Origin of the sequence: Nonomuraea antimicrobica, assembly GCF_039536965.1 — a bacterium.
In the GTDB taxonomy this organism is placed as follows: domain Bacteria; phylum Actinomycetota; class Actinomycetes; order Streptosporangiales; family Streptosporangiaceae; genus Nonomuraea; species Nonomuraea antimicrobica.
In genome coordinates, this window is record NZ_BAAAZP010000020.1 from 1 (window position 1) to 54,864 (window position 54,864).

59 protein-coding genes, 2 tRNA genes and 1 pseudogene are annotated in these 54,864 nt (G+C 70.5%); 23 read left to right on the forward strand and 39 right to left on the reverse strand.

The annotated features are described in order from the left end of the window. From ABD844_RS07025 to ABD844_RS07040, 4 genes are all read right to left on the reverse strand, one after another. Positions 1 to 1,074 (reverse strand): methyltransferase (locus ABD844_RS07025; protein ID WP_344874162.1); only part of this gene is annotated, 1,074 nt, incomplete at its 3' end. A gap of 71 nt (positions 1,075 to 1,145) precedes the next feature. Next, on the reverse strand, positions 1,146 to 1,538 hold the full coding sequence (locus tag ABD844_RS07030) for a DUF3224 domain-containing protein (RefSeq protein WP_344874164.1): 393 nt from the start codon (positions 1,536 to 1,538) through the stop codon (positions 1,146 to 1,148). A 36-nt stretch (positions 1,539 to 1,574) separates the two neighbouring features. Then, positions 1,575 to 2,369: an LLM class flavin-dependent oxidoreductase gene (locus tag ABD844_RS07035; protein ID WP_344874166.1), complete on the reverse strand. Its 795-nt coding sequence runs from the start codon at positions 2,367 to 2,369 to the stop codon at positions 1,575 to 1,577. A gap of 90 nt (positions 2,370 to 2,459) precedes the next feature. Continuing rightward, the gene (locus ABD844_RS07040) at positions 2,460 to 3,671 is read right to left on the reverse strand and encodes an FAD-binding protein (protein WP_344874168.1); all 1,212 of its coding nucleotides are present in this window, start codon (positions 3,669 to 3,671) and stop codon (positions 2,460 to 2,462) included. A 135-nt stretch (positions 3,672 to 3,806) separates the two neighbouring features. Between ABD844_RS07040 and ABD844_RS07045 the strand changes: the two genes are divergently transcribed. Both ABD844_RS07045 and ABD844_RS07050 read left to right on the forward strand, forming a co-directional pair. Further along, a complete protein-coding gene (locus ABD844_RS07045; protein WP_344874170.1) occupies positions 3,807 to 4,013 on the forward strand; it encodes a DUF4236 domain-containing protein in 207 nt (68 codons plus the stop codon). A gap of 101 nt (positions 4,014 to 4,114) precedes the next feature. Further along, complete coding sequence (locus tag ABD844_RS07050) at positions 4,115 to 5,584, forward strand: pyridoxal-dependent decarboxylase (RefSeq protein WP_344874172.1); 1,470 nt, start codon at positions 4,115 to 4,117, stop codon at positions 5,582 to 5,584. A gap of 36 nt (positions 5,585 to 5,620) precedes the next feature. Here ABD844_RS07050 and ABD844_RS07055 read toward each other — a convergent pair whose 3' ends face one another. After that, a complete protein-coding gene (locus tag ABD844_RS07055) occupies positions 5,621 to 6,565 on the reverse strand; it encodes a helix-turn-helix transcriptional regulator (protein WP_344874174.1) in 945 nt (314 codons plus the stop codon). Positions 6,566 to 6,665: 100 nt separating this feature from the next. Here ABD844_RS07055 and ABD844_RS07060 point away from each other — a divergent pair, with 100 nt between their 5' ends. The 5 genes from ABD844_RS07060 to ABD844_RS07080 all read left to right on the forward strand — a co-directional run bounded on the left by ABD844_RS07060 (position 6,666) and on the right by ABD844_RS07080 (position 9,733). Next, the gene (locus tag ABD844_RS07060) at positions 6,666 to 7,061 is read left to right on the forward strand and encodes a VOC family protein (RefSeq protein WP_344874176.1); all 396 of its coding nucleotides are present in this window, start codon (positions 6,666 to 6,668) and stop codon (positions 7,059 to 7,061) included. 21 nt (positions 7,062 to 7,082) lie between these two features. Then, the gene (locus ABD844_RS07065; protein ID WP_344874178.1) at positions 7,083 to 7,613 is read left to right on the forward strand and encodes a nucleoside-triphosphatase; all 531 of its coding nucleotides are present in this window, start codon (positions 7,083 to 7,085) and stop codon (positions 7,611 to 7,613) included. A gap of 4 nt (positions 7,614 to 7,617) precedes the next feature. Next, positions 7,618 to 8,088 carry a P-loop nucleotide/nucleoside kinase family protein gene (locus ABD844_RS07070; protein WP_344874180.1) on the forward strand — a complete coding sequence of 157 codons (471 nt, stop codon included), beginning with the start codon at positions 7,618 to 7,620 and terminating at the stop codon, positions 8,086 to 8,088. A gap of 86 nt (positions 8,089 to 8,174) precedes the next feature. Continuing rightward, positions 8,175 to 8,735, forward strand: a complete 561-nt coding sequence (locus ABD844_RS07075; protein ID WP_344874182.1) for an RNA polymerase sigma factor — start codon at positions 8,175 to 8,177, stop codon at positions 8,733 to 8,735. Further along, positions 8,732 to 9,733 carry a CU044_5270 family protein gene (locus ABD844_RS07080; protein WP_344874184.1) on the forward strand — a complete coding sequence of 334 codons (1,002 nt, stop codon included), beginning with the start codon at positions 8,732 to 8,734 and terminating at the stop codon, positions 9,731 to 9,733. The genes ABD844_RS07075 and ABD844_RS07080 overlap by 4 nt, the downstream gene beginning before the upstream one ends. A gap of 189 nt (positions 9,734 to 9,922) precedes the next feature. Here ABD844_RS07080 and ABD844_RS07085 read toward each other — a convergent pair whose 3' ends face one another. Further along, on the reverse strand, positions 9,923 to 10,351 hold the full coding sequence (locus tag ABD844_RS07085) for a type II toxin-antitoxin system VapC family toxin (protein ID WP_344874186.1): 429 nt from the start codon (positions 10,349 to 10,351) through the stop codon (positions 9,923 to 9,925). Then, entirely contained in the window at positions 10,348 to 10,599 is a 252-nt protein-coding gene (locus tag ABD844_RS07090) for a prevent-host-death protein (protein WP_344874188.1), read from the reverse strand. The genes ABD844_RS07085 and ABD844_RS07090 overlap by 4 nt, the downstream gene beginning before the upstream one ends. Before the next feature lie 69 nt (positions 10,600 to 10,668). Here ABD844_RS07090 and ABD844_RS07095 point away from each other — a divergent pair, with 69 nt between their 5' ends. Beyond that, positions 10,669 to 10,854, forward strand: coding sequence for a hypothetical protein (locus ABD844_RS07095; RefSeq protein WP_344874190.1), 186 nt, complete (start codon positions 10,669 to 10,671; stop codon positions 10,852 to 10,854). Positions 10,855 to 11,093: 239 nt separating this feature from the next. Next, a complete protein-coding gene (locus ABD844_RS07100; RefSeq protein ID WP_344874192.1) occupies positions 11,094 to 11,726 on the forward strand; it encodes an FMN-dependent NADH-azoreductase in 633 nt (210 codons plus the stop codon). A 270-nt stretch (positions 11,727 to 11,996) separates the two neighbouring features. On the opposite strand, the gene ABD844_RS07105 is transcribed toward ABD844_RS07100, so the two are convergent. Beyond that, a tRNA-Ala gene (locus ABD844_RS07105) sits at positions 11,997 to 12,069 on the reverse strand. A 74-nt stretch (positions 12,070 to 12,143) separates the two neighbouring features. Between ABD844_RS07105 and sigJ the strand changes: the two genes are divergently transcribed. After that, positions 12,144 to 13,097: an RNA polymerase sigma factor SigJ gene (sigJ, locus tag ABD844_RS07110; protein WP_344874194.1), complete on the forward strand. Its 954-nt coding sequence runs from the start codon at positions 12,144 to 12,146 to the stop codon at positions 13,095 to 13,097. On the opposite strand, the gene ABD844_RS07115 is transcribed toward sigJ, so the two are convergent. The 5 genes from ABD844_RS07115 to ABD844_RS07135 all read right to left on the reverse strand — a co-directional run bounded on the left by ABD844_RS07115 (position 13,030) and on the right by ABD844_RS07135 (position 16,361). Beyond that, positions 13,030 to 13,866, reverse strand: a complete 837-nt coding sequence (locus tag ABD844_RS07115) for an alanyl-tRNA editing protein (RefSeq protein ID WP_344874196.1) — start codon at positions 13,864 to 13,866, stop codon at positions 13,030 to 13,032. The genes sigJ and ABD844_RS07115 overlap by 68 nt on opposite strands. Next, positions 13,863 to 15,086, reverse strand: coding sequence for a CynX/NimT family MFS transporter (locus ABD844_RS07120; RefSeq protein WP_344874198.1), 1,224 nt, complete (start codon positions 15,084 to 15,086; stop codon positions 13,863 to 13,865). Before ABD844_RS07120 ends, ABD844_RS07115 begins: the two co-directional genes overlap by 4 nt. A gap of 69 nt (positions 15,087 to 15,155) precedes the next feature. After that, entirely contained in the window at positions 15,156 to 15,593 is a 438-nt protein-coding gene (locus ABD844_RS07125; RefSeq protein WP_344874200.1) for an SRPBCC family protein, read from the reverse strand. 31 nt (positions 15,594 to 15,624) lie between these two features. Beyond that, the gene (locus ABD844_RS07130; RefSeq protein ID WP_344874201.1) at positions 15,625 to 16,002 is read right to left on the reverse strand and encodes a hypothetical protein; all 378 of its coding nucleotides are present in this window, start codon (positions 16,000 to 16,002) and stop codon (positions 15,625 to 15,627) included. Next, a complete protein-coding gene (locus ABD844_RS07135) occupies positions 15,999 to 16,361 on the reverse strand; it encodes a hypothetical protein (RefSeq protein WP_344874202.1) in 363 nt (120 codons plus the stop codon). Before ABD844_RS07135 ends, ABD844_RS07130 begins: the two co-directional genes overlap by 4 nt. A 77-nt stretch (positions 16,362 to 16,438) precedes the next feature. Between ABD844_RS07135 and ABD844_RS07140 the strand changes: the two genes are divergently transcribed. Continuing rightward, positions 16,439 to 16,933 carry a 2-thiouracil desulfurase family protein gene (locus tag ABD844_RS07140; RefSeq protein WP_344874203.1) on the forward strand — a complete coding sequence of 165 codons (495 nt, stop codon included), beginning with the start codon at positions 16,439 to 16,441 and terminating at the stop codon, positions 16,931 to 16,933. Here ABD844_RS07140 and ABD844_RS07145 read toward each other — a convergent pair. Further along, complete coding sequence (locus ABD844_RS07145) at positions 16,909 to 17,289, reverse strand: hypothetical protein (RefSeq protein WP_344874205.1); 381 nt, start codon at positions 17,287 to 17,289, stop codon at positions 16,909 to 16,911. The two genes, ABD844_RS07140 and ABD844_RS07145, sit on opposite strands and share 25 nt — an antisense overlap. A gap of 248 nt (positions 17,290 to 17,537) precedes the next feature. Here ABD844_RS07145 and ABD844_RS07150 point away from each other — a divergent pair, with 248 nt between their 5' ends. The 5 genes and pseudogenes from ABD844_RS07150 (at position 17,538) to ABD844_RS07170 (ending at position 22,104) form a co-directional block, all read left to right on the forward strand. Further along, positions 17,538 to 18,908, forward strand: a complete 1,371-nt coding sequence (locus tag ABD844_RS07150) for a Dyp-type peroxidase (protein ID WP_344874207.1) — start codon at positions 17,538 to 17,540, stop codon at positions 18,906 to 18,908. Positions 18,909 to 19,037: 129 nt separating this feature from the next. Continuing rightward, entirely contained in the window at positions 19,038 to 19,718 is a 681-nt protein-coding gene (locus tag ABD844_RS07155; protein WP_344874209.1) for a GAP family protein, read from the forward strand. A gap of 75 nt (positions 19,719 to 19,793) precedes the next feature. Beyond that, a pseudogene (gene nhaA, locus ABD844_RS07160) lies at positions 19,794 to 20,950 on the forward strand (Na+/H+ antiporter NhaA); the annotation flags it as partial. A 189-nt stretch (positions 20,951 to 21,139) separates the two neighbouring features. Beyond that, complete coding sequence (locus ABD844_RS07165; protein ID WP_344874269.1) at positions 21,140 to 21,589, forward strand: DsbA family protein; 450 nt, start codon at positions 21,140 to 21,142, stop codon at positions 21,587 to 21,589. 41 nt (positions 21,590 to 21,630) lie between these two features. After that, on the forward strand, positions 21,631 to 22,104 hold the full coding sequence (locus tag ABD844_RS07170) for a chlorophyll a/b-binding protein (RefSeq protein ID WP_344874211.1): 474 nt from the start codon (positions 21,631 to 21,633) through the stop codon (positions 22,102 to 22,104). On the opposite strand, the gene ABD844_RS07175 is transcribed toward ABD844_RS07170, so the two are convergent. Next, entirely contained in the window at positions 22,095 to 22,871 is a 777-nt protein-coding gene (locus ABD844_RS07175; RefSeq protein ID WP_344874213.1) for an SDR family oxidoreductase, read from the reverse strand. The genes ABD844_RS07170 and ABD844_RS07175 overlap by 10 nt on opposite strands. A 78-nt stretch (positions 22,872 to 22,949) precedes the next feature. On the opposite strand from ABD844_RS07175, the gene ABD844_RS07180 reads away from it, so the two are divergent. After that, entirely contained in the window at positions 22,950 to 23,279 is a 330-nt protein-coding gene (locus tag ABD844_RS07180) for a hypothetical protein (RefSeq protein ID WP_344874215.1), read from the forward strand. On the opposite strand, the gene ABD844_RS07185 is transcribed toward ABD844_RS07180, so the two are convergent. Further along, on the reverse strand, positions 23,266 to 23,718 hold the full coding sequence (locus tag ABD844_RS07185; RefSeq protein WP_344874217.1) for a hypothetical protein: 453 nt from the start codon (positions 23,716 to 23,718) through the stop codon (positions 23,266 to 23,268). The two genes, ABD844_RS07180 and ABD844_RS07185, sit on opposite strands and share 14 nt — an antisense overlap. A gap of 46 nt (positions 23,719 to 23,764) precedes the next feature. On the opposite strand from ABD844_RS07185, the gene ABD844_RS07190 reads away from it, so the two are divergent. Next, entirely contained in the window at positions 23,765 to 24,742 is a 978-nt protein-coding gene (locus ABD844_RS07190) for a helix-turn-helix transcriptional regulator (protein WP_344874219.1), read from the forward strand. Here the strand turns inward: ABD844_RS07190 and ABD844_RS07195 are convergent. The 7 genes from ABD844_RS07195 to ABD844_RS07225 are packed head-to-tail and all read right to left on the reverse strand — an operon-like array spanning position 24,727 to position 31,710. Continuing rightward, positions 24,727 to 25,734, reverse strand: a complete 1,008-nt coding sequence (locus tag ABD844_RS07195) for an ABC transporter ATP-binding protein (RefSeq protein WP_344874221.1) — start codon at positions 25,732 to 25,734, stop codon at positions 24,727 to 24,729. The genes ABD844_RS07190 and ABD844_RS07195 overlap by 16 nt on opposite strands. Next, on the reverse strand, positions 25,731 to 26,714 hold the full coding sequence (locus ABD844_RS07200) for an ABC transporter ATP-binding protein (RefSeq protein ID WP_344874223.1): 984 nt from the start codon (positions 26,712 to 26,714) through the stop codon (positions 25,731 to 25,733). Before ABD844_RS07200 ends, ABD844_RS07195 begins: the two co-directional genes overlap by 4 nt. After that, the gene (locus ABD844_RS07205; RefSeq protein WP_344874225.1) at positions 26,711 to 27,541 is read right to left on the reverse strand and encodes an ABC transporter permease; all 831 of its coding nucleotides are present in this window, start codon (positions 27,539 to 27,541) and stop codon (positions 26,711 to 26,713) included. The genes ABD844_RS07200 and ABD844_RS07205 overlap by 4 nt, the downstream gene beginning before the upstream one ends. Further along, on the reverse strand, positions 27,538 to 28,518 hold the full coding sequence (locus tag ABD844_RS07210) for an ABC transporter permease (protein ID WP_344874227.1): 981 nt from the start codon (positions 28,516 to 28,518) through the stop codon (positions 27,538 to 27,540). Before ABD844_RS07210 ends, ABD844_RS07205 begins: the two co-directional genes overlap by 4 nt. Then, positions 28,515 to 30,125 carry an ABC transporter substrate-binding protein gene (locus ABD844_RS07215; RefSeq protein WP_344874229.1) on the reverse strand — a complete coding sequence of 537 codons (1,611 nt, stop codon included), beginning with the start codon at positions 30,123 to 30,125 and terminating at the stop codon, positions 28,515 to 28,517. Before ABD844_RS07215 ends, ABD844_RS07210 begins: the two co-directional genes overlap by 4 nt. Further along, complete coding sequence (locus ABD844_RS07220; protein ID WP_344874231.1) at positions 30,122 to 30,829, reverse strand: PIG-L deacetylase family protein; 708 nt, start codon at positions 30,827 to 30,829, stop codon at positions 30,122 to 30,124. The genes ABD844_RS07215 and ABD844_RS07220 overlap by 4 nt, the downstream gene beginning before the upstream one ends. After that, entirely contained in the window at positions 30,826 to 31,710 is an 885-nt protein-coding gene (locus ABD844_RS07225) for a GNAT family N-acetyltransferase (RefSeq protein WP_344874233.1), read from the reverse strand. The genes ABD844_RS07220 and ABD844_RS07225 overlap by 4 nt, the downstream gene beginning before the upstream one ends. 331 nt (positions 31,711 to 32,041) lie before the next feature. Here ABD844_RS07225 and ABD844_RS07230 point away from each other — a divergent pair, with 331 nt between their 5' ends. The 3 genes from ABD844_RS07230 (at position 32,042) to ABD844_RS07240 (ending at position 34,473) form a co-directional block, all read left to right on the forward strand. Further along, positions 32,042 to 32,395: an SPW repeat domain-containing protein gene (locus ABD844_RS07230; protein ID WP_344874235.1), complete on the forward strand. Its 354-nt coding sequence runs from the start codon at positions 32,042 to 32,044 to the stop codon at positions 32,393 to 32,395. A gap of 486 nt (positions 32,396 to 32,881) precedes the next feature. Next, positions 32,882 to 33,916, forward strand: a complete 1,035-nt coding sequence (locus ABD844_RS07235; protein ID WP_344874237.1) for a glycosyltransferase family 2 protein — start codon at positions 32,882 to 32,884, stop codon at positions 33,914 to 33,916. 194 nt (positions 33,917 to 34,110) lie between these two features. Further along, positions 34,111 to 34,473 (forward strand): hypothetical protein, encoded by a 363-nt coding sequence (locus ABD844_RS07240; RefSeq protein WP_344874239.1) that lies wholly within the window; start codon positions 34,111 to 34,113, stop codon positions 34,471 to 34,473. 289 nt (positions 34,474 to 34,762) lie between these two features. Here ABD844_RS07240 and ABD844_RS07245 read toward each other — a convergent pair. From ABD844_RS07245 to nadD, 4 genes are all read right to left on the reverse strand, one after another. After that, positions 34,763 to 34,835 (reverse strand) — tRNA-Ala (locus tag ABD844_RS07245). Between the two features lie 318 nt (positions 34,836 to 35,153). Beyond that, complete coding sequence (locus ABD844_RS07250) at positions 35,154 to 35,783, reverse strand: histidine phosphatase family protein (RefSeq protein ID WP_344874241.1); 630 nt, start codon at positions 35,781 to 35,783, stop codon at positions 35,154 to 35,156. Between the two features lie 79 nt (positions 35,784 to 35,862). Further along, positions 35,863 to 36,258, reverse strand: coding sequence for a ribosome silencing factor (rsfS, locus tag ABD844_RS07255; RefSeq protein WP_344874243.1), 396 nt, complete (start codon positions 36,256 to 36,258; stop codon positions 35,863 to 35,865). 202 nt (positions 36,259 to 36,460) lie between these two features. Continuing rightward, positions 36,461 to 37,078: a nicotinate-nucleotide adenylyltransferase gene (gene nadD, locus ABD844_RS07260; RefSeq protein WP_344874245.1), complete on the reverse strand. Its 618-nt coding sequence runs from the start codon at positions 37,076 to 37,078 to the stop codon at positions 36,461 to 36,463. Between the two features lie 87 nt (positions 37,079 to 37,165). Between nadD and ABD844_RS07265 the strand changes: the two genes are divergently transcribed. Continuing rightward, positions 37,166 to 38,197, forward strand: a complete 1,032-nt coding sequence (locus ABD844_RS07265; RefSeq protein WP_425568515.1) for a M48 family metallopeptidase — start codon at positions 37,166 to 37,168, stop codon at positions 38,195 to 38,197. 878 nt (positions 38,198 to 39,075) lie between these two features. Here ABD844_RS07265 and ABD844_RS07270 read toward each other — a convergent pair. The 4 genes from ABD844_RS07270 to proB all read right to left on the reverse strand — a co-directional run bounded on the left by ABD844_RS07270 (position 39,076) and on the right by proB (position 43,840). Next, on the reverse strand, positions 39,076 to 41,061 hold the full coding sequence (locus ABD844_RS07270) for a serine/threonine protein kinase (protein ID WP_344874249.1): 1,986 nt from the start codon (positions 41,059 to 41,061) through the stop codon (positions 39,076 to 39,078). Positions 41,062 to 41,143: 82 nt separating this feature from the next. Continuing rightward, positions 41,144 to 41,320 carry a hypothetical protein gene (locus ABD844_RS07275; protein WP_344874251.1) on the reverse strand — a complete coding sequence of 59 codons (177 nt, stop codon included), beginning with the start codon at positions 41,318 to 41,320 and terminating at the stop codon, positions 41,144 to 41,146. 50 nt (positions 41,321 to 41,370) lie between these two features. Continuing rightward, on the reverse strand, positions 41,371 to 42,645 hold the full coding sequence (locus ABD844_RS07280; RefSeq protein WP_344874253.1) for a glutamate-5-semialdehyde dehydrogenase: 1,275 nt from the start codon (positions 42,643 to 42,645) through the stop codon (positions 41,371 to 41,373). A 34-nt stretch (positions 42,646 to 42,679) separates the two neighbouring features. Continuing rightward, the gene (proB, locus tag ABD844_RS07285) at positions 42,680 to 43,840 is read right to left on the reverse strand and encodes a glutamate 5-kinase (RefSeq protein WP_344874255.1); all 1,161 of its coding nucleotides are present in this window, start codon (positions 43,838 to 43,840) and stop codon (positions 42,680 to 42,682) included. Positions 43,841 to 43,876: 36 nt separating this feature from the next. Between proB and ABD844_RS07290 the strand changes: the two genes are divergently transcribed. After that, positions 43,877 to 44,653, forward strand: coding sequence for an SDR family oxidoreductase (locus ABD844_RS07290; protein WP_344874257.1), 777 nt, complete (start codon positions 43,877 to 43,879; stop codon positions 44,651 to 44,653). 252 nt (positions 44,654 to 44,905) lie between these two features. On the opposite strand, the gene obgE is transcribed toward ABD844_RS07290, so the two are convergent. The 8 genes from obgE to rodA all read right to left on the reverse strand — a co-directional run bounded on the left by obgE (position 44,906) and on the right by rodA (position 54,653). Next, positions 44,906 to 46,258: a GTPase ObgE gene (gene obgE, locus ABD844_RS07295; protein ID WP_344874259.1), complete on the reverse strand. Its 1,353-nt coding sequence runs from the start codon at positions 46,256 to 46,258 to the stop codon at positions 44,906 to 44,908. 164 nt (positions 46,259 to 46,422) lie between these two features. Then, the gene (gene rpmA, locus ABD844_RS07300) at positions 46,423 to 46,680 is read right to left on the reverse strand and encodes a 50S ribosomal protein L27 (RefSeq protein WP_020546367.1); all 258 of its coding nucleotides are present in this window, start codon (positions 46,678 to 46,680) and stop codon (positions 46,423 to 46,425) included. 15 nt (positions 46,681 to 46,695) lie between these two features. Then, positions 46,696 to 46,998 (reverse strand): 50S ribosomal protein L21, encoded by a 303-nt coding sequence (rplU, locus tag ABD844_RS07305; protein WP_043634375.1) that lies wholly within the window; start codon positions 46,996 to 46,998, stop codon positions 46,696 to 46,698. 219 nt (positions 46,999 to 47,217) lie between these two features. Next, a complete protein-coding gene (locus tag ABD844_RS07310) occupies positions 47,218 to 49,500 on the reverse strand; it encodes an Rne/Rng family ribonuclease (protein ID WP_344874271.1) in 2,283 nt (760 codons plus the stop codon). Between the two features lie 981 nt (positions 49,501 to 50,481). Next, positions 50,482 to 51,234 carry a TIGR03936 family radical SAM-associated protein gene (locus ABD844_RS07315; protein WP_344874262.1) on the reverse strand — a complete coding sequence of 251 codons (753 nt, stop codon included), beginning with the start codon at positions 51,232 to 51,234 and terminating at the stop codon, positions 50,482 to 50,484. Positions 51,235 to 51,386: 152 nt separating this feature from the next. Then, entirely contained in the window at positions 51,387 to 53,297 is a 1,911-nt protein-coding gene (locus ABD844_RS07320) for a TIGR03960 family B12-binding radical SAM protein (protein ID WP_344874265.1), read from the reverse strand. Between the two features lie 20 nt (positions 53,298 to 53,317). Beyond that, positions 53,318 to 53,482 carry a hypothetical protein gene (locus ABD844_RS07325; RefSeq protein WP_344874267.1) on the reverse strand — a complete coding sequence of 55 codons (165 nt, stop codon included), beginning with the start codon at positions 53,480 to 53,482 and terminating at the stop codon, positions 53,318 to 53,320. Positions 53,483 to 53,492: 10 nt separating this feature from the next. After that, the gene (rodA, locus tag ABD844_RS07330) at positions 53,493 to 54,653 is read right to left on the reverse strand and encodes a rod shape-determining protein RodA (RefSeq protein ID WP_344874273.1); all 1,161 of its coding nucleotides are present in this window, start codon (positions 54,651 to 54,653) and stop codon (positions 53,493 to 53,495) included. Between the last annotated feature and the right edge of the window lie 211 nt (positions 54,654 to 54,864).

The following is a 54,864-nucleotide window of genomic DNA, read 5'->3' on the forward strand; positions in this document are numbered from 1 at the left end:
CAGCGAGGTCACCTCGGCCGCGCGGGCCGCGTGCAGCAGGTCGGCGGCGTCGTCGGGCCTGCGGTGCCGGGGCGTGACGTCGAGGCGGGCGGCCACGCGCAGCCCCGCCCGCTCGAACGCCGCCAGCAGCTCGGCCCGCGTGCGCAGGCCGAGGTGCTCGGCCAGGTCCGACAGGATGAGCCAGCCCTCCCCCTCCGGCTCCAGATGCCCGGCCAGGCCGTCGAGAAACCCGCGCAACATCCGCCCGCCCGGGTCGTAGACGGCGTGGTCGAGCGGCGTCACCGGCTTGGCCGGCAGCCAGGGCGGATTGCAGACCACCAGCGGCGCCCGGCCCGCCGGGAACAGATCGGTGCGCACCACCTCGACCCGGTCGTCGAGGCCGAGCCGGGCGAGATTGGCGCCGGCGCACTCGACCGCCCGCGCGTCGAGGTCGGTGGCCACGACGTGACGGACGCCGCGCCTGGCCAGCACGGCCGCCAGCACGCCTGTGCCGGTGCCGACGTCGAAGGCCAGCCGGTCGCCGGGCAGCGGCGCCTCGGCCACCAGGTCCACGTATTCGCCCCTGATCGGTGAGAACACGCCGTGGTGCGGGTGAATGCGCCCGCCCAGCGCGGGGACGTGCACGCCCTTCTCGCGCCACTCGTGCGCGCCGATCAGGCCGAGCAGCTCCTGGAGCGGCCCGACGGCGGGCGGGGCGTCGGGGCCGTACACCTCGGCGCACGCCTCCCGTACGTCGGGAGCCCGGCGCAGCGGCACGACGTGCCCCTCGGCGTACGGGACCAGCAGCATCCCGAGCGTGCGGGCGCGCTGGGAGCGGGCCTGGCGGTGCCGGTGGAAGCCGCTGCCCGCGGCGGCCGGTTTGCAGCGGCGGCCCATGGCGCTCAGGAGCTGGCGGGCGTTGTTGAAGTCGCCGCGCCAGAGCAGGGCGGTGCCCTCGCAGGCCAGCCGGTAGGCGGTGGCGGCGGTCATCCGGTCGTCGGCGACGATGACGCGGCTCGGGGGCGGCGCGCCCAGCGCGGAGCGCCAGAGCGCGCTGTGTTCCTGGCCTGCCTCGGTCCACTGGATCATCGTCATCCGACCGTTTCACGTACCGCACCGTCACGGCTACCGGTTTTACGGTAAACGGCCGCGCGGCCCCTACGGCGTCAGAGCGTGTAGTCGAAGGTGTAGGAGTGGGCGCCGTCGGGGGCCACCGAGATGGCGATCTCGCCCCTGAGGCCGCGCAGCTCCCCCGTCGCGGAGTCTGGCACGACCCTGGCGAGCAGCGACTGCGCGCCCGCGTCGCTCACCGCGTCGTGCTGGACGACGAAGGCGCCCGACCGGCCTTCGACGGTGCCCTCGAAGTGCTCCAGCGCCACGTACGAGCGCGAGTTCTCCACCGGGGTGGAGGCGACCAGCATGGTGACGACGCTGGTGCCGGTCAGGTCGCCGTGCCAGGTCTTGTCCAGGGTCACGAGCGCGAGCGTGACGCCGTCGCGGTCGTGGAAGGGCGGTTCGGGGGTCCAGTTGGTGATGTCGAAGGTTCCCTTGGCGGTCATGGAGGTCATCGTCGCAGGCGTACCTGCCAGGTGCTGTCAGGTACCGGCGAGCCGTTCCACGACCGGCGCGAAGGCGTCCAGGAACTGGGCGTTCACCGACACGTACGAGATCCCGAGGTGGTCGCGGCGGCGCAGCAGCGTGTCGGCCATCTCCTGGGGCGTGCCGACGAGGATGCCGGTGCCGGTGCGGCCGAAGCGGCTCAGCGCCCATTCCGGCGGCTCCGCCCCCGCGCAGGCCAGGTTCATGCCGAGTTCGAGATCGTGGAAGCGGTCGCCGGCCAGTTCGTACAGCTCGTCCAGCTTGGCCGCCACCTGCTCCTCGGTGGTCTGCGGGGGCACGCCGAGCGCGACCGTGTCGGCCTTGCGCGCGGCCAGCCGCAGCAGCTTGGTGCCGGCCGCGGCCACCAGGATCCGGACGTCCTTGGCCGCGTCGAGGGTCTGGTCGATGGTCTCCGAGAGGCGCTCGATGCGCTGACCGGGCGTGCCGAACCGGACGCCGAGCGCCGCCGCGTCCCGTTCCGCGTCCGGCCGGCCGGCCCCGAGGCCCAGCTCGAACCGTCCGCCGGTGAGCTTGTGCAGGGTGACGGTCTCCCAGGCCACGGCCCTGGGCGTCCGGTTGGGGGCGCTCAGCACGAACGTGCCGACGCGCAGGGTCGTCGTGGCCGTGGCGGCGACGGCCGCGGCCGTGAACGGCGACAACGTCTGCAGGGTGTCGGGCACCAGCAGGGTCGAGTAGCCCAGGCTCTCCACCCGGCGGGCCAGGCCGGTCCACGCGTCGGCGTCGGGGGCTTGTCCGGCGACCGCGCCGAACCTGAACGGGTGATCGGTCATGCCCCCCACGATCGCCGACGGGCGGGCCCGGCACATCGTCCGCCGGACCGGTGGGACGCTACACCCGAGGGCGCAAGCGGATCTGCGCCGCTACTCCCCCAGCAGTAGCCGGACGAACCCGCCGGAGAACTTGCCCGCCGGGTCGAGCCGCCGCACCAGCGACCGGAACGCGTCGGGGCACCGCGGCCGGCGGGTGAACAGCTTGCCCCAGTGCGGCCGGGGCCCGAACGGCGCCAGCGTCTCCTCCACCAGCTCCAGCACCGGCATGACGGCGGCGACGTCCTTCTTCCAGGTGAAGTGGATGCCCACGCTGTCACGTCCGTGGAAGGGGCTGAGCCACAGGTCGTCGGCGGCGACCGAGCGCACCTCGGAGATGAGCAGGACCGGGCGGATGCGCTCGCCGATCGCGAACAGCTCGCGCATTGCCTTCGCCGCGTGCTCTCTGGGCAGCAGCAGCTCCGACTGCAGCTCGTCGCCTGCTCCGCTGGGCGGGGAGTCGGCGCGGAAGTGCGGCAGCCGTTCGTGCCAGGGGCCGGGCACGCCCAGTTGGGCCGTGCAACTGCCGGTCGGCATGCCCGGGATGGGGTGGCGGGGGCCGTCGGCGGGGGTGGTGCCGTACCAGTCGGGGTCGGTCAGCTCGTCCTCGCGCTTCAGCCAGACGCGGGTGTCGCGGTAGTCGGTGAAGAGGCTGACGCTGTAGCCGCTGGACATGATCGCGTCGAGGTCCGCCAGGGCGGTGCCGGGTGACAGGCCCTCGCGTACGTACTGGCGCAGCTCGAAGGCGGGCACCAGGTCGAGCGTGAGCGAGGTGACGATGCCGAGCGCGCCCAGCGACACCACCGCGCCGGGGAAGTCGGCGTCGCCGCGCGAGAGTGACAGCGGCGAGCCGTCGGCGGTGACGAGGTCGATCCCGGACACGGCGGCGGCCAGGCAAGGAACGTTGACACCGGAGCCGTGCGTACCGGTCGCGACCGAGCCGGCCACGGAGATGTGCGGCAGCGAGGCCAGGTTGGCCAGCGCGAACCCGGCCCGGTGCAGCAGCGGGGCCAGCCGCGCGTACGTCATGTGCGCGCCGACCAGGGCCGTGGCCGCCGCGGTGTCGATCTCCACCAGGTCCGGCAGGCGGTCCAGCACCACGAGGTCGCCCGTGGTGTCGGCGACGTCGTTGAACGAGTGCCCGCTCCCCAGGGCCCGGATGTTCGCGCTGGCCGCGACGAGCCGCTGCAGCTCGGCGAGCGACGCCGGATGGTGCACGGCCTTCGCGTGGAACGTGGTGTTTCCCGCCCAGTTGGTGAACGTCACCGCCTCACCCTCCCACAGCGGCAGCCTGCCGTCCCCGCCGGTTCCGGGCGCCGACGACGGAGGTGGACCGGGCGGGGAACCCGTCGACCGTCCCGGACGTTCTTCCCCTTGAGCGCACGATGGCGGAGGAGGGACATGGGCTGGCACTACCGCAAATCCATCAAAGTCGGGCCGTTCCGGATCAACCTATCGCGGCACGGCGTCGGACACAGCTACGGCAATCGCCGCTTCCACGTCTCCACCACCCCTGACGGTCGGCGTCACGTGTCGGTGCACCTGCCCGGCGGCTTCCACTTCGGCAAGACGTTCGGGAGCAGGCGCTATCGGGGACCCCACTACTGACGTTCGGCGGTCCTGCGACCGCTTGACATAGAACGGGCCGGAGGCACGCGCCTCCGGCCCGTTCCCTTTCGCTCTCCCCTCCCTGCCTGCACAGTGGGCTGATGAGCCCTCACATGACGCCGGAAGAGTTCCGCCGCCACGGCAGGCAGGTCGTCGACTGGATCGCGGACTACCTCGCCGGGATCGAGTCGCATCCCGTGATGTCCCAGGTCAAGCCGGGTGAGATCCGGCGCGCGCTGCCCTCGGCGCCGCCCGAGCGGGGCGAGCCGTTCGAGAGCGTGCTGTCGGACCTCGAACGGCTCCTGCTGCCCGGCATCACCCACTGGCAGCATCCGGGCTTCTTCGCCTACTTCCCGTCCAACGCCAGCGGCCCGGCCATCCTGGGCGACCTGCTGTCCAGCGGGCTGGGCGTGCAGGGCATGCTCTGGGTGACCAGCCCGGCGTGCACGGAGCTGGAGACGGTGGTGGTCGACTGGCTGGCCGAACTGCTCGGGCTGCCCGGCCACTTCCGCACCGACGCGGCGGGCGGCGGCGTCATCCAGGACTCGGCGTCGAGCGCGTGCCTGGTCGCGCTGCTGGCGGCGCTGCACCGCGCCGGTGACGGCCGGGTCACGGAGGAGGGGATCACCCGCCGGTACGCGCTGTACGTCTCGTCCCAGACGCACTCGTCACTGGAACGGGCGGCGCGCATCGCGGGCCTGGGCGCGGCGGGGGTCCGTCTCGTGGACGTCGATCCCCGTACGCTGGCCATGGACCCCGCCCACCTGCGTACGCTCCTCGACCGTGACAGGGCCGACGGCATCGTGCCCGCCATGGTGTGCGCCACCGTCGGCACGACGTCCACCACGGCCGTCGACCCGGTGCCCGAGATCGGCGCGGTGTGCCGGGAACGCGGCGTCTGGCTGCACGTGGACGCCGCCTACGCCGGGGTCGCGACCGTCTGCCCCGAGCTGCGCTGGCTCAACGACGGCGTGGCCGAGTACGCCGACTCGTACGCGACCAACCCCCACAAATGGCTCCTGACGAACTTCGACTGCGGCGTTCTGTGGACCGCCGACCGGGGCCCGCTGCTGGCCGCGCTCTCGTCCCTGCCCGAATACCTGCGCAACGCCGCCACCTCGGCCGGGTCGGTCATCGACTACCGGGACTGGCAGGTGCCGCTGGGCCGCCGGTTCAGGGCGCTGAAGCTGTGGTCCGTGATCCGCTGGTACGGAGCCGAAGGGCTGCGCGCCCACATCCGTCAGGGCGTCGGGCTGGCCCAGGAGCTGGCGGGGTGGATCGCCGCCGATCCCGGCTTCGAGCCGCACGAACCGCATCCGCTCGGGCTGGTGTGCTTCCGCCCGCGCTGGCCGGGGCTGGACGCGCGGGAGGCGGACCGGGCCACGATGCGGCTGCTGGAGTTGCTCAACGCGAGCGGGTCGATGTACCTGACGCACACCAGGATCGGCGACCGGGCGGTGCTGCGGATGGCCATCGGGGGCGCGGCGACCGAGCGGCGGCACGTGGAGCAGGCGTGGGAACGCATCCGCACGGAACACGCGGCCCTGTCGAGAACGCTCCCCGGCCACTGAGCGCCCACCGCCGCCTGAACCCCGGGTGGCGAGAGGTCACGTGCGGTAGCGGCCGACGAGTTCGGCGCCGATCCTGGCCAGCTCGGCCCTGACCGACTCCGGCTCCACGACCTCGACCCGCGCGCCCCACCCGGCGAGCTGCTCGGCGATCGTCAGCGCCATCGGGGCGGCCACCCGTGCCCTGACCCGCCCGTCCTCCGCCGCCCCGAGCACCTCGCAGTGCCGCCCGAAGTGGTCGCGGACGATGGGCAGGAACCTGGCCGGGACGAGCACGGTCGCCGAGACCGTCGAGCGCCGCCGTTCCATCTCCTCGACCACGCCCTCCCAGGCCCGCGCCAGTTCGAAGTCACCGGGCCGCTCGAACTCCTCCTCCGTCACCTCGGCCGCGGCGATCCGGTCCACCCGGAAGGTGCGCTGACCGCGTTCGGTGCCGGCCAGCAGATACCAGACGTCGTCCTTGTCCACCAGCCCCCACGGGTCGACCAGGCGCTCGGAGCGTTCGCGGCGGCGGCCCTCGTACGCGAGCCTGACCCGGCGCCGCCGTACGGTCGCGCGTTGCAGGACGCGTACCAGCTCGGGCCGTTCCCGCTCCGGCTCGCCCCAGCGGGCCGGGTCGACCACCACCGTGCCCGCGGCGGCCTCGGCCTCGGCCCTGAACGTCTGCGGCAACGCCCGCAACAGTTTGCGCAGCGCGGATCTGATCTCGGGAGCGGTGGGCGCGGCCGGCCCGGCGAGCAGGAACAGCGCCTGCGCCTCGTGGGCGGTGAGCCCGCTGAGGTCGGTACGCGCACCCCCCAGCAGCGACCAGCCGCCACCCCGCCCGGCCTGCGGGTAGACGGGAATGCCCGCCGTGGACAACGCCTCCAGGTCGCGGCGCGCGGTGGCCACGGACACCTCCAGCTCCGCGGCCAGCTCGGCGGCGGTCACCCGGCCACGCGCCTGCATGAGCAGCAGCGCGGCCACCAGTCGATCTGCTCGCATGCCGTCCATTCTCCTCGGAAAAGTACGCATTCGATGAGCACTTTTCAGGCGCACCATGGTCCCTGTCACCCGACATAAAACGACATGAGAGGTCACCGTCATGCTTCGCGGATTCGCCACGATCTCGTTCTGGACCGCCGACCTGGAGGCCGCCGCGGCCTGGTACACGGAGTTCCTCGGCATCGAGCCCTACTACCGCAAGCCCGGCTACATCGAGTTCCGCGTCGGCGACTACCAGAACGAGTTCGGCCTGATCGACAGCCGGTACGCCCCGCCCGGCGCGACGAACGGGCCCGCGGGCGCGATCATGTACTGGCACGTGGACGACCTGGAGGCCACCCTGGAGAAGCTGCTCCGTCTGGGCGCCAAGGAGTACCAGCCGATCACCCACCAGGGAGACGGAGAGGGGTTCATCACGGCGTCGGTGGTCGACCCGTTCGGGAACATCCTCGGGATCATGCGCAACCCGCACTACCTGACCGTTCTCGGAGAGTGACGCGTCTGCCATCCTGGACGGGTGTCACGGCCGCACGTCCTGCTCACCGCACCGCCTCGCACGGGCAAGACCACCGTCGTCCGTCGCCTCGCCGAGCTGCTCCGGGCGACGGGCCTGCCGGTGTGCGGCTTCGTCAGCGACGAGCTGCGTGAGCACGGGCAGCGGACGGGCTTCACCGTCGAAGACTTCGCCGGGCGCAAGGCCGTGATGGCACACCAGTCGTGGGTCTCCGGCCCGCGGATCGGCAGGTACGGCGTCAACGTGCCCGCGTTCGAACGCATCGCGCTGCCGGCCATGCAGCGCGCGCTGACCACGAAGGGCGCGGTGGTGCTGATCGACGAGATCGGGCCCATGGAGATGCTGTCGCCCGCGTTCATGCCGCGCTGCGTGGCGCTCTTCGACTCCGACCTGCCGATCGTCGCCACGGTGCACCAGCGCACCCATCCGGCCCTGAAGGCGCGCATCGAGGCCGACCTGATCACCGTGACCCCGCACAACCGCGACGAACTCCCGGAAACCCTGCGCCGCCTGCTCGCCGGCCGCGCCTGGTGACCCGATGCTCCCCGCTCCCGGACGGCTCACCCTGATCTGCGGCCTGCCCGGCTCCGGCAAGACCACGCTGGCCCGCCGGCTGGCCGCCGAACAACCCGCCGTACGACTGTGCCCTGACGAGTGGATGGCGCACCTCGGCCTCGACCCGTACGACGACCCGGCGCGCGACCGCCTGGAGAGGCAGCTCTGGCGGCACGCCCATGACCTGCTACGGCTGGGGCAGGACGTCATCCTGGAATACGGCTTCTGGTCGCGGGCCGAACGGGACGAGCTGCGCCTGGCCGCCCGCACGCTGGGCGCGCAGGTCGAGCTACGCTACCTCACCGCCCCCACCGAGGAGCTGTGCCGCCGTCTGGAGGCCAGGAGCGGGTGGGGCACGGTGCCGGTCACGCGCGACCAGCTCGAGAGGTGGGCAACTCTCTTCGAGGCCCCGGACGAAGCCGAACTGGCGCTCTTCGACGCGCGAATCCCGTGAGAACTCGATCCGTCCCATGAGAACTCGATCCGTCCCATCGGGAAAAAGCAGGCATGACACAAACGCACCCGGCGACGACAGCCGAGGTGAACGACGCTGAACTCATCCGATGGTCACGTGACGACCCGGAACAGTTCGCCGGACTGTTCGACCGCTACATCGAACAGATCCACCGCTTCATCGCCAGGCGGCTCGGTCCCCAGGCCGCCGACGACGTCGCGGCCGAGACGTTCCTGACGGCCTTCCGCAGTCGCGCCTCCTACGACCTGACCCGGCAGCTCGCCGGTCCATGGCTCTACGGCATCGCGACCAACCTCATCGCCAAGCACCGGCGGGGCGAGGAGCGGTTCCTGCGTGCGCTGAGCCGTACCGGCACCGATCCGTCGTCCGAGCCGTCGATGGCGGACACGGTCGTCGGCCGCGTGGCCGCGCAGGGGGTCGATCGCAAGCTCGCGGGGGCGCTGGCGGGCATGTCCTCGGGCGATCGCGACGTGCTGCTGCTGGTGGCCTGGGGCGAGTTGGCCTATGAGGAGGTCGCGTCGGTGCTCGGCGTACCGGTCGGAACGGTCCGTTCACGTCTGCACCGAGCGCGCAAGAAGGCAAGGGCCGCCCTGGGCGGAGACGATCCCACAAGAGAGGTCGCATGATGGACGAGATCAAGCAGTTCCTCGGAGCCACGCCGGTGATCACCAGCGAGGCGAGGGAGACGGCACGAGCCCGGCTCTTGCGGGAGATGCACGAGCCCGCCCCCGCACCCGTGAGGCGGCGTACCCTGCGCATTCCGCGGTTGACCTGGCAGCTCGGGGTCGCCACCGTGGCCGCCGCGGCCCTCGTCGTCGGCTTCGGCGTGCTGCGCGGTGACGACCGGTCGGCCGCGCTCGCCAGCGTCAAGGACCTCGGCGAGCGGGCCGCCCGAACAGCCGAACACGACCCGGACGCCGCGTACAAGAGGACTCCCACCTCCGGCCAGTGGCTGTACGTCAAGGAGACCATCGCCCCGCTGCTCGCCGAGCCACGGCCGGAGGTGGATCGCGACCGGCGCGAGACCCTGGAAACCTGGCACAGCCTGGACGGCAAGCAGATGGCGATCGACGACGGCGCGGGCAAGCTGGTCATCGAGGAGGTGACCACCGGTCTCACCGGCGCCGACCTGGCCAAGGCCCCCGTCACGCCCGACGCGGTGCTCGCCAAGATCAAGGCATCCGTCGCCGCGACTCCCGCCTCGCCGTTCGACCAGGGCGCGTCCGAGCCAGAGCGTACGTTCAAGACGATCGGCACCCTCATGGGCGGACAGGCGCTCACCCCGGAGGTCCGTGCGGCGCTGTTCCGCGCGCTGCCGATGGTCGAAGGCGTCTCGGTCAAGCAGGACGCCGTCGACGCGGCGGGCCGGCACGGCGTCGCGTTCGCCTACACCGGAGCTGAGGAGCGCTCCGAGATCATCGTCGATGCCGAGGACTACCGGTTCCTCGGCCGCTACGGCGAGAACCTCGCCGACAGGCCGTTCCCCAGCCAGGGCGTCGTGACGCCCGCTCCGACCTCCCCCAGCGAGCAGACCGGAACCGTCAAGGCCGGCGCCCCCCTGGTGTGGAGCGCGCAACTGGAGACCGAGGTCGTCGGCAAGCCAGGGGAACGCGCCCAGAAGTAGGCGCCCTCCCCGGTTGAGGACCGTGTCCTCGATCAGGATGGGGTGGACGAAGAAAACGCCTCCTGCCTACGGAGACTCGCAGGCAGGAGGCGTTGTGGTCTTGTGGACCTGATTGCCGCTTACTCGAACACCGCGCCACAAACTTGGAGGAGACTGTCGAATGGCCAAGGCTTACTTCCAACCTTGGGGCTAGCCCGTCGCGCCGTGCGGTCGTGTCACGGCGACCACGTTCACAAGCCGTTCCAGGCCGTCGAAGTCCTTGGGGTTCGCGGTGAACAACGGCAGTTCGTTACAGGCGGCCGTCGCAGCGATCATCAGGTCGGCGGTCCGGCTCCGTGGTCGTCGACCTTGCATGTACACGACGGCACAGATCTGCCCGAACACGCGGGCTGCCTCGGCGTCGTACGGCAGCGGATCACCAAACGCCGCCTCGGCATACTGGAGCACCGCGACCCTTCCCGCACGCTTGACCGGATCATCGGTGGCATACGGGCCGCGCGACAGTTCGCCAAGCGTGACTGCGGTGATCGCCGACTCTGCGGGCAGTTCGGCGGGATCGAAGAGCTTGAAGGCGGCCACGATATTCGTGTCGAGAACGCCTCGCTCATGCCGGGTCACAGGCCGGTCCCATCGAGCGGATCGCGTAGCTCGTCATCGATCATCGAGTCCAGATCAGCCCGTACCTCGTCCCAGTCAACAGCCGGGGCGGTGGCGAAGACGGCCTGCGCCTCCGCTGTGGGAACGAACCGGCGACGCCTGATCGGATTCACTTCGGCGAGCGGCTCGCCGTTGAGCGTCAGAATGTACCGCTTTCCCGCACGCAGGCCGCGCGTGACGCCACCAGAGTCGTTGACGAACTGGCGCACGCTCACCTCGGTCGAACGAGGCCTTGGGGCATCCATGCCGCAATTGTACCCACGCCATACTACGGCATCATGATCGTTTACTTCACGCTGCTCACTCCCCATTGCACAGACGTAAAGGCGCAGTCAAGGCCGGCGCAGTTCCACATCATCAAGAACGGCCCGACGATCTCCGCCAAGCACGTCGGTACGACCGGAGCCCACCGCGACGAAAGCGACACTTTTGGGCTGGACGGCATCGCGACCCGCCCGGCATGATCCGACGTGCGAGTGTCGGCGGACTCGGCCCGCCTCTCGGGCGGCCTCTCGGGCGCCTCGGGGGACGAGGTTACCGGTGGCGCAGACGGGGCAGCGCGGTTGATAGTACGTGGAGGTGCGGTCGATCGTACGTGGAGGTAGAGCCATGGATGCCTACCAGGCCGCCACCGCGATCGTGGCCACGGCGGCCGGCGGCGCCTCGATCTCCGCTCCCGTCGCGGGGCTCGCGAGGTGAGGTCATGCGTCTACTCAACATCGAATCCTCTCCGCGCGGATCCAGGTCTGCGTCTATCGCCGTCACCAGCGCTTTTATCGAAGCCTACCGTCAGGCTTGCCCTTGGGTCATTGTCGATACCTTGAACGTCTGGGAGGAAATGCTGCCGGACTTCGATCAGGAGGCAATCGGGGCGAAGTACAAGGGCGTGAGCAAGGAACCGATGGACCGGGCGGAGTCCGCCATCTGGGACAAAATTCAGGAGCTGGCGGTACGTTTCCAGCAAGCGGACCGCATCGTGCTCGGCGTGCCCATGTGGAACTTCGCCTATCCGTACAAACTCAAGCAATTGATCGATCTGGCCAGTCAGCGAAACATGCTCTTCACCTATGACGGCATCGAGTACGGCCCGTTGCTGAAAACTCCGCGCGCCTTCGTGGTCTATGCGCGGGGCGGGACGTATGAGGAAGACTCACCGACACCCGCTTCCCGGTTCGACCATCAGAAAAGGTACATCGATTTCTGGCTGAAGTTCATCGGGGTCAAGGAGGTTCATACGCTGGTGGTGGACGGCACGACGTGGGGCGGGAAAAAGAAGGGCGAGGAGAAAGTCGCGCTCGGTCGGGAGGAGGCAAGAAAATTGGCGGCGGATTTCTGAGCTTGATCTTTAACCTTGCCGACGATGACAGTGATGAAAGTTCAGCCGGCAGCTTCTGAGGCCGAGGTCGGCGGGGCCGAGGCGGTGCTCGATACCAGCAGCATCACCACCGCGACTCGGCGACCTGGCTGGTGAGCCAGGACTCGATGTGCTCGTTCACCTCGGCGTGAGCGAGAGACGAATCGCCCCGCTCCTGCACGTCCACAGGACCCAGACACGCAAAAACGGCGATGCCCCGAAGGACACCACCGTTGATCGAACCCGCTTGGGTGGAGCTATGGGGATTCGAACCCCAGACCTCCTCCATGCCATGGAGGCGCGCTACCAACTGCGCCATAGCCCCTTGCGATCAACAAGTGTAACGGAGTCCTGGACCCCTCGTGTCACGCCGGGACCCCGGTGATACGTCTTAGGTTCATGCCCATCTTTGAGGAGCACCGAAGCCTGCTGACCGCGGTCGCCTACCGGATCCTGGGCAGCGTCGCCGACGCCGAGGACGTCGTCCAGGAGGCGTGGCTGCGCTGGTCCGGCGTGGACGAGTCGGGTGTCGACGACCCCAGGGCGTACCTGGTCACGGTGACCTCGCGGCTGGCCGTCGACCGGTTGCGGTGGGTGAAGTCGCGGCGGGAGTCGTACGTGGGGCCGTGGCTGCCCGAGCCGATCAGCACGTCCCCCGACGTCGCCGACCGGGCGGAGCTGGCCGACTCCGTGGAGCTGGCGCTGCTGGTGGTGCTGGAGACGCTCTCGCCGCTGGAGCGGGCGGTGTTCGTGTTGCGGGAGGCGTTCGACCTGCCGTTCGCCGAGATCGCGCGGATCATCGGACGGGCCGAGCCGGCCACCAGGCAGCTCGCGCGGCGGGCGCGGGAGCACGTGCGCGAGAAGCGCCCGCGCTTCGACGTGGACGGGAACGAGCGCAGGCGCATCACCGAGCGCTTCATGAGCGCCGCCGCCGGAGGCGACCTCGACGCGTTGATCGCGATGTTCTCCGACCAGGTGACGGTGGTCACCGACGGCGGCGGCAGGGCCAGGGCGGCGCTGCGGGTCATCACCGGGCCCGAGAAGGCCGGCCGCTACCTGCTGTCGATCACCAGCCCGGCGAACAGCGCCCGCTTCCTGGCCTCGATCGGCGTGCCCGGCGACGCCGACCTGTCGGTCGGGCTGACGATCCTGAACAACGCACCCGCCGTGGTCGGCTCGGCCGGCGGGCAGGTGGTCACCGTCGTCTCGCTGGTGATCGTGGCGGGCCGGATCGAGGCCGTCTACCTGATCGTCAATCCGGAGAAACTCGCCCGACTGGAGCCCGTCATGGTCGCCGGTGACCCGTACACGTGGTCCGCATGGTCAGGGCCGCGTCGTCGAGAGCGAGAGTGACGGTGACCTCGCCCAGCTCCGCCGTCCCGCGTACGTGGGTGCCGCCGCACGGGATGGACGCCTGCCCGTCGGGCAGCGAGCAGTGCCAGGTGCGCCGGGCGGTCAGCTCGGGCCCCGGCACATCCAGACCGACCGGGGCGTCGGCGGCCACCCATGCCGCCAGCCGCTCGTTCACCTCCCGCGCGACCTTCGCCGGGTCCAGGCCCTCGGTGGAGAAGCCCTTCTTGCGCAACGACTTGCCCAGGCGGTAGACGTCCACGCTGCCGTGCGGCTCGATGCGCGAGGAGGCGATCGCGGCCTGGTCGAAGTCGGGACGCCCGAGCGAGTCGGGCCTGGTCTCCTTGCGCCAGTGCCCGGCGAGCGCGGCGTTGAGCGCCAGCGCGGCCAGGTGGCAGGCCGTGTGCCCGGCCGAGAGCGCCGCCCGGTGGACCGGGTCCACCTCGAGGTCCACCTCGGCGCCCACGGGCAGCGGCGTCTCGGTCACGTGGACGACCAGCCACTGCCGGTCCTCGGCGCCGCGCCGCACCGGGACGTCCTCGCCGAGCAGGACCTGGCCGTCGTTCGACTGCGCCCCCGTGACGCAGTCGACGACGGCCAGGCCGCCGATCGTGCCCTGGTCGGCGGGCTGGTCCGGCCAGGTGTGGTCGAGGGGATGGAACGGCGTCTCGGCGACGACGAGGCCGTGCCGGTCCCCCACCGGCACGACCCCGACGATCGGTGAGCGGCCACTGGTCAGGCCGCGGGGAAAGGTGACAAGGGTGGAATTCACGCGGTCATTCTGGCAGGGTTCCGCTCGTCCTCCAGGTAACGGTCGCGGCCGGCGTACAGGCCGGTGACGAGTTGGGCGACGAGCACCACGAAGATCAGCGCGTACGGCACCGCCCAGCCGCCCGTGGCCTCCCGCAGCACCCCCACCAGCAGCGGCCCCGCGCCCGCGATGAGGTATCCGGCGCTCTGCCCGAACGCCGCCAGCGCGGCCGTGGACTCCGGCGTACGGGTGCGCAGCGCCAGCATCATCAGCGCCAGCGGGAACGACCCCATCCCCACGGCCACGAACACCACCCACACCAGCGCCGTCGAGGGCGGCGCGAACCACAGCCCGAGGAAGCCGACCACGTAGAACGAGACGAGCCCGATCACGGTGGGGCGCTGGTCGCGGTGGCGGGAGGCGATCACGGGCACGAGGATCGAGACGGGGATGCTCAGCGCGGTGAACACGGCGAGCACGAACCCGGCCTCCGACGTGCTGTATCCCACGTCGGTGAGGATCGTGGCGAGCCAGCCGAACATGATGTAGGCGATCATCGACTGGGTGCCGAAGTAGATCGCGACCATCCAGGCCAGCTTGCTCCTGAGCAGGCTGCGCAGGCCCGCGCCCCGGCCGCCGCTGTTCCGTTCCGGCTCACTGCGCAGCAGCGCGAGCCACGGAAGGACGGCGACGGCGGCCAGGGCCGCCCACACGCCGAGCGCGATGTGCCAGTCTCCCGACGCGCGTTCGATCGGCACGGTCGCGGCGGCGGCCAGCATGGTGCCCACCGCGAGGGCCGTGGTGTAGACGGTGGTCATGATCCCGGTACGGGCCGGGAAGTGACGCTTGATCAGCGTCGGGATGAGCACGTTGCCGACGGCGCCGCCGGACAGGGCGACCGCGCTGCTCAGCAGGAACACGGGCGCCGAGTCGACCAGCGACCTGACCAGCAGCCCCACGCCCAGCGTGATCAGGGCGAGCAGCAGCAGCCGGTGCTCACCGGCCCGCCGGGCGAGCGTGGGCGTGACCGCTCCCACGCCGGCGAAGGCCAGGACGGGCAGGGTGGTCAGCAGCCCCGTGCCGACGCTCGACATGCCGAGCCCGGCGGCGAGCTGGTCGAGCAGCGGGCCCACGCTGGTGACGGCGGTGCGCAGGTTCAGCGCGGCGAGGACGATTCCCAGTACGAGGAGCCAGGCCAGGGGTGCGGTTCTGCCTCGGGTCTCTTGGGCGAGCACGCTCATGCCGGGAAGGTCCTCCACTCATCAAGTCATGGGATGAATCACCCCCTTTAACTAGACCGTAATATCCGTTTATTCCTGGCTGCCGGTCTTGTTGCCGCACGATTCGATGAACGTCTTGAAGCGCTTGAGGTCACCGACGACCCGCATGCGGACGAGGTGCAGCCAGTCGGCGGCGGCCTCGACGAAGCCCTCGGGGTCGTACTCCATCCTGAGCGTGACCCTGGTCCTGTCGTCGTCGATCCGGTGGAAGGTCACCGTGCCCGCGTGGTGCGGGCCGCCGACGCTGCGCCAGGCGACGCACTCGTCGGGCCGCCGCTCGGTGATCTCCGCCTCGAACTCACGTCTGACGCCCGCGATCTCCGCCACCCACGCCGTACGCGTGCCGCCGAGCCGCTCGACCGACTCCACGCCCTCCATGAACCGGGGGAAGCTCTCGAACCGCGTCCACTGGTCGTAGGCCACCCGGAGGGGAACCTTGACCTCTTCCGTGTGTTCGATCGTGCTCATGGGGTGTGCCACTGCCCCGGCGTCTGGGGCGTTAACGCCTGCGCCGCAGCCAGTAGAGGCCCACGAGGGGCAGCACGAGGGGGATGAACAGGTAGCCCCGGCCGTACGCGGACCACACGGTCTCGTCGGGGAAGGCCGCCGCGTCGAGCAGGCTGAGCGTACCGATGACCAGCACCCCGGCCAGCTCGATGCCGAGCGCCGCCAGCGCCAGACGGCGCTCGCCGCGCCACAGCGCGACGGTGAGCAGCAGGTAGACCAGCGCCGCGAACGCCGACAGCGAGTACGCCAGCGGCGCCTCGCCGAACCTGCTCGCGATCTGCACGCCCGCCCGCGCCCCCGCGGCCAGGGAGAACAGCCCGTAGACGGCGATCAGCGCACGACCCGGCCCCGCGCCGATGGGTGCGGTCACGCCACGCCCTGCCAGATCTGCAGCAGCCGGCCGTTCATCACCGCGATCGCGAACCCGGCCACCACCAGGATCGCCGACCCCCACCTGCTCCGCTCGGCCAGCGCCAGGAACACCCCGGCCGGCGGGATCAGCACCTGACCCCCGACATAGCCGAACAGCGTGACCTTGTCGCCCGGCCCCTCGCCACCCGCCACCGCCGCGATCACGAAACCCGCCTGCACCAGGACGGCCACCTCGAGCAGGGCGAAGCCGACCAGCAGCACCATGCCCATCGGCCGGTTGCGGATCGCGACGATCAGGCTCATCAGCATCAGCAGCAGCGCGCCGCCGATGACGACAGCGGAGACGACGGTGTTCATCGGGGGTAAGGCTATCGCCCGGCCACCCCGCCCCCTCCCGCGACCGCCGCCCGTGAGGTGCTCATAGGATCGAAGGCGTGGAGAGGATCCTCGTCAGCGCCTGCCTGATGGGCCGCAAGGTGCGCTACGACGGCCGGGCGAAGACCAGCGACGCCGCCCGGCTGGCCGAGTGGCGCGAGGAGGGGCGGCTGGTGCCCTTCTGTCCGGAGGTGGCGGGCGGCCTGCCCGTCCCCCGTCCCGCCGCCGAGATCGAGGGCGGTGCGGGCGGCGCGGCCGTCCTGTCCGGCGCGGCCCGCGTGGTGGCGTCCGACGGGTCCGACGTGACGGCGGAGTTCCTGGCGGGTGCGCGGGCGGCGCTCGCGACCGCGCGTTCCGAGGGGATCCGGATGGCGGTGCTCAAGGAGGGCAGCCCCTCGTGCGGGGCGCTGTCGATCTACGACGGCAGCTTCCAGGGGCGGCGTACCCCCGGGCAGGGCGTCACCACGGCGCTGCTGGAGCTGAACGGCATCCGGGTGTTCGACGAGGGCCGCCTCGCCGAGGCCGCCGCCTACCTGCGCACCCTGGAGACGTAGAACGCGCCCGTCAGCCCGGCGGTGAGCACGACCGCCATGGCGCTGTGATACCAGGTGAGCAGCGCCGTCCCGGCGACCGGGCCGAAGGCCAGCGCCAGGATCCCCAGCAACACCCCGCCCAGCGCGCACGCATGGGCGTAGATCAGGCCGTCCCAGGCCCACCGCCTCCCGGACAGCGCGCCGTACGCGCCGGCCAGCATCGCCCCGGCGCACAACGTCTCGACGACGGCGGCCGGCACGATCACGGGCTCGCGCAGCGGGCCGACCCCGATCCCGGCGTGCAGCAGCCCGAAGGTCAGGAAGACCAGCGCGTACAGCAACGACAGGCCGCCCAGGGCTCCGCGGAGTGCGTTCATGCGTCCACGCTGCCATCCCGTACGGGCGACGGAATCGCCCTCGGGGAGGCGGCGCCGGTACGCCTTCGGTCGTAGGCGGCCCGCTCGCTCGGGAAATCCGGCTTGCCGCTTTCCCGGAAACTTTCCCGGCACCTCGGGAGTCGTACTGGTGGGGCGCGCAGAACGCCGGGGGACTCGCGGGGAAACAGTCCCCCGGCGGCGCGTAGGGGGTCCGATTCTCATCGGAAAACGGGGAAAGGGACACGGCGATGCCTGTCGACCTGCACAACGAAAGACCTCTGGCCTGGGACTCGGCCACGCTCGACGCCGACACGAAGGCGATGCTCGACAACCTGCAGCCGAACATCCTGCGCGCCCACGTGCGCGAGCACCTGTCCGTGCTGTTCGTCCGGTTCAACGACGTGGCCGAGGGGCGGGCGTTCCTGCGCGGCATCGCCACCACGAAGATGAAGTCAGCGCGCAGGCACCTGGAGGAGGTACGCGACTTCGCCACCGGCCGCCGGCGCGGCACACCTTACGTGGGCATCGGCATCAGCAAGGCCGGCTACCGCGACCTCGGCCACTCGGTCGAGGACGTGCGCAAGTTCGGCGACCCGGTCTTCCGCGACGGCATGAAGCGGCGCGTCGGGGTGGTCGCCGACCCGCCGGTGGAGCAGTGGGAACGCGCCTACCAGCGGGAGATCCACGCCGTCATCCTGATCGGCGACGCCGACCCAGGGCCGGTCGAGCGGCTGCGCGAGGAGATCCTCGGCGACCTGCCCGAGAGCGCCAGGCTGCTCGGCGAGGAACGCGGCCAGGGCATGCGCAACCCGGCCGGCGACGGCATCGAGCACTTCGGCTACGTGGACGGCCGCAGCCAGCCGCTGTTCCTGAAGGACGAGGTGGACAGGGAGCCGAAGAAGCACTGGGACCCGGCGTTCCCGCTGGCGAGCGTCCTGGTGCCCGACCCGTTCGCGCCGAACCCCCTCCGCCATCACGGCAGCTACCTGGTGTTCAGGAAGCTGGAGCAGAACGTGCGGGCGTTCAAGGAGATCGAGCGCGACCTGGCCGACGCGCTGGGCCTGGCCGGGGCCGACCGTCCCCGCGCGGGCGCCATGCTCGTCGGCCGCTTCAAGGACGGCACCCCGCTGACCGTCAAGCCCAAGGCGGGCGGCGGGCCGGTGAGCAACGACTTCACCTTCGACGGCGACGACGGCTCCAGGTGCCCGTTCTCGGGGCACGTCAGGAAGACCAACCCGCGCTCGTTCGGGCGTGAGGTGCTCATGGCCAGGCGCGGGCAGACGTACGGCGAGCGCACCGACGACCCGTCGGACGACTCCCCGCCGGAGAACCGTCCGAGCGCCGAGGTGGGGCTGCTGTTCATGGCGTTCAACGGCAGCCTGCTCGACCAGTTCGAGTTCACCCAGCAGACCTGGGCCGACAACCCCGACTTCGAGGTGCCGGCCACCGGCCACGACCCGGTCATCGGGCAGGGTGACCGCGACGTCAAGGTGACCTTCCCCAAGGTGTGGGGCGAGCCCGAGCAGTCCGTCCCGCAGACCCAGGTGGCTCAGACCGTCACCATGAAGGGCGGCGAATACTTCTTCGCGCCGTCCCTGGCCTACCTGCGCAACCTGTGAGACCCGCCGGGAGCCCCGCCCGGCTCCCGGCGGCACCTCATCGCCCAGCCGCGAGTGAGCAGAAGGATGTACGCCCGGCTCAGCCCGCCGGAGGAGGCAGGCACGGGCCCGGTTCAGCATGATTTCCTCATGACGATCGCACTGCTGCTCACCCTCGCGGCCCTCGCGGTGGTCGACAGCACCAGCTTCGGCACCCTCGGCATCCCCGTCTACCTGCTGCTGTCCTCCGGCCGGTCGCGGGCGTCACGGCTGCTGATCTACCTGGCCACCGTGGCCGTCTTCTACTTCCTGGTCGGGGTGGCCCTCATGCTGGGCCTGACGGCGGCCATGGACGCGTTCGGCGACGCGCTGAACAGCCGGCCCGCGTACATGGTGCAGCTCGCCCTCGGCGTGGGGCTGTTCGCGCTGAGCTACCGGTTCGACCCGAAGTGGCGGGCCAAGCGGGGCAAGCCGGAGCGGACGTTCAAGCCGCGTGTTGGCGGGCCCCGGGCCATGGTGCTGCTGGGGCTGACGGCCGGGGTGCTGGAGGTGGCCACGATGGTGCCGTATCTGGCCGCGATCGGGATGATGACCAGCTCAGGGCTGGTGGTGGCGCAGTGGGTGCCGGTGCTGGCGGGGTACGTACTGATCATGATCCTGCCGCCGCTGGCGCTCATGGGGCTGCGCGGGGTGGCCGGGGCCTGGCTGGAGCCGAAGCTGGAGCGGCTGCGGGCCTGGATGACCAAGCACTCGGCGTCGATGGTGAGCTGGACGCTGGCCATCGTCGGGTTTCTGCTGGCCAGGGACGCCGCCGTCTATCTGTTCTGGTAGCGGCGCAACGGTCTGCTCCGGGCGGGCCCACGGGTGAGTGACGCCTAGTATCGGGTCTCCGGGGGGAGATCGGTGATGTTGCGGGCGTTCCTGAGGACCGAGGCCGGAAGCACCAGCGTGCTGCTCGGTGCCACTGTGCTCGCCCTGCTGTGGGCGAACTCACCGTGGGCGGACACCTACGAGACGTTCTGGCGCACCACGATGGGCATCTCCTTCGGCGACGCCCACTTCTCGCTCGACCTGCGGCACTGGGTCAACGACGGCATCATGACCGTCTTCTTCTTCCTCATCGGGCTCGAGGTCTCCTACGAGGTGCGGCTCGGGCAGCTCAGGGACCGGCGGCTGATCGCCGTGCCCGCCGTGGCGGCCCTCGGCGGCATGCTGGTGCCCGCCGGGCTCTACCTGCTGCTCAACCACGGCGGGCCGGGGCCGCCGGGTGGGGCGTGCCGATCGCCACCGACACCGCCTTCGTGCTGGGCGTGCTGGCCGTGGTGGGGGCCCGGTGCCCCGATCCGCTGCGGGCGTTCCTGCTGACGCTGGCCATCGTGGACGACGTGCTCGCGATCATGATCATCGCGCTCTTCTACACCTCCGCGCTGTCCGTGCCCGCCCTCATCTCCGCGGCGGTGCTGCTGGCGGCGATCGTGACGCTGCGGTGGCTGAAGATCTGGCGGGCGCCGGCGTACATCGTGCTGGGGTTCGCGCTCTGGGTGGCCACGCTGGAGAGCGGCATCCACCCCACGCTGGTCGGCATCGCACTCGGCATCCTCGTCTTCGTGTACGCCCCCACCGACCACAAGCTGCTCCTGGCCGGGGAGGCCGTACAGGAGTTCACCAGCGAGCCCAGCGCGCAGGCCGCCAGGGAAGCCGCGCGGCGCGTGCAGCGGGCCGTCTCGGTCAACGAACGGCTGCAACTGCGGCTGCAACCGTGGAGCAGCTACGTCATCGTGCCCGTCTTCGCCCTGGCCAACGCCGGGGTACGGCTCGACGGCGAAACCCTGCGGGCCGCCGCCACCTCCCCGGTGGCCATCGGCGTGGCGCTGGGGCTCGTGGTGGGCAAGTTCGCCGGGATCGCGCTGGGCACGTGGCTGCCGCTGCGGTTCGGGTGGGGGGTGCTGCCGGGCAACCTGGTGTGGGGGCAGGTGCTGGGCGGCGCGGCGGTGTCGGGCCTCGGGTTCACCGTGGCGCTGTTCATCGTGGACCTGGCCTTCCACGACCAGGCGCTGCACGACCAGGCGAAGATCGGCATCCTGGCGGGCTCGCTGGTGGCGGCGGTGCTGGGGTGGGTGATCTTCCGGCTGGCCTGGGACCGGGGCGGGGTGTGCGCGCCGCCCGAGGCCGAGCCCGCCGAGGAGCTGCCCACCACCCTCGCCGTGCCGGTCGGGCCGGACGACCACGTACGCGGCCCGGCCGACGCACGGGTGACGATCGTCGAGTACGGCGACTTCGAGTGCCCGTACTGCGGCCGGCTGCACCCGATCCTGGAGGAGCTCCGCCGCGCGAACCCCGACGTGCGCCTGGTCTTCCGGCACTTCCCGCTGCGTACCCTGCACCCGCGGGCCGCCTCGGCCGCGATCGTGTCGGAGGCCGCCGCCGACCACGGCCGGTTCTGCGAGATGCACGACATCCTCTACGACAACCAGCGGTTCCTCACCCACGAGGACCTGGAGCACTATGCCGCCGAGCTGGGCATCGCCCCCTGGCCGGACGTGGCCCGCCACGTCGCCAGGATCGCGGTGGACGAGGAGTCAGGCCGCGACAGCGGGGTACGCGGCACCCCCACCCTCTTCCTGAACGGCCACCGGTACGAGGGCGGCCACGACCTGGCTTCGATCACCCGCGCGGTGGCAGAACTCCGCGCGGCCACGTAGCGTTCGCTGTTCGTCCCCTACCGGCTGGAGATGAGATGTCGTTGAGTTCCATTTCGCTGTCCACCATCCTCAGTATCGTCTCCCTGATCGTGATGACCGTGATGCTGCTGGGCGGCGCCGTCCTCATGGCGACGCGCAGGCGGGAGCACGGCCGGGGCGCCATGCTGGGCATGGTGGGCTGCATCGTGCTGCTCGTGGGGGTGGCGCTCAATGCCTTGATCGTCTTCTTGCTCCCCGCGCTGGGCGACTCGTGGAGTCCGAGCGAGATCGAGATCGTTCTCGCGATCCACACCCTCGCCAGCCTGATCGTCCAGATCGCCGGCACGGTGTTGCTGATCTTCGCCGTGATCGCCCGCAGGAACCCGCCGCAGCCCGTCCAGCCCGGACACCCGAGCCACCCGGGACACCCGGGCCAGCAGCCCTGGCAGCAGCAGCCCTACCAGCAGCAGCCGGTCCAGCAGCAGCCCGGTTGGCAGGCGCCGCCCCGGCCGCCGTTCGGCGAGGGTCAGGGCTGAGCGCCGGTCAGATAGTCGTCCCATGTGATCTCGCCCGCGGGCCTGGCCCCGGTGGTGAGGCGCCCGGCCCTGAAGGCGCGGCCCAGCCTGCCCGGCAGGCGTACCCGCAGCACCGGACGGCGCAGCCCGCGGGCCCGCAGCCACCTGCGGGCGGCCTCGTCCATGGTCAGCGCCTCGGGCCCGCCGTAGTCCTCGATCCGCCCGGACGGTCCCCTTCCGACCAGGGTGACCAGGTGATCGGCGACGTCGCGTACGTCCACCGGCTGCGCGCGGACGCCCGGGTCGGCGACCAGCAGGCCGAGCCGGGACATCCCGCGCAGCGCCTGGTCCACGAACTCGTGGAACTGCGTGGCCCGCAGGACCGTCCAGGGCACGCCGCCGTCCCGGACGAGGTGCTCTGCCCTGACCTTCGTCCGGAAATATCCCCACGGCACCTGGTCCGCGCCCACGATCGAGAGGTAGACCAGATGCCGCACCCCGGCGTGCCCGGCCGCCGCGAGCAGCGCCGACGTGCCGTCGAGCTCCACCCGCACCGTGTAGCGCCCCCGGTACGGCGCCGAGGCCAGGTGCACGACCACCTCCACCCCGGACACGGCCGCCGCCACGCCCTGCCCGGTGGCCAGGTCGGCCACGACCCACCGCACCCCTCCGGCCGCGGCCCGCGGCGTACGGCCGGCCGCGCGCACGTCGTGTCCCGCCTCGATCAGCCTCTCCAGCACGGCCCGGCCCAGCCGCCCGCTACCGCCCGTCACGAGCACAGATGTCATGCCACCAGGACGACTTCACCCTGCGGAAATGTGACAATGGTGGCGTCAGCAACGCGCCGCAGCGGTTCTGAGAGAGTCATGACCGGAGAGCAGCCCGGCCACCAGGAGCCGGATCCCAACCAGACGATCAGGCACCGGTTCCCCCGCCCCGCCCAGCCGCCACCGCAGGGCCCGCCGGAGTCGCCCTTCACGCGGCGGCTGCCATACACGCCCGACATGCTGCCCGACGTGCCGGTCTACGAGGCCAAGCCGCCGAAGTCGGGCTGGTGGTGGGTGATCCTGGCGGGCGGTCTCGTGCTGCTCATCGCGGCCGGGGCCGTGGCGGCCGTCCTCTGGGCCCGCGACAACGCCGACACCGGCTCGCGGGCCCTGCAGAGCGCGACGGCCGAGACCGTCACGCTCGCGTGAGGTCCATCGTCCAGTTCGTCTCCCAGGTCCGCCCGCCGTCGTCGGAGAACGCCTGCTCCCAGCGGGCGCTGTCGGGGCCGATGACCGTCCAGACGAACCGGCAGGGCACCCGCCTGCCCGCGCAGACCTCCTCACCGCGAAACTCGCCCCGGTTCCCGTCGAACGCGCCCACCATGGGCGAGGTGTCGAGCGCCCCTGTAGCGCTGCTGCCCCAGTAGATGGACCACTGCCGGGTCTCCTCGTTGAAGACGCGCACGGTCAGCCCGTTGAAGCCCTTCGTCGGGAACTCGATCTCGTCGAAACTGGCCGCGCCGCCGAAATGCCTGGTGGCGACGGAGAAGCCGGGAAACTCCTCCCATTCGGCGCTCCCGGACAGGGGCTTGATGAGCCGGCGGTTGGCGACGTTCCAGTGGCCGGCGAGGAAGTCGAAGTCGTTCATACCCCGCAAGGTAGGCCCTGGTCACTGACAGGTAGTGTCAGTGAATATGCGTGCTTCCCGCCTGGTCACGATCCTCCTGCTGTTGCAGACCCGCGGCCGGATGACCGCCCACGAGCTGGCCGAGCGGCTGGAGGTCTCGGTCCGTACGATCTACCGCGACGTCGAGTCCCTGCACTCCGCCGGCATCCCCCTCTACGGCGACGCCGGCCCGAGAGGCGGATACCAGCTCCTCGACGGCTACCGCACCAGGCTCACCGGGCTGACCGCGGACGAGGCCGAGTCGCTGTTCCTGGCGGGGCTGCCCGGTCCGGCCGCCGAGCTGGGACTGGGCGCGGTGGTGACGGCCGCGCAGCTCAAGCTGATGGCCGCGCTCCCGATCGAGCTGCGCGACCGCGCGGGCCGCATCCAGGAACGGTTCCACCTCGACGCGCCCACGTGGTACCGCGACCAGGAGCCGGTGACCCACCTGCCGGCCGTGGCCGACGCCGTCTGGAACGAGCGGTGCGTCCAGGTCCGCTACCGGCGGTGGAAGGCGCCGCAGGAGGTGGAGCGGCGGTTGGAGCCGTACGGGCTGGTGGTCAAGGCGGGGCGGTGGTACCTGGTCGCGCGGACGGGCGAGGACGTACGCACCTACCGCGTCTCGCAGATCCTCGACCTGCACGTCCTGCCCGAGGGGTTCACCCGTCCCGAGGGGTTCGACCTGGCCGCCTACTGGCGCGACTACCTGGCCGAGTTCGAGACCCGGTTGCGGTGGGGCGAGGCGGAGGTGCGCCTGTCGCCGCGCGGCGTCGAGCGCCTGGCCGACCTCATGACGCCCGGCGTGGTGGCGGCGGCCAGGGAGAGCGCGCAGCCGCCCGACGACGAGGGCTGGACGCGCGTCACGGTGCCGATCGAGTCGATCGAGCACGCGGTAGGCGAGCTCCTCAGGCTGGGTACGGACGCCGAGGTGCTCGCCCCCGCCGAGCTGCGCGAGCGGCTGGCGGCGACCACGTACGCGCTGGCCGAACGCTACCGCGCCTCCTGACCGGGCCTGGCGACCGTGGCGTCGGCGTCCCAGCAGTGGGTCCAGTGGCCGCCGCCCAGCTCCGTACGCACCGGCGCCTGGCCGGAGCAGACCGGCAGCGCCACCGGGCAGCGCGGATGGAAACGGCACCCGCCCGGCGGGTGGATCAGGCTGGGCGGCTCACCGTGCCGCCCGGCCCCCGGCGGCGTCACCCGGTCAGGATCGGGCGCCGACTCCAGCAGCAGCCGCGTGTACGGGTGCCGCGCCGCCTGGGTCAGCTCCTCGCTCGGCCCGCTCTCGATCAGCCGCCCGGCGTACATGACCGTGATGTCCTCGGCGAAGTAGCGAGCGCTCGCGATGTCGTGGGTGATGTACAGCAGCGCCAGCCCGCTGTCCCTGGCCAGCCCTTCCAGCAGGCGCAGCACGCCGAGCCGGATCGAGACGTCCAGCATCGACACGGGCTCGTCGGCGATCAGCGCCACGGGCCGCACCGCCAGCGCCCGCGCGATCGCCACCCGCTGCCGCTGCCCGCCGGACAGCTCGTGCGGCAGCTTGTCCATGAACTGCTCGACCGGGGTGAGGCTGACGCGTTCGAGCAGTTCGGCGACCAGCTCGCGTTCGTGCTCGGCCGAGCGGGCGTGGCCGTGCAGGCGCAGGGGCCTGGCCAGGTGGTAGCGCACGCGGTGGAAGGGGTTAAGGGACGCGAACGGGTCCTGGAAGATGAGCTGGACCTGCCGCCGGTAGTCGCGGAACGCGCCGCCGCGGTGGGCGCGTACGGGCTCGCCGCGCAGCAGCACCTCACCCGACGTGGCCGGATACACCTGGGCGAGCAGCCGCGCCACCGTGCTCTTGCCGCAGCCGCTCTCCCCCACCAGCGCCGACACCGTGCCGGCCCGCAGTGCGATCGACACGTCCTCCACGGCCCGTACGGGCGGCCGGCGGCCGAACCGGCCCCGTGGCCCGCGCGCGGCGGTGAAGTGCTTGGTGAGGTTCCGGCCCTCCAGGATGATCATGACACTCCCGTCCCGTCGTTCAGCAGGCACGCGACCTCGCCGTCGCCCCCGGGGGTGAGCACGGGCAGGGAGACGGCGCACTCGTCCACCGCCAGCCCGCACCGGGGGTGGAAGGCACAGCCCGGAGGTGGTGAGCGCAGGTCGGGCGGGGTGCCGGGGATGCCGAGCAGTTCCTCGCGCGGCCCGCGCAGTCGGGGGAACGAGCGGAGCAGCCCCATCGTGTACGGATGCCGCGGCGCCCGGTGCAACCCCTTGGCGGTGCCGCTCTCCACGACCCGGCCCGCGTACATGATGGCGATCCTGTCGGAGATCTCCATGAGCAGCGACAGGTCGTGCGTGATGAAGACGACCGCGAAGCCGTACTCCTCGCGCAGCGCCCTGATCTCGCCGAGGATGTCGCGCTGCACCACCACGTCGAGGGCGGTCGTCGGCTCGTCCATGATGATGATCTCGGGGTTGAGCGCCAGCGCGATGGCGATCGCGGCCCGCTGCCGCATGCCGCCGGACAGCTCGTGCGGGTAGGAGCGGCGCCGGTCGGCGCTGATCCCGACGCGCTGCAGCAGCTCCACCGACCGTTCGGCCCGCTCGGCGCGCGACATGCGGGGCGCGTGCGCGCGCAGCACGTCGTCGATCTGGGCGCCCACGGCGCTGACCGGGTTGAGGGCGTTCATGGCGCTCTGGAAGACGACGGCCAGCTCCTTCCAGCGGAAGGCGCGCAGCTCGTTCCCGCCCAGGGCGAGCACGTCCACGGCGGTGCCGTCCTGGCGGTGGTAGACGACCGAGCCCGACGTGATCGCGGCGGGCGGGCGCAGCAGCCGGGAGACGGCGTTCGCCAGCGTGGACTTGCCGCTGCCGCTCTCCCCCGCCAGGCCCAGGATCTCGCCCCTGCGCAGGTCGAGCGAGACGCCGGAGACGGCGTGCACGGTTCCGGAGCCGGACAGGTAGTCCACGCTCAGGTCGCGGATCTCCAGGACGTTCATGCGCGCGCCTTCCGGGGGACCTTGATCGTACGCAGCCTGGGGTTGGCGATCTCGTCGATGCCGAAGTTCACCAGCGCCAGCCCGGTGCCGATGAGCGCGATGCACAGCCCCGGCGGGATGAACCACCACCACGCCCCGATGAGCAGCGCCTGCCCGTTCTGGGCGAAGTAGAGCATGCTGCCCCAGCTCACGGTGGACAGGTCGGCCAGCCCGAGGAACGACAGCCCGGCCTCGGCCAGGATCGCCGCGACCACGGTGGCCAGGAAGCTGGTGGCGATGACAGGCAGCAGCACCGGCAGGATCTCGAAGAACACGATCCGCAGCGGCCCCTCGCCGCTCGCCCGCGCGGCCTGGATGAAGTCGCGCCGCCGTACGGACAGGGTCTGGGCGCGCAGCACCCGGGCGCCCCAGGCCCAGCCGGTCACCGCGATCACCACCGCGACCGAGCCCACGCCGCGCTGCGGCAGGTAACCGGCCAGCACGATGATCAGCGGGAGGGCGGGCAGCACCAGGAAGATGTTGGTGAGCACGGACAGCACCTCGTCCACGGCGCCGCCGACGTACCCGCCGACCAGGCCGACCACGACCGCGAGCACGGTGGCGATGAGGGCCGACAGCAGGCCGACGCCGAGCGAGACGCGCGCGCCGTACACGATCTGGACGAGGATGTCCTGGCCGGTCTGCGTGGTGCCGAGCCAGTGCTCGGCGGAGGGCCCCTGCAGGCCCGCTTCGCTGGTGGCGGCGGGGTCGGCGCCGATGAGCGGCGGCCCGAGCAGCGCCATCAGCGCGAAGAAGACGAGGATCCCGGCCCCGATCTTGATCTTCATTCGGACTCCTGCCTGGTCCGGGGGTCGAGCACCACGTACGCCAGGTCCGCCAGGAAGTTGGCGACCAGCACGGCCAGCGAGATGACGAGGAAGATGCCCTGCATGAGCGGGAAGTCCTCGTTCTCCACCCCCTTGAGGAGCATCGACCCGATCCCCGGGTACGAGAAGACGATCTCGGTCAGCACCGAGCCGCCCACCACGAAGCCGAGCGAGAGGGCGAAGCTGGTGATGTTCGGCAGGATCGCGTTGCGGGCCGCGTACGCCCACATGACCCGCCGCGAGGTCAGCCCCTTGGCCTCGGCCATCACCACGTAGTCCTCGCCGAGCGTGGTCACCATGACGTTGCGCATGCCGAGGATCCGGTCGGCCATCGACGCCGCCACGATGGTGATCGCCGGCAGCGCCGCGTGGTAGGCCACGCTGCCCGCGAACTCGGGCGTCAGGCCGGGCATCACGTCCAGCCCGTACGCCCGGCTGACCGGGAACCAGCGCAGCGTCACCCCGAAGACGAACACCAGCGCCAGCGCCACCCAGAAGTACGGCACCGCGTGCATGAACGTGGCCGCCGGCAGCACCCCGTCGAGCCAGGTGCCGCGCCGCCAGGCCAGCAGCGCGCCGAGCGAGGTGCCCACCAGGTAGCTGATCAGCGTGGCGACCCCGACCAGCCCGAGCGTCCAGGGCAGGCTGTCGGCGATGACCGTGGACACCTCGGTCGGGAAGAACGTGATCGACCGGCCCAGCTCCCCGCGCGCCAGATTGCCCAGATAGTCGAGGTACTGCTGCCACAGGCTCGCGTCGCTGATGCCGAACGCCCGCCGCATCGCGTCGATGGCGGCCGGGTCGACGTTGCCCTTCATCCGGGCCACCAGCAGCTCCACCGGGTCCCCCGGCATGAGCCGGGGGACGAGGAAGTTGAGCGTGATGGCGGCCCAGGCCGTGAGCAGGTAGAAGCCGAGCCGCCGGGCGAGGAACCTCACCTGGGTGTCGGCTTCAGTCGCAGCAGCACGACGGCCGCGTCGGGCGAGGTGTAGGGCGACGGCATCGCGTACGGGTCCTGCTCAGTGGGCCAGCCCACGTACTTGTCGGTGCGGTACTGGGCCCACGAGGGGCTGTAGAACAGCGGCAGCGCGGGCACCTGCTCCACCATGATCTTGCTCAGGCCCTGCGTGGCCCGCTGGTGCTCGGCCTCATCTTCGGTGGCGGCGTACGCGTCGATCAGCCGGTCGGTCTCGGCGTCCTTCCAGCGCTGGTAGTTGCCGGTGGCGGCCTCCCCCACGGGCTCGGCCAGCCCGCCGAACAGCAGCGAGCGCATCTGGAAGTAGGGAGTCGGGCCCGCCTGGGTGGCCCTGATCGACAGGTCGTAGTTGCCCTTGCCGACCTTGGACACCCAGTCCTGGAAGGCCACGCCCCTGGTCTCGACCGTGATGCCGACCTTGGCCAGGTCTTCGCGGATGAGCTGGGCGGCGTTCACCCAGTCCGTGAACGGCGAGGGCACCAGCAGCTCGAACGTGAGCTGCGCCGGGTCGACGCCCTTGAGCAGCTCCTTGGCCTTCGCGATGTCAACCTGGTAGGCCGCGTCCCGGTACTCGGGCGCCACGTACGCCTCCCCGCCCGGCATCGGCACGCCGGTCGGATGGGCGACCTTGGTGTATCCGCGCTCGGCCACCCGTACGATCTTGTCGCGGTCGATGGCGAGGCTGATGGCCTGGCGTACCTCGGGCTTGGCCAGCACCGGGTTCGTCAGGTTGGGCAGCAGCGTCACGATGCCCTCGGGCGGGTAGTAGTACTTGTTCTGCTCGGGCTTGCCCTGCACGTAGATCTTCTGGATGTCCGGCACGAACGCGCCCGCCCAGTCCACCTCACCCTGCTGCAACGCGGTCTGCAGGGCGTTGGCCGTGTACGCCGGGAACCGCAGCAGCGGCACCTCCGGCTTGCCCGGCTGCCAGTAGGACGGGTTCTTGGCCAGCTCGTAGAGCTGCGCCGAGAACTTCGACAGCGTGTAGGGCCCGGTGCCGACCGGCTTGGGGTTGGTGAAGGTGACCGGGTCCTGCTGCTTCTCCCACACATGCTTGGGCACGATGGGCGAGTTGCCGGCGATGTTGAACAGCTTGGCGTACGAGGTGTTCTTGAAGTCGACGCGTACCTTGTCCGGCGCCTCCGCCTCGGCGCCCTCGATCTCCAGCGCGTTCCTGTTGAGCTGGGGGTGGTCCTTCAGCATCTGGAACGTGAACGCCACGTCGTCGGCGGTGAACGGCTGCCCGTCCGACCACTTCACGCCCTGCCGCAGCGTGAAGGTGACCGACTTGCCGTCGTTCGACCATTCGTGCTTCAGCGCCAGCCAGGGCGTGGTCTCGCCTGGCTTGAGCCGGTTGAAGTACATCAGGGTCTCGTGGATCATCCCGCTGGTGCCGAAGTTCACGCCTTCGAGGTGGTAGGGGTTGAAGTCCTCCTGGAAGGTGCCCGCGTCCACGGCGTGGATCACCAGGGGCGGCGCGCTCGTCCCGCCCGTGGCGGCTGCGCCGCCGCCACCGCTCGAACAACCGGCCAGGGTCAGTGCGGCGAGTACGGCCAGAATGCGTTTCATCGGGGGGCCTTTCCGAAGTACTTGGTACGCAGGTCACGCGAGCCCTTCGGGGCGGCGAACGCCTGGGCGCGGGCGAAACCCGCCGGTGCGCCGCGCACGACGGTCAGCGCGCGGTAGTAGTCCACGTACGGGAAGCCGTAGGTCTCACCTCTGGCGTAGGCGTAGCCGGTGATCGCCTCCGACCAGATCTCGTACGCCTCCTCGCCGATCTCCACGAACACGTCGGGGGCGAAACCCTCGGCGTCCTCCCAGTTGTCGGCGTAGTACAGTTCGCTCGCCCAGCAGGCCGGGTGCTCGCGCTCCAGCGTCTTCAGCCCGCCGAAGAAGCGGGCGTCCTCGACGATCCGGTGCGTACGCGCGTGGTCCTTGTGGATCGAGGCGCTCCAGTGCGTCAGGAGGACGTCCGGCCGCAGCTCCCTGATGAGGTCGCCGACCCGCATCTTGACCTCGTCGTCCTCGGGCAGCAGGCCGTCCTCGTAGTCGAGGAACCTGACGCCCGCCCCGATCCGGTCCGCGAACGTCTCGGCCTCCTCGCGCTTCTGCTTCGCGTAGTCGGCGACGGACATGCGGGGGTGGCCGCGCTCGCCGAGCGTGAGGTGCAGGAGCGTGGCCCGGTCGCCGCGCAGGACGTGCTGGGCGAGCACGGCGCCCGCCGTCAGGTCGAGGTCGCCCGCGTGCGCCCCGATGGCCAGGACGTGTGTCATGCCGCTCGCCTCATCACGTGGAACCGCCTGGTGATCTCGTAGCCCGCCTTGGTGTAGAGGTGACCGGCGGGGCTGTTCTCGCCGGTCCAGAGGAACCACGACGAGTGCAGTCCTTCGGCCCGCATGCGCGTCATGGTGAGGTGGAGGAGGATCTTGCCCAGGCCGGTGCCGCGTTGCCCGGGGTCGACGCCGAAGGGGCCGAACCGCTCGGGGATGCCGCGGTAGGCGGCGTACAGGGCGAAGCCCACGATCTCGCCCCTGTTCGCATGGCCTTGTTTCGCGATGATGATGCGTTCGGGATCGCGGTGCTGCCGGATGGCCTCACCCCAGTCGGGGTTGAAGCCCTCGGCCGCGAAGCGGATCAGCTCGGGCAGCTCGCCGTCGGAGGGGGCGCGGAAGGCGTACCCCTCGCTCTCGCGCTCGCGGCGCAGCTCGTGCACCTCGGGCGGGGTCCGGTAGCCGACGAGCGTACGGTCCATGGCGACCGGGGAGTAGAGGGTCAGGAAGCCGAGCCCCTCCAGCAGCCGGTAGCCGTCCGGGTACAGCTCGGCGTCGGCGCCGGGCAGCACGTAGTTGGGGGTGTAGGAGGAGAAGTCCACCTTGGTGCGGCCCTTGTCCTCGAGGAAGGCCAGCGCCTCCTCGACCAGGCGCCGCCCGAGCCCGCCGCGGCGGTGCTCGGGGACGACGAAGAAGAACGGGATCCAGCCGGTGTCGGGCTCCAGGTCGGTCCCGGGGGCCAAGGGGGTCAGCCTGCGTACGGCGTACGCGCAGCCCGCGACCTGACCGTCGACCACGGCCACGCGCAGGCCCTCGGGGTCGAAGTTCGGGTCGAGCAGCACGCAGTCGCGGAACCAGCCGGCCGTCGTTGGATCGGCCGGCATGCTGCGGTTCCAGGCATCGACTAGGGGGATCTCATCGCCTGACGCGAAGGAGCGGACGGTGACCATGAGGGGTGGTCCTTTCACCTGCGGCACTCCTGCCACAGCTTCGCCACTGCCAACCGCCCAGGTCAAGAAGATTTGGGAAGAAATTTTCTCTCTAGTCGGACATCTAGAAAATTACTTTCGTGTGCGGTATCTATAGAACGTTACCCCCGCCGAAGTGTGCCGAATATCACATTCAGGAGGGGAATCGCCGCACGTCACAGGGGGTTACAGCCGAACGACTGACCAACAGGCCAGCCGAGTACACACGCCGATGGCGGAGGTTCTCATGAAGGCATGGTCACGCTGGCAGGACTGGGTCACCCTGGTCGCCGGCATCTACGCGCTACTCTCCCCGATCTGGCTCATCGGCGCGTCGGGCGCCACCCCCACGCTGATCGTGATGGGCATCCTCATCGCGCTCACCTCCCTCGTGGCACTCGCCAGGCCGGGGATCATGGCGACGGAATGGCTCAACGTCCTGTGGGGCGTGCTGCTGTTCATCGCCCCCTGGGTCATCACGTACACCCACTCGACGGGGGCGTCCTGGACGTCCTGGGTCGTCGGGGTCGTCACGGTGGTCCTCAGCCTGACCGCCCTACCCGCCATCCGCGCGGCACACGGGCAGGCGATACAACACTGATCCACCACCGCCGAGGCCGGGCCATCCGTACGGGTGCCCGGCCTCGCGCCTGCCCAGACCCTTTTCACGTACGACCCGGCAAACCCCACGCCGCCCGATGACCTCCACCCTCGCTTTCCGACACCCTCACCATCACCCCCACACCACCGTTACCGCCACCCTCACCATCACCCCCACACCACCGTTACCGTCACCGTCCACAGGACAACCAGACAGCCTTCACCCCCATCCACAGAACCCAATTCGGGTCCCCACCGCCCCACCCCCGCAGGGCATCCTCAATCCCACATCAACCCAGCCACCGACTCTCACAGGGAGCCACAGGATGCCCGGCGGCCCGCCCACACTAGGCTTCAGCCTGATCATCTACGCCACGGTCGGCCTCACAGCACTGATCGCCCTCAAGCTCAGGGGGCGACGCAAGTGACCCCGCTCCAGCCCTCAGCCCAGACTGCGCCCTCGACCACAGCGCCCCTCACCCTCACGGTGATCATCCCCGCCCACAACGAGGAGCACGGCCTTCCCGCCACCCTGCAATCCATCCAGTCGCAGTCCGTCCCCGCCGACAAGGTCATCGTGGTCGACGACGGCTCGACCGACCGCACCGGCGAGGTGGCGGCCTGGTACGGCGTCACCGTGCTCCGCCCACCGCGCAACCTCGGTAGCAAGGCCAAAGCCCAAAACCACGCGCTCCCCCACTGCGACACCGACCTGGTGCTGGCCGTGGACGCCGACACCGTCCTGGCCCCCGACTACATCGAACGCATCAAGCCGGCCTTCTCCGACCCTGCGGTCAACGTGGCGGCCGGCAACGTACAGACGAGGTTCGCCCGCACCCCCTGGGAGCGCGGCAGATCCACCGAATACCTCTTCGGCTTCCACTGGCACCGCCCGATCCAGCAACTGGCCGACAGCCCCATGGTCTGCTCGGGCTGCTGCTCGGCCTTCCGCCGTACGGTCCTGGCGGAGTCGGGCGGCTTCCCCGAACGCACGATCGTCGAGGACATGGACTACACCTGGACCCAGCAGCTCCAAGGCCACCGGGCGGTCTACGTCTCAGCCGCCGTCGCGTGGGCCGCCGACCCCGAGACCCTCACCTACCTCCGCAAACAGGTGTGGCGCTGGATGGCGGGCTTCATGCAGAACGTCCGCCTCCATCTCCCCCGCCTGCTCACCCGCAAGCCCATGCTGGCGACCTGGATCATCGTGGCTTTGCTGGAGATCCTGCTGGCACCCCTGTGGTGGGCGACGCCCGTGGTCCTCACCCTGGGCCTGGACCAACCGGTGGCCCGCACGATGGCGTGGTGGCTGGGCGGCGAACTCCTGCTCACCGTCCCCGCCCTCCTCTACGCCGCCAAACGCCGCAAACTCCCCGTGGCCCAGGTCCTGCTCAATCTCCCCTTCGTCTACCTGAACAAGGCCGTGAACCTCTACTACGCCTGGAAAGCCCTCCTGGTCGAGCTCATCCTCGTCCCCCTGCACCTCTCCCGCGGCCTGGTCGTCTACGAAAAGGGCCGCTAACACAAACCTCCGCCGTCCCCCACCCCTCACCCCTCACCGCTGTGGCCCTTCACCCCTCACCCACACCCAACGGGCCCAGACCACCCACTCCTTTACCCATTCGGTAGTCGATCAACAACTCTCGGTAGCCATAGGATGTGGTGTCGACCGCAGTTCGATCAAGTTTCACCACAACCGAGAGGACCCACATCACCATGACCGCCCGCACCACCATGACACCCCGCACCACCATCACCGCGCTCGCCGCCTCATCCCTGGCACTGGCCATGTCGCTGTGCACCAGCACCCCCGCCCACGCGGCCACCGGCACCTTCAGCTACAAGTACGCCACCCCCGGAGGCACAGCCACCGGCGAACTGACCAACCCGAGGAGCAGCACCTGCATCGACATCCCAGAGGTCCGCGACACCGACAGGAGCGCCCACACGCCGGTGAACCGCACGACCTCCACGGTCACGATGTTCACCGGTCCCGACTGCACGGGCGACTACTTCTCACTGCGCCCCGGAGGCCGCGCCTCCAGCAGGCTGCTGCTCAAGTCGGCCGTCTTCTCCTGACCCCGCCCCGCCAGATCCGCCCCGATCCAGGGGCCCCCACCCCATAGCGAGCAGTCAGGCGGGACCCCAGCGAACAGTCAGCCGAAGCGCAGACACCCCCAACCGCCGCTGCCGCCCCTCAGAAAGCCCCAGACACATCCCATCAAAAAAGGACATACGACCCAAAAAAGGCTCACAACGCGAAAGAACATCACAGCACCCGAGGGACCATTCCCTCAAAGCACGTCTCTCGGGGAGCCACCCAATCAGCTAACGAACATGCCGACAAAGGCGGGAAAGAAAAAAGGGGTGGAGCTATGGGGATTCGAACCCCAGACCTCCTCCATGCCATGGAGGCGCGCTACCAACTGCGCCATAGCCCCTGATCACCGCTCCGAGTCCCCCCATTGCGGCGCTCCGAGAGCATATAGCCATTCGCCTCCATTCGCCTAATCGCGCGGCCATCCACGCCCCGGCCATCGCGAACGACCCCACGGCCGTCCCCCGAGCAATGCACCAGTCCGCGACCCCAACCACACAACTCCCGAGCAGGAGACCCCAGCCATACCGCCCTCAGCCACAGAACGCTCAGCGGCACAGCCCTCGCACCGAAACCCCGGACGTAGACCCGGACATGGACCCCGGACATGGACCCGGACCGCGCAGACCCCGCCGTACGGCCCCCGAGCCGTACGAACGGTCTATGCCTCAGCCTCGGGCTTGTCGTCGCTGCGTACCGGCTCGGGCAAGGTGCCGGCGTTGTGCTCGAGCAGCCGCCACCCCTTACGCCCTTCCTGCAGCACGGACCAGGAGCAGTTGCCCAGCCCGCCCAGCGCCGGCCACAACGGCTCGGGCAGCCCGAGCAACTCGCAGATGCCCAGCCGCAGCGCCGCCCCGTGGGACACCACGACCAGCAGCCCGTCGTCGTCCACCCGGGTGGCCCACAGGCGCATCGCCGTCGCGACCCTGGCGGCCACGTCGGTGACGAGTTCGCCGTCCGGTGCCTCCCAGGCCGCGTACTCGTCGGGCCAGCGCGTCGCGATCTCCCCACGCGTCAGCCCTTCCCACTGCCCGCCGCCGCGCTCGCGGAAGGCCTTGTCGACCGCCACGTCGAGCCCGACGACCCGCCCCAGCGCCAGCGCGGTGTCGTTGGCCCGCTGGAGGTCGGAGGAGACGATCATGGTGGGGCGCAGCGACCCCAGCAGGGACGCCGCCCGCGCGGCCTGCGCGGCACCGGTCTCGTCGAGAGGAATGTCAGAATGCCCCTGGAAGCGCTGCTCAACGTTCCAGAGGGTCTGCCCGTGACGCAGACAGACGATCCGCCTGCTCATGCTGATTCCTCATCGAACCCGAAACCGTCGGAACCCGCACGAGAGCGGTCGCTTCTAATGGTCGGTACGCTCCGTTCGCTCACGCTCGCGCCCGCTGGAGGTTGGCCTGCATGACGCTCTCCGGCAAGGCGATGGCCGGGCAGTCTTTCCACAGGCGCTCGAGCGCGTAGAAGGTACGGTCCTCCTCGTGCTGGACGTGCACGACGATGTCGATGTAGTCGAGCAGCACCCAGCGGCCCTCGCGCTCGCCTTCGCGGCGCACGGGCTTGGCGTCCGCCTCGGTACGCAGCCGCTCCTCGATCTCGTCGACGATGGCGCGCACCTGGCGGTCGTTGGTGGCGGAGCAGAGCAGGAAGGCGTCGGTGATAACGAGCTGTTCGCTTACGTCGTAGGCGAGGATGTCATCGGCCAGCTTGTCGGCCGCGGCCTCCGCGGCGATGCGCACGAGCTGGACGGATCTGTCAGATGCGGTCACGATGCGGGTCTGTCCTCCTGTGTCGGCAGCATGCCCTTAAGTTGAGGGTACCCTTCCACCCCGAAACCCCTCACCTACGCCACGAGGACGTCACAAGGACGCCGTGAAGACTCCGCGCGACCACCACCCTGACCTGCACGGATGCCCTCCGGACCCGACCCGGCCCGCGCACGGCCACCACGGCGGCCACCGGGCGAAAGCCTCAACCGGCCCCCTGGTACAACCCCCGCTTGTTGATGTACTGGACGATTCCGTCGGGCACCAGGTACCAAATCGGCTCCCCCTTTGCCACCCTCTGACGGCATTCGGAGGAGGAAATGGCCAGTGCGGGAATCTCCAACAGCGTGACCCTGCCCTCCGGCAGGCCGGGGTCGTGCAGGGTGTGCCCCGGACGCGTACAACCGACGAAATGCGCCAGCTCGAACAACTCGTCCGCCTGCTGCCAGTCGAGTATCGCGCCGAGGGCGTCGGCGCCGGTGATGAAATACAGCTCAGTATCAGGACCGTAAACTTCAGAAATATCGCGCAAGGTATCGATCGTGAACGTCGGCCCGGGCCGATCCACGTCCACCCGGCTGACGGAGAAGCGCGGGTTCGACGCGGTGGCGATGACCGTCATGAGATAGCGGTCCTCCGCCGCCGACACCTCGCGCCCCGACTTCTGGTACGGCCGCCCGGTTGGCACGAACACGACCTCGTCGAGCTGGAAATGGTGGGCCACCTCGCTGGCCGCCACGAGGTGCCCGTGATGAATGGGATCAAACGTCCCACCCATCACACCCACTCGCCGCTTCCCCTGCACACCAGGCGCGTTCATCATGAATCGGACCTTACGCGGGCACTCTGGCGCAACATGATGGCACCCCCCTTCGTGATGACCGCGCATCACTTCCGTTGCGGACGTAGCATGCCGGGCATGACGACCACCCCGGACCGCAACCGCGTCCAACTGCCCGGCATCTCGTCCCGAGCCTACGAACACCCCGCAGACCGGTCCGCCCTGGTCGCTCTGCGTAAGTTGAGTGGGTTCGACACCGTTCTCAAGCAGATGTCCGGTCTCATCAGCGAGCGTCGGCTGCGCCTGATGTACCTGGCGTCGGCCGTGCGCGTGAGCGAGACCCAGTTCCGCTCCGTCTACGACATGGGCCGCGACGCCGCCTACACTCTCGACCTGCACCGGATCCCGGAGATCTACATCCAGCAGGACCCGGCGGTCCAGGCCAAGGCCATCGGCTTCGACGACCCGTTCATCGTCGTGACCACCGGTCTGCTCAACCTCATGAACGAGGAGGAGCAGCGCTTCGTCATCGGCCACGAGACCTCGCACATCCTGTCGGGGCACGCGGTCTACCGGACGATGCTCGACATCCTCACCCGCCTGGCCACCCGCGTCGCCTGGATCCCGCTCGGCTACATCGGCCTGCGGGCGATCGTCGCGGGCCTGGAGGAGTGGTACCGCAAGTCCGAGCTGTCCTCCGACCGCGGCGGCCTGCTCGTCGGCCAGGACCCCGAGGCGGCCAAGCGCGCGCTGATGAAGCTGGCCGGCGGCGACTACACGCACGAGATGAACATCGAGGCGTTCCTGGAGCAGTACCAGGAGTACGACACCGCGGGCGACCTTCGCGACGGCTTCCTCAAGGTTCTCAACCTGCTCGGCACCACCCACCCGTTCGCGGTGGTGCGCGTGGCGGAGCTGGACAAGTGGCAGCGCAGCGGCGAGTACGAGCGGATCCTCAGCGGCGACTACCCGCGCCGGGAGGACGACCCGAACGCGAGAGTGACCGACGAGATCAAGGCCGCGGCCGAGTCCTACCGCGCGTCGTGGCAGCAGTCGCAGGACCCGTTCATCGGCGTCCTCCGTGACGTGGCCGAGGGCGCGGTCAACGCGGGCGAGCGCATCTTCAACCGCTTCTCCCGCCGCGACGGCGGCCAGGGCTGAAGCCTGGCCCCGGCACCAAGCCGGGCCAGGCCCAAACGGGCACCCGCCCAGCCCAACGGCGGCGCCCGGCCCAGGCACCCAGCCCAGGCAACCGGCCCAGACAATGGGCCCGAACCAGCGCCACGCCGACAGCCCAAGCAAGCCACAGGGCAAAGGCTCAAATCGGCACAGACCAAGGCCCGAACCGGCCCAGCCCCGGGCTCGAACCGACCCAGGCCCCAGGCCCAGGCCCAGACCGACCCAGGACCAGGCCCGAACCGGCCGCAGGTCCAGACCCAAACCGGCGCCAGCCCACGGGCCGAACCGGCGCCAGGCGCCAGTCCCGAACCAGAAGGGCACCAGCACAGAGCCCAGGCCAAAGCCGGGCCGGCACCAGAGCAGGCCCAGGCCGGAACCAGAGCCACGCCAGGATCGCCACAACGCGGCAGTTCCGCTTGATCAGCCGCGCCGGCCCGCCGCACACACGGGCGGCGGGCCGCTCTCATCAGCCCCACACCACCCCACCCCGCAAACCCCGACGCACCTCACAAACCCCAACCGCCTCAGAAATACCGCCCCGCACCGCCTCAAACCCACACCACCGCACCACCGCACATAGCTACCCCTGCATCACCGCACCACCGCATATCGCACCACCGCACATAGCCACCCCTGCATCACCGCACATCGCACCACCGCATATCGCCACCCTGCATCACCGCACATCGCACCACCGCATATCGCCACCCTGCATCACCGCACTCGCCACCCCTCCATCACCGCGCATCGCACCACCGCACATCGCCACCGCCGTACGTCACCCCGCCGGCCCCCGGCCCCCGGCCGCCCGCTGGCCCGATCGCCCGCTGGCCCGATCGCCCGCTGGCCCGATCGCCCGATCACAGCAGCAGAGCGATGGCACGCACGGCCGCCGCGCACAAGGCGACAAACCCACCCAGTACGGCCAGCGCCCGCAGCCCTTCCCTGCGCAGTTCGGGCAACCGATGCCCGATCCGCTCGATCTCGCGCCCGGTGATACCACCGCACAACATCCCGAAGACCACGCCCGCCACCGTGACAGGCGCGGCCTGCTGCCACCAGTCGGAGGCGATCTCACCGCCACCGGTGGCCCAGAGCGCTCCCCCCGCCGTCACCGCGACGGGCACCCCCGGCCAGACGACGGCGGTCGCGGCCGACCCCACCAGCGCGACGGGGAAGAGCAGCACGCGCAGCGCCACCCGCGTACGCCGCGAGCTGCGCTTCCAGACCATCCAGTGCCCCATCCACAACGTCCTGGTCAGCACCACGAACACGGCCGTGATCGCGATCGAGGCGATCGGCCAGATCACCGACACCACCACGCACGGCACGGCCAGCACCGCGAGCAGCAGCAGCGCACCGTTGCCTGCGGGCAGCGTGGTGGCCGACTCGGCCCGCAGCCCGGCGGTCCTGCGCCGGTCCTGCGACTTGGCCGCCCTCCTGCCTCCGAGCGCCGCCGCCGTACGCTGCCGCGACGCCGTCATCTTGTCCCGCGGCCCCGTGTTCTTCCCGTCGCCCCCGGCACGGCCGCGCGGCGCGGGCACCTTCCCCTCGGCCCGGCTACGCGCCAACGCCGCACCCTTGCCGTCGGACGCCGCCCGATTCCCGGCACGCCCGGGATCCGCCCCAGCCCGATTCCCGGTACGCCCACCATCCGCCCCAGCCCGGCTCCCCGAACGCCCACCATCCGACCCAGCCCGGTTCCCGGCACGCCCGGGATCCGTCCCAGCCCGGCCCCCCGAACGCCCACCGTCCGACGCCGCCCGATTCCCGGTACGCCCGCCATCCGTCCCAGCCCGATTCCCCGAACGCCCACCATCCGACCCAGCCCGGTTCGCGGTACGCGCGCGCGGCGCGGGCACCTTCCCCTCCGTCGGCACCGCGTTGGGACGGCTGCGCGCCTTGGCCTCCCCACGCCCCGGCGCCGCCTCCTCGGCGGTCCGGCTGCGTACGGCGGTGCCCTTGCCCGCCTCCTCGACGGCGTCGGCCGCCCGCCCCGCGCCGGAGACGGCGCCGGCCTCGGTCTCTCCCGTGGCCGTGGTCGTGGCCGCGTTGGTCGCCCTGGCCAGCCTGGACAGCCGGTCGGCGAGCAGCGCCGCCGTGGGCCGCTTGCCCGGCTCCCGGTTGAGCGCCGCGCGCACCAGCGGCAACAGCTCGACCGGCACACCCTTGAGATCGGCCTGCCCGTTGAGCACCGCGTACATCTGCGCCTCGGCCGTCCCCCGCCCGAACGTCGGCCGCCCCGTCGCCGCGAACGCCACCGTGGCCGCCCAGGCGTGTACGTCGGCCGGCGAGTCCACGTGCTCATCGGCGAAGATCTCCGGCGCGGTGTAGCCGGGCGTGCCGAGGAACGTGCCGGTCATGGTGAGCCGGGTCGCGTCGAGCACCTGGGCGATGCCGAAGTCGATCAGCACCGGCCCCCGGGTGGCCATGATGATGTTGCCCGGCTTGAGGTCGCGGTGCACGACCCCGGCCGCGTGGATGATCGCGAGCGCGGCGGCGATGCCCTGGGCCAGGTCGACGAGCCCGGCGACGTCGAGAGAGCCGCTCTGACGTACGCGGTCGAGCAGCGTGACGCCCTCGATGTGCTCCATGACCAGGTAGGGACGGGCACAGCTCAGGTCGGCGTCGAGCACCTTGGCGACGTACGGGCTCTCGACCCTGCGCAGCGCGCGAACCTCACGCTCCAGCCTGATGCGCGAGGTCTCGTCCTCGACCAGGTCGTGCAGAACCTTCAGCGCAACATGCTCGCCTCGGCGGGTTGCCGCGAGGTAAACCTCGCCCATACCGCCTCGGCCGAGCCGCTCGACCAGGGTGTACGGCCCGACCTTGCCGAGCTTGCTCACCGTCCCTCCCCGCCCGGCGTGCCCATAAGGGACACAACCCTAGCGCCGGTACGCGAGTTGCCGCTTGAGGCACGCCGAAGGTTTATCGGCGTGTGTGATCGGAGAGCATGCTGTCGAGCCCGGCGGTGGGCTCGTCCGATAGCTGCCTGCGGCCTTTCCTGCGCCAGTTGACGTGACCGCGGCTCTCCAGCCAGAGCAGCAGCCGGTCCGCGCCGAACAGCACCGCGGCGGCGAAGACGAGGGCGACGACAATGTCCATGCCCCCAAGTCAATCTGCGGCACCGGGCGCCGGTCAGGCCGACACGCCGACTAACCGGCCACCACCGTACCCTCTGACGTGCGCAAATGCCCCTCACCCGTATAGATCCACTTGGTCGAGGTGAGCTCGGTCAGCCCCATCGGGCCACGCGCGTGCAGCTTCTGCGTGGAGATGCCGATCTCGGCCCCGAACCCGAACTCCCCGCCGTCGGTGAACCTGGTCGAGGCGTTGACCGCCACGGCCGCCGAGTCGACCAGCGCGACGAACCTGCGCGCGGCCCCCTGCGAACGGGTGACGATGGCGTCGGTGTGGCCGGAGCCGTAGCGCCTGATGTGCGCCACCGCCTCCTCCAGCGAGCCGACGACGGCGGCGGCGATGTCGAGCGAGAGGTATTCGGTGTAGAAGTCGTCCTCGGTGACGGGCACGACGCCGGTGCCGTGGGCGGCGATGCGCTCGTCGCCGTGCACGGTCACGCCCGCCTCGCGCAGCGCCTCCAGCGCCTTGGGCACGAACGCGGCGGCGACGGCCTCGTGCACGAGGAACGTCTCGGCCGCGTTGCACACCGACGGCCGCTGCGCCTTGGCGTTGAGCAGGATCTGCACGGCCAGGTCGACGTCGGCCTCGGCGTCGACGTAGACGTGGCAGTTGCCCACGCCGGTCTCGATCACCGGCACGCTCGACTCCTCGACCACCGAGTTGATCAGGGACGCGCCCCCGCGCGGGATCAGCACGTCGACCAGCCCCCGGGCCCGCATGAGGTCCTTGACCGAGTCGCGGCTCTGCCCCGGCACGAGCTGGACGGCCCCCGACGGCACCTCGGTGCCCTCCAGCGCCCCCTGCATGATCTTCACCAGCGCGGTGTTGGAGGAGTAGGCGCTGGACGAGCCGCGCAGCAGCACCGCGTTGCCGCTCTTGAGGCAGAGCGCGGCGGCGTCGACCGTGACGTTGGGACGGCCCTCGTAGATGATGCCGATCACGCCCAGCGGCACCTTGAGCTGGCGCAGCTCCAGGCCGTTGGGCAGCGTGGTGCCCCGGACGACCTCGCCGACCGGGTCGGGCAGGTCGGCCACCTCGCGAACGGCCTCGGCGATGGCCGCGACCCGTGTCTCGTCGAGCCGCAGCCGGTCGATCATCGCCTCGGACGTGCCGCCCGTCCTGGCCCGCTCGACGTCTTGGGCGTTGGCCTCGACGATCTCCGCGGCGTGGGCCACCAGGGCGTCGGCGATCGCGCGCAACGCCCGGTCCTTGGGCGCCCGCGGCAGCGGGGCCAGCTCGGCGGCGGCCTCTCGTGCCGCGCGGGCGACCTTCAGGAACTCTTCGGACATCGCGTGCTCCTCATCAAGTTTCAGCTATCGGATTTCAGCTATGGGCTTCCAGTATGACGATGTCGTCGCGGTGGATCAGCTCGCGTTCGTATTCCGGACCGAGCGCGCTCGCCAGCTCCTTCGTGGAGCGCCCGAGCAGGCCGGGGATCTCGGCGGCGTCGAAGTTCACCAGCCCGCGGGCCACCACGAGCCCCTGCGGGCCGCACAGGTCCACCGGGTCACCCGCCGCGAACTCACCCTCCACCGACGTCACCCCGGCCGGCAGCAGCGACTTGCGGCGGCCCACGATGGCCTCCACTGCGCCCTGGTCGAGGTGGAGCCGGCCGCGCCCGGTGGTGGCGTGGGCGAGCCACAGCAGGCGCGTGCCGGGATGCCGGCCGCCTGGGTGGAAGTAGGTGCCAACGTCGGCTCCGGCGAGCGCCTGGGCGGCGTGGGCGGCGGCGGTGAGCACCACGGGCACGCCCGCGCCGGTGGCGATCCTGGCCGCCTGCACCTTGGTCACCATGCCGCCGGTGCCGACCGCCGCGCCGTTTCTGCCCAGCTCGACGCCGACCAGGTCTTCCTGGCCACGGATCTCCGTCAGCCGCCGCGAGCCGCTGCGGCTGGGCGGGCCGTCGTAGAGCGCGTCGACGTCGGACAGCAGCACCAGCGCGTCGGCGTGGATCAGGTGCGCCACCAGCGCCGCCAGCCGGTCGTTGTCGCCGAAGCGGATCTCGTCGGTGGCCACGGTGTCGTTCTCGTTGACGATGGGCATGATGCCCAGCTCCAGCAGCCGCGTGAGCGTGCGCTGGGCGTTGGCGTGGTGGGCGCGGCGCATCATGTCGTCGGCGGTCAGCAGCACCTGCCCCACGCGCAGCGAGTAGCGGGCGAAGGAGGAGGTGTAGCGGGCGACGAGCACGCCCTGCCCGACCGAGGCGGCGGCCTGCTGGGTCGCGAGGTCACGCGGTCGTGCGCTCAGCCCGAGCGGGCCGAGGCCCGCCGCGATCGCCCCGGAGGAGACCAGGACGATCTGCGTCCCCGTACGGCGCCGCGCCGCCAGCACGTCCACCAGCGCGTCGACGCGATCGACGTCGATCATGCCCTGGGGGGTGGTGAGCGAGGAGGAGCCGACCTTGACAACGACCTTCGACGCTGAGCTGATCTGTTCCCGCACGTCTGGCAGCCTATCCGCTCGGCGTCCGGCAAATTGCTGCATTGACTGCAACACTACAACGAGTGTAGGTATTTGCCCATGGATACCCGTACCTATGTCGTCACCGGAGCCGCTTCGGGCATCGGCGCCGCCACCGCCGACCACCTGGCCGAGGGTGGGGCGGAGGTGATCCGCTGCGATGTACGCGACGCCGACGTCATCGCCGACCTGACCACCGCGGAAGGACGCGAGCGGCTCGTGTCCGAAGTCGCGGCGCTCTCGAAGGGCAGGATCGACGGCCTGGTCGCCGTCGCCGGCCTGGCCGTCCCCTCGGAGCTGACCGTACGTCTCAACTTCTTCGGCACGATCGCCACCCTGGAGGGCCTGCGCCCGCTCCTGGCCGCCGCCGAGCAGCCCAGGGCCGTGGCCGTCTCGTCCCTGAGCGCCATCGTGGCCACGGACGAGAGCCTCGTGGCCGCCTGCCTGTCCATGGACGAGGAGGCCGCCGCCGGGGCCGTCCGCCAGGCCGTCGAGTCCGGACGGGGGCGCATCGTCTACCCGTCGAGCAAGCTGGCGCTCAACCAGTGGCTCCGCCGTGCGGCCGTCACCTCCGACTGGGCCGGCTCCGGCATCCCGCTGAACGCGGTGGCGCCGGGCGTCGTGGACACGCAGACGGCCAGGACGACATTCCTCGACGACCCGGCCACCCGCGACTTCGTCGCCTCCGCGATGCCCCAGCCCCTGGGCTTCCCCGGCCCGGTGGCCGCGATCGCGTCCCTGCTCGCGTGGACGGTCAGCGCGGCCAACTCGTTCATGACCGGCCAGATCCTGTACGCCGACGGCGGCGCAGAAGCCACCCTCCGCCAGACCCCCTAAAGCCCCTCGAACCCCACGTTCACCAGCACCCGGACTCCGCCGAGAAGCCCGAACCCGACAGGCCGACCCACCCCCCTCAACCCACCCTGAGAGCCTCTCAGCGGGCCGCAGACGTCACCGGTCACTGCCCCCGGGGCAATCCCAGCGGGCCTCGGACACCACAGTCCTCAGGCCCGCACACAGCCGCACCGCCGCACCGCCCACCCGCCCGCCTGCCGCCCGCCCGCCGCTCTGAGCAGCGGGAACCGGCCGCTAACCCAGGCGGGTGTCGGTCCCCCGCGGCCCCTGCCGCACCGACTCCGCGCTCAGCGTCGGCTGCCAGTCGAAGACATAGCCGCCCTCCATCGGCCCGATCACCACCTCGGCCCCGGCCGTGGCGCCCGCCTTGGCCAGCTCCTCCTCGACCCCCAGCCGCTCCAGCCGGTCGGCGAGATAGCCCACGGCCTCGTCGTTGCTGAAGTCGGTCTGCCTGATCCACCGCTCCGGCTTCTCACCGGTGATCTGGAACAGGCTCTCGTTGACCTTCCGCACCCGGAACCCGGCGTCACCGAACTGCTTGGGCCTGATCACCAGCCGCGTCGGCTCCTCGACCGGCTTGTTCGCCCTGGCCGCCGCGACCCACTCGCCCATCGCGTACGTCAGGTCCCGCAGCCCGTCACGCGTGGCCGCCGAGATCGTGAACACCCGCAGCCCGCGCTCCTCGAACTCGGGCGTGACCAGCTCGGCCAGCTCTCGCGCGTCGGGCACGTCGGCCTTGTTCAGCACGACCATCCGCGGCCGGTCCTCAAGCCTCCCGTACGCCCGCAGCTCCGCCTCGATCACCTCGTAGTCGGTGATCGGGTCGCGCCCCGGCTCCATGGTGGCGCAGTCGATGACGTGCACGAGCATGTCGCACCGCTCGACGTGCCGCAGGAACTCGTGCCCGAGCCCCTTGCCCTGCGACGCCCCCGGGATCAGGCCGGGCACGTCGGCGACGGTGAACACGTTCTCGCCCGCCGTCACCACGCCCAGGTTGGGGATCAGGGTGGTGAACGGATAGTCGGCGATCTTCGGCTTGGCCGCGCTCAGCGCCGCGATCAGCGAGCTCTTCCCCGCGCTGGGGAACCCGACCAGAGCCACGTCGGCGACGCTCTTGAGCTCCAGCATCGCGTCGAGCGCATCTCCCGGCTCACCGAGCAGCGCGAACCCGGGCGCCTTGCGCTTGGTGCTGGCCAGCGCGGCGTTGCCGAGCCCGCCGTGCCCGCCCTGCGCGATCACGTAGCGGGTGCCGGCGCCCACGAGGTCGACCAGCACCTCGCCCGTGGCGGCGTTCTTGACCACGGTCCCGTTGGGCACGGGGAGGATCACGTCACCCCCGTTGGCGCCGTCGCGGTTGGAACCCTGGCCCTGCTTGCCGTTGTCGGCCTTGCGGTGCGGCCTGTGGTGGTAGTCGAGCAGGGTCGCCGTGTTCGGATCGACCTCCAGGACGACGTCACCGCCCCGCCCCCCGTTGCCCCCGTCGGGGCCGCCCAGCGGCTTGAACTTCTCCCGGTGGATGGAGGCACACCCGTTCCCCCCGTCACCGGCCTTGATGTGCAGGACCACCTGGTCCACAAAGTCCGGCATCCCGAATCCCTCCATCGCCCCGGCAGGGGCATCTCATCCGAAGCACTACCCGGCGATCACCACGGAACGCCGGGCAGCGAGAAAACGCCAAAGGGGCGGATCGACACCAGATCTGTCGATCCACCCCTCAAGCAACACCCAAAGGTCGGGAGAAGGAGGAAACCCTACTCCGCGACGGGAACGATGCTCACGGCCCGACGGCCGCGCTTGACACCGAACTGCACGTGACCGGCGGTCAGCGCGAACAGCGTGTCGTCGCCACCACGGCCCACGTTGTCACCGGGGTGGAAGTGGGTGCCACGCTGGCGGACGATGATCTCGCCCGCGTTGACCAACTGGCCACCGAAGCGCTTGACGCCCAGGCGCTGGGCGTTGGAGTCACGACCGTTCCGGGTGGACGACGCGCCCTTCTTGTGTGCCATCTCTCAAACTCCCGTTCAGGCCTGCTCGATACCGGTGATCTTCACCTGGGTGTACCGCTGGCGGTGACCCTGGCGCTTCTTGTAACCGGTCTTGTTCTTGTACTTGAGAATGCGGATCTTCGGGCCCTTGGTCTCGCCGAGGATCTCGGCGCTGACCGTGAACTTGCCCGCCTCGGTGGTCACGTCGCCATCGTTGACGACGAGCACCGTCGGCAGCGAAACCGAAGAGCCGACCTCGCCGGCGACCTTGTCCACCTCGAGGACGTCACCGACGGAGACCTTCTGCTGCCTGCCGCCGCAACGAACGATCGCGTACACCGCGGAACCCTTCTACTGACTCACTGTTGCTCTCGAACATCAGCCACCCCAGGGAAGAGGTGGCCGCCGAATGCTGCGCCTGTCATTCGGCCTGTCTCAAACCGACGAACCGAGCAAGCGCGCCAACAGGGCGCGTCACCTGACGCACCGGTTCACCAGGGTACCGGATTAACGGTGCCCTAGGCGAACCGGACGGATCATCGGAAGTCTGCCGAGAAGCTACTCGGCCGACTTGGCTCGGCGGGAGCGTCGCCGCCCCCTGCCGGAAGTCTGGCTTGCCTGGTCGTCCTCAGCCGGGACGTCTTCAAGCGCACCGGTCACGGTATCACGGCCGGAGGAGTCCTTGGCCGCGGAAACCTTGTCGGAGACCGCCTTCTCCACGGCCATCTTCCCCTGCGTGCCGCGCGCCTCCGGCTTGGCCTCGACCGGCTCCGTGGAGACCAGCAGCCCACGCCCGTTGCAGCACTCGCACGGCGTCGAGAACGCCTCGAGCAGCCCCTGGCCGACCCGCTTACGCGTCATCTGGACCAGCCCCAGCGAGGTCACCTCGGCCACCTGGTGCTTGGTCCTGTCGCGGGCCAGGCACTCCAGCAGCCGCCGCAGCACCAGGTCGCGGTTGGACTCCAGCACCATGTCGATGAAGTCGATGACGATGATGCCGCCGATGTCGCGCAGCCTGAGCTGGCGGACGATCTCCTCGGCCGCCTCCAGGTTGTTCCTGGTGACGGTCTCCTCGAGGTTGCCGCCCTGCCCGGTGAACTTGCCGGTGTTGACGTCGACGACGGTCATCGCCTCGGTACGGTCGATCACCAGCGAGCCGCCGCTCGGCAGCCACACCTTGCGTTCGAGGGCCTTGGCGAGCTGCTCGTCGATCCGGTACGACCCGAACACGTCACCGTGGTCGCCGTCCCACTTCGACAGGCGCTCGGCCAGGTGCGGGGCGACGTACTTGACGTACTCGTCGACCGTGTCCCACGCGTCGCCGCCCTGGACGACCAGGTTCGTGAAGTCCTCGTTGAAGACGTCGCGCACGACCCGGATGGTCAGGTCGGGCTCGGCCGACAGCAGCTCGGGCGGGCTGGCCGACTTGGCCTTCTTCTGGATGTTCTCCCACTGCGCCGACAGCCGGGCCACGTCGCGGGCCAGCTCGTCCTCCGAGGCGCCCTCGGCCGCGGTGCGGACGATCACGCCGGCGTTCTCCGGCATGACCTTCTTCAGGATGCTCTTGAGCCGCGTGCGCTCCTTGTCGGGCAGCTTGCGGCTGATGCCGGTCATCGACCCGTCCGGCACGTACACCAGGTATCGCCCGGGAAGGCTGATCTGCGAGGTGAGCCGGGCGCCCTTGTGACCGATCGGGTCCTTCGTGACCTGCACGAGCACCGACTGGCCGGACTTCAGCGCCGCCTCGATCCGCTTCGGCTGACCCTCCATGCCGGCGGTGTCGAAGTTCACCTCACCGGCGTACAGGACGGCGTTCCTGCCCTTGCCGATGTCCACGAACGCCGCCTCCATCGACGGCAGCACGTTCTGGACCTTGCCCAGGTAGACGTTGCCGACGTAGGACTGGCTCGCCTCGCGGTTGACGTAGTGCTCGACGAGGACGCCGTCCTCCAGCACCGCGATCTGCGTACGGTCGCCGTGGCGGCGCACCACCATCATGCGGTCGACCGACTCGCGACGGGCCAGGAACTCCGACTCGGTGATGATCGGCGGACGCCTGCGGCCGAGCTCGCGCCCCTCACGGCGGCGCTGCTTCTTGGCCTCCAGCCGGGTGGAGCCGCGCACGCTCTGCACGCCGTCGGTGGCGGTGTCGAGCGTCGCCGTACGGCCCGAGCGCGGCGCGCGGATGCGTACCACGGTGTTCGGCGGGTCGTCGCTGGCCGGCTCGGCGCCCTCGTCGGTGCCCCGGCGGCGACGCCTGCGGCGGCGGCGCGAGGAGGAGGACTCCTCGTCGTTGGCCTCCTCGGCCGACTCTTCCTCGGCCTCTTCGTCGGACTCCTCGCCGTCGTCGGACTCGTCGCGGTCGCGGGCCTTGCCCCGGCCCCTGCCGCCCCTGCGGCGGCGGCGGCGCCGGCCGCCGCCCTCCTCTTCTTCCTGCTCGTCGCCGGTGTCGAGGTCGGTCTCGTCCTCGGCCGCCGACTCGTCGACCGGCTCCTCGGCCTCCTCGGGCACTTCGGGCACTTCGGGCTCGGCGACGGGCTCCGGCTCGGCCTTCCTCGTGATGGCGGGCTTGCCCCGAGTGGGGTCGGGCGCCTGGAACAGCGGCGCGAAGATGGCCGCCGGCCGCTGGAACGCGGTGCCCGGCTCGTCCTGCCTGCGCGCGGTCATCCCGAAGGGGTCGGCCAGCAGGCTGGGCCGCATGGCGTCCTCGTCGAGGTCTTCGCCGGCGGGCTCGTCGTCGAGCGGCTCGTCCTCGGGCAGGCTCTCCAGGATGTCCTCGTCCTCGGCACCCGCCTCGGCGGCCCACGCCTGCGCGCCGGCCCCCACGGCCCGTCCGGCCACAGCGGGCTCTTCGGCCCTGGTCGCCTGTCCGGCCCCTGCCGTCTGCCCGGCCTCGGCGGCCTCACCTGCCTCGGCGCCGAACGGCGCACCGGCTTCGGCACCGCCCGAGGGCGCCGCGACCTCGGCCCGCTCGGCGGGAGCCGCCGCCACCGCACCGGCCCGCGCCGCGGAATCCTCCACGGAGCGCACCTCTGCGGCCGGCGCCTCTTCCTGCTCGGCCTTCTTACGCGTCCTGCGCCGCCTCGCGGGCTCCTCCGCGACGGCCTCGGCGGTCTCGGCGGGCGTCGTGCCCTCCGGGAGCGCTCCCGCGGCCTCCGTCTGGGCCTCTGCCTCGGCGGCCTTCTTCGTCGTACGCCTGCGTGTCGTCGTCGCGGTGGACCGCGTCCGCGTGGCCCTCTTGGGCTTCTCGGACGCGGCCTCGGCGACGTTCTCGGAGCCGGTTCCTGCCGCGCTCTCGGCGACGGCCTCGGCCACGGCCGCCTCGACCGGGCTCTCCACGACGCCGCCCTCGGGCCTGCTCGCGGCAGCGCCATTCCCGAGCGTCGTGCCGACGCCGCTCTCCGTGGCGGCCGGGCCGCCCCGGCCCGCCGCCGTGAGCAACTCGGGCGCCGGCTCTCCGGCCGCGCGCTGCACGGCGTGGCTCTGCACGGACTGCACATCGGCCACGGACGGCGCCGTCTGCGCCGCCACGACGGTGACCGGGACGGAGGCAGGCTCCTCGGGCTCCGGCGGAGGACCCGCGGGCCGGCTGGAGCGTCGACGCCTGGTCACCGTCGGCTGTTCAATTGTCTCCCCGTCAGGGCCATTGGCCCCGGCGTTGGGCTCGTTGTCGAGCATGCGGGCGTTCTCCCGTCAGCTCCCGGGCGCGTCGCCGCGCCGCGCAGGAGCCCTCGTGTCTCGTTGTCCGCCGGCGCTCTCGCGGAGAGCGCGCCGGCGCCAAGTCCTGTCAGCGGTCGTGCTCGGCTCTTGCCGGGCACTTCCTTAACCGGCGACGTGCTCACCCGCCGGTTCCGCCTCGGCGCCGCGCGTGATGTCGCGGTCAAGGCCGAGCGGATCGGCAAGTGCACCGGTGCTCGCGTCGAGCGGCCCCTGCGCCAGCCTGGTCACCTCGGGGGGAACCGGCGGCGCGAAGTCGGCCACAAGGCGCAGCCCTGTGAGCACATCGTCGGGTCGAACGGCAGGCGTCAGGTGCCGAACGACCATGCGCAGTATGACACACGGCCCTCCTAGCACCTGAGCTGCGGTTCTGTCTGTTCCCTCGGAAACCGTGAGCCTCAGGACGGCCTGCCGCGCGTCGAAGCGGCGGGGACCCTTCTTGGTCAGGCGCTCGACTTCCACCATGTCTGCCGCGAGAAACTTCTGCGCCGCACCCTCGGCGAGCTCGCGATCGGCACCGGGCAGCCGTACCTCCCAGTCGGAGACCTCCAAGCGATCGGCCAGCCCACCCGGACCCGCCTCCACAACGTCGAGCACATCGAGCCCAGGCGGCAACGACTCGTCCAGGCTCAGTCTGACCTGGCCGGGGTCGCACGGCGCGGTAACACCGATCTCGAGGTATTCGGCTTCGCTGGCGACGCCGGTCGGCGCCGCGCCCGCGTAGGAGATCTTCGGGTGGGGCGAGAAACCCGCGCTGTACGCCACCGGAATGCCGGCACGGCGGACCGCCCTCTCGACGGCCCGCGAGATGTCGCGGTGGCTGGTGAAGCGCAGGCGGCCGCGCTTGGCGTAACGCACACGCAGGCGCTGCACCGTAGGCGCGGGCGGAGGCCCTTCGGGAACAGGTTTCAGAGCTTGTCGTCCTTCCCTTGTAAGAGTTCCTCGTCCCAGGATAAGCCGCCTCGGCGCATGGACGTGTACGCCGAGGCACGGCTCGCCCACTGAGCGCGCTAGACCACCGTAAGAGGAAGGAGTTTTCGCCCTGTTGGGCCGATTTGAATTTCGGTGCCCATGGTCGGGCAGACACCGCAGTCGTAGCACGGGGTCCAGCGGCAGTCTTCGACCTCACCGCCGGAGACGGCCTCCTGCCAGTCCTGCCACAGCCATTCGCGGTCGAGACCGGCGTCGAGGTGGTCCCACGGCAGGACCTCGTTCTCCTCCCGCTCGCGGATGGTGTACCAGTCGACGTCGACGCCCGCCTTCTCGGCGGCGGCCATCCAGCGTTCGTACGAGAAGTGCTCGCTCCACCCGTCGAACCGGCCGCCGTCCTCCCACACGGCCCTGATCACGGCCCCGACCCTGCGGTCGCCCCGCGACAGCAGGCCCTCCACGATGGACGGCTTGCCGTCGTGATAGCGGAAGCCGACGGCCCGCCCGAACTCCCTGTCGCCCCTGAGCGAGTCGCGCAACGCCTTGAGCCGCCGGTCGACGGTCTCGTGGTCGGCCTGCGCCGCCCACTGGAACGGGGTGTGCGGCTTGGGCACGAAACCCCCGATGGAGACCGTGCACCGGATGTCGCGGCTGCCGGTCGTCTCGCGGCCGGCCCTGATGACCTTCTTGGCCAGGTCGGCGATGGCCAGCACGTCTTCGTCCTGCTCGGTGGGCAGCCCGCACATGAAGTAGAGCTTGACCTGCCGCCAGCCCTGCGAATAGGCCGTGGTGACGGTGCGGATCAGGTCTTCCTCGGTGACCATCTTGTTGATCACCTTGCGCATGCGCTCCGAGCCGCCCTCGGGGGCGAACGTCAGGCCCGAACGCCTGCCGTTCCTGGAGAACTCGTTGGCCAGGTCGATGTTGAACGCGTCGACCCTGGTGGAAGGCAGCGACAGGGAGGTGTTGGTGCCCTCGTAGCGGTCGGCCAGCCCCTTGGCGACGTCGCCGATCTCGGAGTGGTCGGCGGACGACAGCGACAGCAGGCCGACCTCGTTGAATCCGGACTGCTTGATGCCGTTTTCGACCATCGCCCCGATCGTGGTGATCGACCGCTCGCGTACCGGACGCGTGATCATGCCCGCCTGGCAGAACCGGCAGCCCCGCGTGCAGCCGCGGAAGATCTCCACGCTGAACCGCTCGTGCACCGTCTCGGCCAGCGGCACCAGCGGCTTCTTCGGATAGGGCCACTCGTCGAGGTCCATCACCGTGTGCTTGTGCACGCGCCACGGCACCTCGGGCCGGTTGGGCGCGACGCGCTTGATGCGGCCGTCGGCGTGGTAGTCGACGTCGTAGAACTTCGGCACATAGACCCCGCCGGACTCGGCGAGCCGCATCAGCAGCTCGTCGCGCCCGCCGGGTCTGCCCTCGGCCTTCCACTCCCGGATGACCTCGGTGATGGCGATGGAGATCTGCTCCCCGTCGCCGAGCACGGCCGCGTCGAGGAAGTCGGCGATCGGCTCGGGGTTGAACGCCGCGTGGCCGCCCGCGAGCACGATCGGGTCGTCGTCGCCGCGGTCGACGGCCGACAGCGGGATGCCGGCCAGGTCGAGCGCGGTCAGCATGTTGGTGTAGCCGAGCTCGGTCGAGAACGACACCCCGAGCACGTCGAAGGCACGCACCGGCCGGTGCGCGTCGACGGTGAACTGCGGGACGCCCTCGCTCCGCATGAGCTTCTCCAGGTCCGGCCAGACCGCGTAGGTGCGCTCGGCCAGGGTGCCGGGAAGCTCGTTGAGGATCTCGTAGAGGATCGCCACGCCCTGGTTGGGCAGCCCGACCTCGTAGGCGTCGGGGTACATCAGCGCCCACCGCACGTCGGCGGAGTCCCACTCCTTGACGGTCGAGTTGAGCTCACCCCCGACGTACTGGATGGGCTTCTGCACCTTGGGCAGCAGCGCTTCCAGGCGGGGGAATATCGACTCGACAGACATACCGCCAAGCGTAGCGGCGCTCAGACGGTGGCGGGCCCGGGAATGTCTATGTCGTTCCCGCTGAGCACCAGCAGGTCATGGCCCTCGCAGCAGGTCAGTTCGACGGCGATCACGCCGCTCTCCAGGTTGTGAACGGCTACGACATGACTCGCGGGCAGCAGGAAGCGCTCTTCGCGGTGGGCCAAGAACCTGCTTCTAACTGAACGACTGTCTTCGTACCCTGATGGCCTGAAGAAGCCCAACCGCGATCAGGTTCGCGAACGTGGCGGTACCGCCGTACGACACGAACGGCAGCGGCAGCCCGGTGATCGGCATGATGCCGATCGTCATCCCCACGTTGATGAACGTCTGGAACGTGAACCAGCACACGATCGTGCCCGCGACCAGCGTCCCGAACCTGTCCTCGCACTGCCGGGCGATCTTCAGCCCGCGGAGCAGCACGACCCCGAGCAGCACCACCACCGTGACCGATCCGAGGAAGCCGAACTCCTCCCCGGCCACCGTGAAGATGAAGTCGGTGTGCTGCTCCGGCACGAACCGCCCGGTCGTCTGCCCGCCGCCCAGCAGTCCCTTGCCGAAGAGCTGCCCCGATCCGATCGCGATCATCGACTGCGTGCTGTTGTAGCCGACGCCGCGCGGGTCCACGCTCGGATCGACGAACGCGGTGAACCGCGCCACCTGATACGGCTCCAGCATCTGGAAGTAGAACACCGCGAACACCCCGATGCCCGCGATCATCGACAGCAGCGCGAGCCAGCGTTTACGCACGCCCGAGATGACCAGCCCGGCAGCCGTGATCACCGCCAGCACCAGCGCGGTGCCCAGGTCCGGCTGGAGCATCACCAGCCCCATCGTGAGCACCGCCGCGAACAGCGCCAGCATCACGTCCAGCCCGCGCGGCCGATCGGTCCCCTCGGCCGGCTGCGCCAGCAGCATCGCGATGATCAGCAGCAGCCCCACCTTGGCGAACTCCGACGGCTGCACCGCGAAGCCCCCGCCGAGCAGGATCCACGAGTGCGACCCGTTGATCGTCGCCCCCAGCGGCGTGATCACCAGCCCCAGCCCGACCAGCGACAACAGGAACACCAGCGGCGCGTACGCCCGCATCGCCCGGTGGTCCACCATGGCCACGAGCCCGCACAACACCACGCCGATGGCCTCGTTGAGCAGGTGCTTCTTCACCAGCCCCGTGGACCCGGGCGCCCAGGTCCTGGTGGACGACCACACCAGCAGCGTGCCGATCACACACAGCCCGAACACCGCGACCAGCATGAGCCCGTCGAGCCGCCGCACGGTCGAGTTCTCGCGCGCCATCCGCCGCAGCAGCGAAGGCCGCCGAATCGCCACAGCCCGCATGCTCATCACCCCCCACCCCCCATCCCGCTGCCACCACACACCCGCAAAGGCCCTCTGACGCCCAAAGAACCACCACCCCCACAACCAACCCCCCAAACCTCACACCCCACCCACCGCACCCACACAACTCGCCCCCCAATACCCACACACCCCCGCACACCCACACCCTGCATCCCAAGAGCCACACCACCCCGCCCCACACCCTTCACCC

Coding starts and splice junctions, on each gene's coding strand:
- ABD844_RS07030 (WP_344874164.1), bottom strand. CDS start 1,538: ATGACCGCCAAGGGAACCTTCGACATCACCAACTGGACCCCCGAACCG.
- ABD844_RS07035 (WP_344874166.1), bottom strand. CDS start 2,369: ATGACCGATCACCCGTTCAGGTTCGGCGCGGTCGCCGGACAAGCCCCC.
- ABD844_RS07045 (WP_344874170.1), top strand. CDS start 3,807: ATGGGCTGGCACTACCGCAAATCCATCAAAGTCGGGCCGTTCCGGATC.
- ABD844_RS07050 (WP_344874172.1), top strand. CDS start 4,115: ATGAGCCCTCACATGACGCCGGAAGAGTTCCGCCGCCACGGCAGGCAG.
- ABD844_RS07055 (WP_344874174.1), bottom strand. CDS start 6,565: ATGCGAGCAGATCGACTGGTGGCCGCGCTGCTGCTCATGCAGGCGCGT.
- ABD844_RS07060 (WP_344874176.1), top strand. CDS start 6,666: ATGCTTCGCGGATTCGCCACGATCTCGTTCTGGACCGCCGACCTGGAG.
- ABD844_RS07070 (WP_344874180.1), top strand. CDS start 7,618: ATGCTCCCCGCTCCCGGACGGCTCACCCTGATCTGCGGCCTGCCCGGC.
- ABD844_RS07080 (WP_344874184.1), top strand. CDS start 8,732: ATGATGGACGAGATCAAGCAGTTCCTCGGAGCCACGCCGGTGATCACC.
- ABD844_RS07095 (WP_344874190.1), top strand. CDS start 10,669: ATGATCGTTTACTTCACGCTGCTCACTCCCCATTGCACAGACGTAAAG.
- ABD844_RS07100 (WP_344874192.1), top strand. CDS start 11,094: ATGCGTCTACTCAACATCGAATCCTCTCCGCGCGGATCCAGGTCTGCG.
- sigJ (WP_344874194.1), top strand. CDS start 12,144: ATGCCCATCTTTGAGGAGCACCGAAGCCTGCTGACCGCGGTCGCCTAC.
- ABD844_RS07120 (WP_344874198.1), bottom strand. CDS start 15,086: ATGAGCGTGCTCGCCCAAGAGACCCGAGGCAGAACCGCACCCCTGGCC.
- ABD844_RS07125 (WP_344874200.1), bottom strand. CDS start 15,593: ATGAGCACGATCGAACACACGGAAGAGGTCAAGGTTCCCCTCCGGGTG.
- ABD844_RS07135 (WP_344874202.1), bottom strand. CDS start 16,361: ATGAACACCGTCGTCTCCGCTGTCGTCATCGGCGGCGCGCTGCTGCTG.
- ABD844_RS07145 (WP_344874205.1), bottom strand. CDS start 17,289: ATGAACGCACTCCGCGGAGCCCTGGGCGGCCTGTCGTTGCTGTACGCG.
- ABD844_RS07150 (WP_344874207.1), top strand. CDS start 17,538: ATGCCTGTCGACCTGCACAACGAAAGACCTCTGGCCTGGGACTCGGCC.
- ABD844_RS07155 (WP_344874209.1), top strand. CDS start 19,038: ATGACGATCGCACTGCTGCTCACCCTCGCGGCCCTCGCGGTGGTCGAC.
- ABD844_RS07175 (WP_344874213.1), bottom strand. CDS start 22,871: ATGACATCTGTGCTCGTGACGGGCGGTAGCGGGCGGCTGGGCCGGGCC.
- ABD844_RS07180 (WP_344874215.1), top strand. CDS start 22,950: ATGACCGGAGAGCAGCCCGGCCACCAGGAGCCGGATCCCAACCAGACG.
- ABD844_RS07185 (WP_344874217.1), bottom strand. CDS start 23,718: ATGAACGACTTCGACTTCCTCGCCGGCCACTGGAACGTCGCCAACCGC.
- ABD844_RS07190 (WP_344874219.1), top strand. CDS start 23,765: ATGCGTGCTTCCCGCCTGGTCACGATCCTCCTGCTGTTGCAGACCCGC.
- ABD844_RS07195 (WP_344874221.1), bottom strand. CDS start 25,734: ATGATCATCCTGGAGGGCCGGAACCTCACCAAGCACTTCACCGCCGCG.
- ABD844_RS07200 (WP_344874223.1), bottom strand. CDS start 26,714: ATGAACGTCCTGGAGATCCGCGACCTGAGCGTGGACTACCTGTCCGGC.
- ABD844_RS07205 (WP_344874225.1), bottom strand. CDS start 27,541: ATGAAGATCAAGATCGGGGCCGGGATCCTCGTCTTCTTCGCGCTGATG.
- ABD844_RS07215 (WP_344874229.1), bottom strand. CDS start 30,125: ATGAAACGCATTCTGGCCGTACTCGCCGCACTGACCCTGGCCGGTTGT.
- ABD844_RS07220 (WP_344874231.1), bottom strand. CDS start 30,829: ATGACACACGTCCTGGCCATCGGGGCGCACGCGGGCGACCTCGACCTG.
- ABD844_RS07225 (WP_344874233.1), bottom strand. CDS start 31,710: ATGCCGGCCGATCCAACGACGGCCGGCTGGTTCCGCGACTGCGTGCTG.
- ABD844_RS07230 (WP_344874235.1), top strand. CDS start 32,042: ATGAAGGCATGGTCACGCTGGCAGGACTGGGTCACCCTGGTCGCCGGC.
- ABD844_RS07240 (WP_344874239.1), top strand. CDS start 34,111: ATGACCGCCCGCACCACCATGACACCCCGCACCACCATCACCGCGCTC.
- ABD844_RS07250 (WP_344874241.1), bottom strand. CDS start 35,783: ATGAGCAGGCGGATCGTCTGTCTGCGTCACGGGCAGACCCTCTGGAAC.
- nadD (WP_344874245.1), bottom strand. CDS start 37,078: ATGATGAACGCGCCTGGTGTGCAGGGGAAGCGGCGAGTGGGTGTGATG.
- ABD844_RS07265 (WP_425568515.1), top strand. CDS start 37,166: ATGCCGGGCATGACGACCACCCCGGACCGCAACCGCGTCCAACTGCCC.
- ABD844_RS07275 (WP_344874251.1), bottom strand. CDS start 41,320: ATGGACATTGTCGTCGCCCTCGTCTTCGCCGCCGCGGTGCTGTTCGGC.
- ABD844_RS07280 (WP_344874253.1), bottom strand. CDS start 42,645: ATGTCCGAAGAGTTCCTGAAGGTCGCCCGCGCGGCACGAGAGGCCGCC.
- proB (WP_344874255.1), bottom strand. CDS start 43,840: ATGCAGCAATTTGCCGGACGCCGAGCGGATAGGCTGCCAGACGTGCGG.
- ABD844_RS07290 (WP_344874257.1), top strand. CDS start 43,877: ATGGATACCCGTACCTATGTCGTCACCGGAGCCGCTTCGGGCATCGGC.
- obgE (WP_344874259.1), bottom strand. CDS start 46,258: ATGCCGGACTTTGTGGACCAGGTGGTCCTGCACATCAAGGCCGGTGAC.
- rpmA (WP_020546367.1), bottom strand. CDS start 46,680: ATGGCACACAAGAAGGGCGCGTCGTCCACCCGGAACGGTCGTGACTCC.
- ABD844_RS07320 (WP_344874265.1), bottom strand. CDS start 53,297: ATGTCTGTCGAGTCGATATTCCCCCGCCTGGAAGCGCTGCTGCCCAAG.
- rodA (WP_344874273.1), bottom strand. CDS start 54,653: ATGCGGGCTGTGGCGATTCGGCGGCCTTCGCTGCTGCGGCGGATGGCG.